The sequence below is a fragment of the Bacillus cihuensis genome, assembly GCF_000504145.1.
Taxonomy (GTDB): Bacteria; Bacillota; Bacilli; order Bacillales; family DSM-1321; genus Peribacillus; species Peribacillus huizhouensis.
Map to the genome: position 1 here is coordinate 775108 of NZ_KI632495.1, position 57671 is coordinate 832778.

Below are 57671 nucleotides of genomic sequence, written 5' to 3' on the forward strand. Positions count from 1 at the left end.
ATGAAATAGAAAAAAATTACTGCCATTTATGTAGAAAACCTTTGGTCCAAAGTGAGGGCCAAGGTTTTTAGAATGTTTTATACTTTGGTGATGTAAATAGTCAAAAACAAATGGACCAAACCCTAAAATGCAATCCAAGTATAAGATGGATGTTTATATCAATTCTTATCTAGATAATTTTGCAAGCGTCCTCTAATCTCATTTCGAGCCCTTTGTGTATCCACCCAAATGGGGGCTCAGGTACGATCCCCCCCTAAATAGTGCCATAGTTGGTTATTTTAAAGGTGATTGGGTAATTTTAGAAAGTCGTTCATTAATATCAAAAATTTTCATGTTTGCATTTGTGATTCCGAATCCACTCAATCTTTTAGTGTGTTTATCTACATATTTTTCAGCATCTTCTTTTTTCTCAAAAATATAAATTCCGCCTGCTTCATTCGTTTGTTGATTCTCTGTCCATATTTTCCAAAGAAAACCTGGTTCTTCATTGATACTTTTAGCTAATTCAGAGAAAGCTTTTGCCATCTCATCCCCATACGGTCCTTCATGTTTAAAATCAACTTGTAATAAATATGCCATACTGTATTCTCCTTATTATGTAATGAATTAACTAAATGTACTTTCACATTAAAACAAAGGTAAAATGAAGACTTATGAAAACCGTCAAAATTACCCTTAATATTTATTTTTGATAACACCTTTTGTATAATAAGTATACTACCTATAAAAAATATATCAAATTCTAAATACGATTTTATCGTGTCGTAATTTTAAAATTTTTCATCAAAAATGGTTTGCTACTTGTTTTAGGTCGTATTACCAAATATACGAACGTACATTCTTGTGTTTTTGTTATTCTAGTGGTTATAATAGTAGACATCGGTAAAATATACAGTTAGAGGCATTATTTTCTCTGTAAGTCTACCTTAAGAGTTAAATCTGGTTTTAAATGAAATAGGTATTGGGGTTTTTATGATCTGATGCAAAGGTGCAGTTGTTGAACAAATTACAAAAAATGAAAAATGAGGAGCGGTAATGATGAGACAGATTACGCCTTATCTAAATTTTAGTGGAAGGGCTAGAGAGGCTTTAGAATATTATAAGGAGATTTTTAAAGGTGAAATCATTGGTATCCAAACCTTTGGTGAAGCAGACTTTCCAACTCCAGTAGAAGCTGATGATCGCATTATGCATGCTCAATTTAAAAAAGATGATTTATTTTTCATGGTTTCAGATACATTTCCCGGTAATTCAGTTGAAATTGGGAACCACATTTCTTTGACAATTGATTTCGAGAACGAAGCGGAAATTCAAAATGTTTATAAACGACTAAGTCAAAAAGGTACTATCCTTATGGAGCTACAAGACACTTTTTGGGGAGCAAAATTTGCAAAAGTGCAAGATCCTTTTGGTATGATATGGGACCTTAATTATACCAAATCTTAAAGTTATGACTATTAATTGATTTAACGATTGAACTACCTTCCCTTTAATTTTCTAACCAAATTTGAAGTGGGAATTCCTACAAACACCGGTGGATCGACTATTTATTAACTAGTCTAACCACGTTCCAGCGGTTAGGGCTTTATAACTTGTACGTTGTGAGCTTGCCAACATGCCTTACTTTAGAACTTCGATACGTGTGAGGCGCAAGAATATTGCAGATTTTACCTAGCAGGCGCAATTCCTGCTTGAACTCTATTTCTTCAGTTTTCAAAGAACTAATTGTAAATAGGATTTGCACCATAGTGATAAGTGTTTTTCTACATGAAAATGTAATTCATCTCACACCTACTCATTGGGCTATGCACTTCACATTCCTTGAAGTGGGAGTTCTTCTCTCCTAAAACCGATTAAATAAGTTTGTATTTCTTGGTTTTGATGTTTTACAGTAGTAAAAGTGTGCATTACGATACTTAGATACTCAAAATAAAAGGATATTTCTTTCCTACACAAAATTTTTTTGATTATCCCCCATATGACCTATCCTTCAATATAAGATCTAGCAACGGCATGTTTGAACCTATAATTCCACATAAATCTCATCAAATATTTTCATTCCCTTTACAAATCCTCCTTGTCCCTTCATATTTCCTTAAAATAGCCATGTTACTCTAAAAAAAACAAGAGGGGGTTTTAGTTTTGCGACGTCCTTCCGCTTTAATCCTTACAGCCCATTATGGGAATGGCCATCTTCAGGTTGCAAATGTCATTGCAAGTGAACTTAAACAAAAAGGATTTGAACCTATCGTATCTGATTTATTCGGTGAGTCTTATCCAGCGTTTGCTACCTTTACTCAATCTTTACTAGTCAAAAGTGTTTCCTATAGACCTTCCTTTTATAAATGGTTTTACTACGGAACGAAAAAAGTAAATTCTAAAGGGCTGTCTCAATTTTCGCGATATTTAGGTCGAAAAAGGCTTCAGGAACTTATTAACGACCATCTACCCTATTTTATCATTACAACATTTCCTCTTCATGCTGCACCTTTTCTTAGCAAAAGATCCGGATTTTTCATTCCAACTTACACTGTCATAACCGACTATTGTATTCATCCTTATTGGATAAATCCATTTATTGATCATTATTTTGTAGGTTCCGACTCGGTTAAAAGCTCTTTATTAAATCAAAATATAAATGAGAAATGTATTACGGTAAGCGGGATACCCATTCGTCCAGAATTTGAAATGCATATTGATAAAAGAACTTATTTCCAAAAACACAATTTTAACCAGAATAAAAAAGTGATTACTGTGCTTGCAGGAGCACTAGGTGTTTTAAAGAACGTAAAAGAGCTTTGCCAGCTTCTAGTGAGTAATCCTTCCTATTATGTTGTAGCAGTTTGTGGAAAAAACAAAAATTTATACGAAAAGCTTCTGCCGCTCGCTGTTCACTTTCCCGAGTCTTTTCGTCTATTCGGATATGAAGAAAAAGTCTATGAGCTTATGGCGATATCTGATTGTTTAATTACAAAACCGGGAGGGATCACTCTTACTGAAGCTTCCGCGTTGCAGATTCCGTTAATTCTTTATAATCCAGTCCCCGGGCAAGAAAGAGAAAACGCTCGGCATTTTGAAAAGAATGGAGCGGCTAATATTTCCCACTCTATAGTGGAAACGGTTCAACATGTACATGAGTTATCTAGTAATGAAGAATCGGCTCAAAACATGAAAAGGGCATTACATAAAATTCACAAACCACAATCTTCTACTCTCATAGCCGATTTTGCAATTAATCAGATCAACCGTAAAAATTCAGTTCTTTAGTGAGGAGATTAGAAAATGGATACAACTACCCATATTATTATTGGCTTAGGTCTAGGAGCGTTATCACAAATAGATCCAATAGTGGCTGAAAGTACAACCTTATCTTATGCAACGCTATTAGGTACATTGATTGGTTCAAACGCACCTGATTTTGATTATGTATATAAATTTAAAGGAAATAGCAGCTATTATCGCCATCATAGAGGGTTATCACATTCTCTACTTGCCCTTCCGTTATGGGGTCTTGCCGTTTCTGGTACCATTTATTCTTTTCTCCCTGATATATCCTATTTACATTTGTTTATTTGGACGTTTCTTTCCGTTACTTTGCATGTCTTTTTAGATTTATTTAATGTGTATGGAACCCAGGTAATTCGGCCATTTTCCACAAAATGGATTTCGTTTGATTCGATACCATTAGTAGATCCATATATTTTAGTACTTCATACTATTGGGTTTTTTCTTCTTCCTTTTTATGAGCCAGGAAGAGTTTTTCTTGTCGTATACTTGCTGATGTTCTTATATATATTAATTCGCACTGCCTATGCCTACTATACAAAAAGATATTTGCAAGGTTATTTTCAAAATGCAATTCACATCAAACTAATCCCAAGAGCAAGAATCCTTTATTGGGGTTTGTTGATCGAAACGGAGGATGATTTTTTATTCGGTGAATATTCCAGAAAAAGCCTTATTATTGAACATACACTACCGAAAAAGCAGTTAGACTCTGAAATGATTTTGGAAAGCATGAATAACAGTCTCGTAACTGACTTTCTTTCAAGCACCGATTATGCCTACCCCTTTGTCGAAAAAAAGAAAAATGGAACCTTTGTTTATTGGAAAGATCTCCGTTTTCGCCACAATAAATTTTTTCCTTATCTAGCTGTTGTGTTTATTTCCGCTGAATTAAAAAACACGGCATCCTATACGGGGTGGGTTTCTTCTTTGAAAAAATATAAAAAAGTTATAAGAAAATTAGAGCAAACTTCAGCTTCTAATTCTGGAAAGAAGAAATCCTATTTTAGAGGGGTAACTATTGATTAAGTAATTTATTAGAGAAGAAGTGTAGTAGGAAAAACGAGCCTTAGAAAGAAGAGGCTCGTTTTTTTTGACTCCTCTTTTCTATCTAAGAAAACAAGACTTAAAGAACGTATAATAGTACTGCTTTTGTTTGTTTCAACTCGTATAGATATTTTCAAAAGTTCGCTCGCAGTTCCTGTGATAATTTTTCTAGCTTGTCTCTCTATGGAAAATGTTTTTATGTTTACCTATTAGCAAAAAACGAAACTGTTGAAAACTTTCAACGTTATAATAATAGTTTTTTATAAAGCCCGGCAATAGTGTTTAATATGAATTCTGGTATTCTCTTTGAAAAAAAACGCTTTTTATAAAAGCGGTAGAATGCATTTATTAAGTCACTCCACTGCCTGCATATTTTATTTTGTCTAAATCGAGCTACATCGATTAGTTTAATTTTACTATCTGATGTGAGAAAGATATTTCGTAAATGGATATCAGATGGATTCAAGCCTTCTTGTCTAGCTAATCGTAAAGCACGATCAACCTCTTTTTCCTGGTCTTCTGAAATAGGGATACCCTTTTTTAAACATTCAAACAACGTTTCACCCTCTATATAATCAATGACTAAATAATTGGAAACTGCTTCTGTTAAAGATGGAAAATAGGGAAATTAAAATTTTTTGTTATGGTTAATGTTTAACCTTGGCATCTAATAGTTTCCATCCTTTATTAAATATGTTAATGGTTTTTCGGTAAAAATATCAAACTATCCATTTCTTTGAAATCAAAAACTAAAATAGTTTCATCTATATTTTTTTGTCAATTATTATCATTTTTCTCTTTTTATCTAATCATATTTACTATGACTTTTTAACTAATTGTTTACAAGATAATTGGGGAATGTAATACTAGAGCAGGGTCGTCTAATAATTTTTGATACAAAATTAGGAGACATTATCAAAGAGCTAACGAGACATCATCATTAGAATTCGGGGGATTACATGGTTTTAGATTAGTTTTTTTCATTACAGCCAATTTCTCGGTGTTATTTGTCATCATATGGAATTATTTGATTCATAACATGGGTGTTATCTGTCTACTATTCCGAAAATGATTAAGAGTAACCTTACCGTTTATGATAATTTGTTTATGCTTAGGGTGTATTTGATAAAAAATTTATTAAAAAATGTTAATTATCAATACTGGGTGGGTGAATCCATGATGCAACACTTGATGTATCTTCTAGGACATTTTGGATACTTTGGTATCATTATTGCTTTAATGGGAGGGATTATAGGACTTCCAATACCTGATGAAATTCTTTTAACATATATAGGTTATTTAGTTTTTAATGATCAATTGAATTATGTGACTTCTTTAGTAAGTGCAGTTACCGGTGCTATCGGGGGTATATCAATTAGTTACCTTTTAGGGAAGAAATTTGGTTTACCATTTTTAAGGAAATTCGGACCAAAGTTTCATCTTACTGAGAAAAGGATTAATAAAACAAAGCTATTATTTTCGAAAGTAGGTCCATTTCTTCTTTTTATTGGTTATTTTATACCCGGAATCCGTCATGTTACTGCCTATCTAGCTGGTATTAACGGGCTTTCTTATAAAAAATTTGCTGTGTATGCTTATTCTGGAGCAATTGTATGGTGTTTCACTTTTATTACTTTAGGAACAAAACTAGGCAGAGAATGGAAGAAAGTTGGAATTTATTTAACTGATTATAGTCTTTACATTATTATACTTGTTGTCCTTCTCCTTCTTATTTTTGCATTTGTATACTTTAAGAAGTCCAAAAATAGTGGGAAATTTGTGTGAAGTGATTTAATTACATAAAAGTTGCTCGTGAGAATATAGGGAAAGACTATAAAGTTTTTTCTCGCCTTAACGGACAGTAAAACATGAAGTAAGTTTACATAAATGATATTAATGGCTATTTTCATGAGAGGACTAATAATCAGTGTGGGATAAAGAAATCCCCACTGATTGAAATTCCACTTTATTAAATCTTCAGAAATAGGTTGTCTCATAAGGGTCTGATCTCGCACACTTTAACTAAGTTCTAATATATCTTTTATCTCTGGACACTTACCTATACATATTATAGGTAAGAACATATTTTATTGAGAATTAGAAAAAAGGAGGCCTATTATGAATACTGGTCTAATTAATCATCTGGATGTAAATGACTTGAGAAGACCGTTTGGTTTTGGAGGATTCGGCCATGGTTTTCACGCTGGGTTTGGAAGTCCATTTGGTTTTGGTAGGCCATTTGGATTTGGCTTCGGAGGCCCTTTTGTTGGAGGACTGTTAGGGGGTCTTGCTGCTGGTGCCTTATTGGGTCCTTATTACGGTGGCTACGGTTATCCCTATTATGATGGCTATAGTTATCCGTATTATGATAGCTATCCATACTACCCATATTATTAGTTATCGAATATAAATCAAATGATCAATTGAATGATATGAATGTTTGACCTTGTATTAATAATTTAGAGGCTGACAGGTGTGTCAACCTCTTTTTGCTCCGTTATGAAAATAGGATAAACTACATTAAAGTTGCTAATCTATTAATTGAATAGTCCTTGATTATATTATCATACCTCCCAATGTAAATAGTCTTCCTATTAATATTTCTTTTGCTTCTAAAAGTTGAGCACTATTCATTTGGGTCACCCCTTTTGATTCCTCTCTTCAATTTATGCAGCCTAGATAAATTGGTTCTATAATTATTATTTTGTTAAGAATGTATGATGAAAGTCTTTCGCTTGTTTTTATCCCACTCTTAACGGTCAGTAAGCCCCTCACTGATGAAGTGTTTCATTTAATTTTATAGAAGTTTCTCACCGAATAACGATCCCATCATTGCCACAGCAGCAATTGCAGTTTTATTCTTCTCATCTAATATTGGATTGACTTCGACAAACTCTGCTGAAGTTATGATGCTTGCTTCTGCCAACATTTCCATTGCTAAATGACTTTCTCTATAAGAAATACCTCCTATAACAGGAGTTCCGACTCCAGGGGCATCAGATGGGTCAAGACCGTCTAAATCTAGTGATAGATGAACATGATTTGTACGTCCTCTAAAGCGTTCAATTGTTTCTTCTATAACTTTTGTCATGCCGATTCGATCAATTTCATGCATCGTATACACTTTGATTCCCTTTTCTTTTATTAACACTTTTTCACCTTCATCCAATGCGCGAGCACCAATAATAACTACATTTTCTGGTTTGATTTTCGGCGCGTATCCTCCAAGCTGAGTAAGTGCCGGGTGTCCCAATCCAAGACTTGCAGCAAGGGGCATTCCGTGAATATTACCTGAAGGTGATGTTTCGGCCGTGTTCAAATCACCATGTGCGTCATACCAGATGACCCCTAAATTTTCATAATGTTTGGAGACACCAGCAAGCGTTCCAATTGCAATACTATGATCGCCGCCAAATACTAGTGGAAAAGCTCCGTTTTCTATTGCTTTATGTACCTCATTGGCCAAAAGTTCATTTTTTTCAGCTATTAATTCTAGGTTGCGAAGCTTTGAGTCTTGGTCAATGCTTATTTCAGGTCGGCCGATATGAATGTCGCCAATATCGTGGACTTCGTAATTCAAACTGCTGAGCCTCTCTACTATCCCAGCATAACGAATGGCACTGGGGCCCATGTCTACGCCTCTTCTCATTTGCCCCAAATCCATCGGCATCCCAATAATCATAATTTTTTTATTCATCATAATTCTCCTTATTAAGCTAGCTTTTCCTACAAAAACTTCATAATTGGTAGTAAAAGAAAGAAGTTGGTGAGTAATATATACGCTACATCATGGATTAGAAATATTATTCGACTTTATTCTAGTTTATTCCTTCTTGAAAATTCACTAATTTGAAAGAACTCTTTTGATTTGAGCTATAGCCCAATCAAGTTCTTCTTGTGAAATCACTAGAGGAGGAGCAAATCGTATGACCGAATCATGTGTTTCTTTACATAAAATTCCTGCTTCCATCAACGCCTCACAATAAGGACGTGCAGTTTTCGTTAACTCAAGTCCAATGAATAAACCTTTACCGCGTACTTCTTTAATGAGAGGATTTTTAATTTCTTGGAGTTTTTCTTTTAAGTAATTTCCTAACTTCAATGAACGCTCTGCCAGCATTTCTTCCTCTAATACCTCAATAGAAGCTATTGAAACAGCGCATGCAAGCGGATTTCCACCAAATGTTGAACCGTGTGACCCAGGATTAAATACTCCGAGAATGTTTTTATTTGCGGCAATACATGATATTGGGAATACACCCCCACCTAGTGCTTTTCCTATGATATATACATCAGGAATTACATTTTCCCAATCACAAGCAAAGTTTTTCCCAGTACGACCAAGACCAGATTGGATTTCATCTGCGATGAATAATACATTTGTCCGTTTACAAACCTCTTCAACCTCTTGTAAATATCCATTTGGTGGAATAACGATGCCTGCTTCTCCTTGGATGGGTTCAACGATAAAAGCCGCTGTTTGTGGAGTTATTGCAGCTTTTAGTGCTTTGATATCTCCATATGGAATCAGTTTAATTCCTGGAAGTAACGGGCCGAATCCTCTTTTATATTCTTGCTCTGAAGATAGCGAAACAGCGCTCATCGTACGTCCATGGAAATTTCCGGTACATGCAATTATTTCTGCTTTGTCTTCTTCAACTCCCTTTACATCATATGCCCAGCGTCTTGCTGCTTTAATAGCTGTTTCCACAGCTTCAGCACCTGTGTTCATCGGTAGGATCATTTCTTTTCCAGTTAGTTTTGCGATTTTTTCATAAAACGGCGCCAGCTGATCATTGTGAAATGCTCGTGATGTTAAAGTTACTTTATCTGCTTGCTCTTTTAATGCTTGAATGATTTTGGGATGTCTGTGTCCTTGATTCACCGCCGAATAAGCACTTAACATATCCATATATTGCTTGCCTTCTGGATCATTTACCCACACTCCTTTGGCGTATGAAATTACAATTGGCAGTGGCTGATAATTATTGGCACCAAATTTATTAGTTTTTTGAATAATTTCTTCAGATTTCATTTTCATTACCTCCTAATTAAATTGATATGCAAAATCTTTTTTTGCAAATGATATAGGAATGAAATTAAGATCCTCAATCAAAAAAGTAATAGTAAAGTATCAGTATATGATAAAAAAAGCTGTGACTCTTTGTTCAACTTTAGCACTTTTTTCATTTTTTATTTGTTGAAAACTGTCAAGCATCAGCTCTTTTTTGCGGTATTGTTCTAGTCAATTTCAATATGAACAGCATGTTGTTGCAATCAATAAACGACAAGCAAAATCTGTTGCGTTATTGATCAGTTTTTAATAATGGCTTTTTCACATACTTTGTTGCTTTTCAATCATTTTTACACTAATAACCCGGGTTGATTTCCGTTGCAGGTACTCGCTTTCCGCGGGCGGTCTCAGAAGCCTCCTCAGTGCTTTGCACTTGCGGGGTCTCCCTCAACACGCTTATCCCGCAGGAGTCTCGCACCTTCCACTACAATCAACATCTGTTCGAATTGGTTTCTTGCTAAAAACAACAATCTTTACGAAAAGAGCCTTAATAATAGAAGTAAAAATAGTTTTGCTGTATTATGTTTATGGATAAATTTAAATATTCTGACGAGGTAGTTATTGGAATAAATATTTTGCTGGCATGTTTATTATCCTATTTTCGGAAGACTTGGACATACAAAAAAAGAGTCAGACTACGCTCGCTATACACGGTTCTTGTGATGCTTACGCTTAATTTGAACGGTGTATACTGATTGCGTGTTCTGACTCTTATGTTATTTTTTATTTTAAATCTTCAATTGAATTAATATCGACATATTTTGGTACAACTAAGCCTGTCTTCGTTCCTTTAAGGTTGGGTCCTAGGTCATCGAAATCATTTTTATAAGTATTATAATATTCGAGATGGGTACTTGGAAGCCACGCACTGACCATTGCATCGGCACTGCCATTGGCAACACCAGCAAACATTGGTCCCACTTCAACTTGACTTAGTGTAACCCTATAGCCATTTTGCTCAAGAATTTTGCCAATCACATTTGTACTGGCTATTTCTGTGTCCCACGCAACATAGACAAGTTTGATACTTTCCCCATTTCCTGCTTGAGCACCTTTTGTCCATTCAGCTACTTTGTCTTGATTCGCATTGATCCATTTTTCAGCAGCATTAGATGGGTCCATACCTCCGGTAACATCAACCATCACTTCTTCCATATCATTTGTCTTCCAGCTAAATTGATCGAGAATTGTATAAGCGCCTGGCGCATCCTCTTTAAATCCTTTTCTAACGATTGTATTAATTTCTTCAGATCCACCAAAAGTATTCTTAGGATCATCGAGATATTTCAAATCGTATGTGGAGAACATCCAATGTGGTGACCATCCCGTAACAATAATTGGTTCTTTCTTATTATAGGCTTTCTTCAATTCTGCAACCATTGCCGCCGATGACCCTTCAACAAGTTGCCAATTATCCAATCCGTATTTTTCAATTGCATCCCTAGACTGATTCATTATTCCAGCCCCAGGTTCAATACCAATGATTGTATAATTCGTTTGCCCACCAATACTGTTTGGATCTCCTTTCACAGCATTTTCTTTCGTAAATGCACCAAATAATGCTGTAACTACCACAAGTGCAGCTAAGATAGAAAAAACAATTTTACGACTAAGAATATGCTCATACGCTGGTTTACGTAAGTTTTGCGTGATACGATCGAGAATAATCGCAATGAAGACAATAGATAATCCAGCTTCAAATCCTTGCCCAACATTAATTTGACTTACAGCTCGGTAAACATCTGCTCCAAGTCCAGGCGCACCAACTAATGAAGCAGTAACAACCATTGATAGAGCAAGCATGATACTTTGGTTAACCCCGGCCAAAATCGTTGGCGTTGCTAATGGTAATTGGACTTTAAATAATTTTTGACTGCTAGTTGAACCAAATGCATCTGACGCTTCGATTAAATCTTTAGGTACTTCTTGAATGCCAAGATTGGTCATACGGATTGTCGGAGCAATCGCAAAAATAAACGAAGCAATAATCCCTGGTACGACTCCAATACCAAAAAATAATATGGATGGAATTAAGTAAACAAATGCAGGCATTGTTTGCATAAAATCTAATATGGGAGTAATAATTTTTCTCACTGTGTTACTTTGCGCACACCATATTCCGATTGGTATCCCAATAAGTATTGTGAGAAACCCTGATAAAATAACGATTGCAAGTGTTTGAATACTTGAATCCCAATATCCGAGATTATCAATCAATAATAAACTTATTAATGTAAAGATTCCCAATGGCCATCGACTGGTATATGTCACCAAAAGGGTAAGGATTATTATTAATACGATAGGTGGACCAAAACTCATTACATTTATTAGGATGTTTAATAGCCCTTCAATCGCACTCGTTATAATAGAAAATAGTCCGGCAAATGCAATAGTTATCCAATCCACTAGAGAATCTACCCAAGCACCTAGTGGAATTTTCGGCATGTTCATTTAATCATTCACTCTCCATCTCATTCAAAGAATCTTTATTACCCGCTAAAGCACCAATTACAGCTCCGCGAATGATAATTCCTTTTAATCTTTTCTCTTCATCTAACACCGATATTGGCAAACTGGAGGTTGCCATTACGTCCATAAGATCAACAAGTAGTTCATCTTCTGTAACGGTTGGTATATCGATTGTCATCACTTCAGAAATGGATTGATTCTGATCAATTGCCTGACGTGCTTCCTCGGCGGTCAATGCTCCTAGTAGCTTTTGCTTCCGATCAACAACAAATATGCTAGAATATCCTTGTTTTCGCATAATTTCCAGTGCAACCCTTGGTCCTCGGTCAACACCAATTTTCTCTGGACGTTTCATAACATGTGATGCTGTTAATACTTTAGATAAGTCCACATCTTCAACGAATTTTTCAACAAATTCATTAGCAGGATTCATCATAATTTGTTCAGGCGTACCTAATTGAATGACACTACCATCTTTCATCAAGGCAATTCGGTCACCAATTCTTAACGCTTCATCAAGATCATGGGTAATAAAAATAATCGTTTTTTTGTACTGCTCTTGTATTTCGAGTAATTCATCCTGCATGTCTTTACGAATTAACGGATCGAGTGCACTAAAAGCTTCATCCATCAATAAGACATCTGTATCACTAGCGAGTGCCCGAGCAAGACCTACCCTTTGCTGCATTCCGCCACTAAGCTGTGATGGAAGTTGATTTTCATACCCTTTTAAACCAACGACTTCTAGTGCCTTCATCGCCTTTTCTTTTCGTACATTTGGATCTACTTTTTGGATTTCAAGTCCATATTCAGTGTTTTCTAAAATGGTTTTATGAGGGAATAATGCAAAATTTTGAAAGACCATGCTGATTTTCTTTTGTCTTACTTCTCTTAATCGAGATGCATTCATCTTCACGATATCTTCATTCTCAATCAAGATTTCTCCTATTGTCGGATCGATCAACCGATTGAACATGCGAATTAAAGTGGATTTTCCACTACCAGATAACCCCATAATAACAAAGATTTCACCAGGATAAATTTCAAAATTTATATTATTAACTCCGACCGTTTGACCCGTTTCTTTCAAAATTTCTTTTTTTGATTTGCCTTGCTTTAATAAATCAATGGCTGCTTTTGGAGATTTGCCAAAAATTTTCGACACATTCCTGACTTCTACATACGGATTCATCAAGTCACCTCATTCTAATAGTTGCCCCATATTATATTCAGTTTTGCCGAATTTTTCTCGTTTTATGATGAGTAATCATAAAACGTGCAAGCGCCTATTTGGAACTTAGAGTTGCTATATTTATTCAGACGTTGAAGTCAACTCATCCAAGAGCATAGAAGAACGGCTATATGCCACCTCCTTATTTTGTCTGTTCTAACCTACATCCTTCTAAAGATTCGACTTAGAAGTGCGACTACCACTTCTCATAGACAAGTCGAACTAAAAAGAGCCACCCAGTGTAAGTCGCCAATGTCTTTGCTAGACACGACTTTGGGGGTTCGGCTGCTTGCGCTAGACCACCTAAATTGAAAAAAAGATTCCCGTAAGCAATGATTTTGCTTTAAATAAATTTGTGATTTAATGAGTAGTTCGAGTAGGGAAAAGAGGTTACAATCACAACTGAGGAAACTAGCAGATAGCAAATAACAACTGAAATATAAATGGAATTTTTACTCAGATTTTTTAATTTTTCCTTACCTTGGAATTTACGGATACCCCCTGAAGTACTTTATTACCTTAACAAATAATAAGTGAGAGTTCAAACGAAGAGAGTCGGAAATTAATAAATGCTTATTAAGACAGAGATAAATCATAGTGAAATTCATCAAATGTATAACGGAAAGTCATGATATTCTTACATTATGTAAATCGGTGTATTACGGGCAGTTTGACTTACCTACGCTTCTTTCGATTCCTCTTTAGCTTTAAGAGTCTTACCCGTTAAAGTTGGGTAAAAGAAAGAAAGAAACAACACTTTAAAAGTGCTGTTTCTAGGTTTTCATATTCAATAAATTGTATGTAGTTATTTATATTTTTTATCACTACATTTTTAGATTTATCCCACTCTAAAGAATCCTCTGATGGAAGCTTTCTTTATTATTAAATTTTAAAGCGAATCCCAAAGAGCTGCAACTTTTGTTTGTTTTTGTTCTTTTTTCAAAGCTTCTATTGCTTTTATTTTTTCTTGTGCGGACTTTAGCAGTGTTTGATATTCAATAAAAATAGTTTTCATTTCTATGGGTATAACAATTGCATATGGAAATATTGGTTTCTCATCCATATATTTGTTTCCGCTCTCAATCCATGGTTTATATTTATATTGCCCAGTAGCAGAAGAAACATTTATAAATCCATCTTTGGAAAGAACAACTCCCAATTGTCCAAATATATATTTAATTGCTTTTTCAATATCATCGGGGATTCTGTTATTTTCACAATATGATTTCTCCTGCTGTTCATTTAAATGCCACCAAATAGTTTTATTGTCGAGATGTTCATCAACTAAATGAACTGCATTTTCAATTAAAATGTTAACTTCAGACTTTAATTCTTTTAGTCTTACTTCTCCAACTTTTTCTGCTAACTCTGGATTTTCTTTAATTTCATTTCTAGCTGTATGTTCCATCCACTCCTTTACATAGGGAACAGCCGCACTCTTAAATCTAATTCTAACTTCTTCCATTTTGTTAATTATATCGTTGATAGCGCTTTCACAATTCAGGATTAGTATTTCGTAATTTTTTGACATTTACACTACCTCCTTTAAATATATACTGATATTGTAACATAATTCAGAAAATATAGATAATATTTTTCTGAGTCATATCGTTAACATTTTAATAATAATTTTAAAATGGAATAATATTATAACTATTCGGTTACTCAGTATTTTTTGCGTAAAAGAGTTACCGTCAAGAAAATCGATTTTAACATTAAGGAAATTCCAAATTAATAACCCCAACTTCTCGTATTTCCGATACTTCATTAAAGCGACCGATTGTTGAATTATGTTTTTATATTTTGGGGATTTCCATTCTTTCTATTAAAGCTTTTATACACAAGATTAAAAACATTCTTAAAGACTTTTGCTTCAAATGGCATGCTTATATAATAAAGTAGATTTTCTATGTTTTTTTGTCTATGTACATATGCACTTTACCAACAAGTTCAAGAATAGCATAAAAACCCATTTGCAATTCTGATTGCAAATGGGTTATCTACCACTAGCTGCCATCTAGCTTTTATTTCATAATTTTTATTTAATGATTTTGCTCAAGGCATTGATAAACCGCCATCATATCTTGTTTATTCAACTCACGAATACGATTGAAAATGGAGATATCTGCAACACCTTCATGATTCAAGCTTTCATTAACAACATCACTTACCTTGCCCGTTAGCCATGTTTGTACGTCTATACCATCAATAATTTCCTTACGTCCCTCATCATTGATGCCACTTGCAAAACAACTTACACATGGAATTGTTAATTTATACACGCCATCATGGAGACCATCTTCCGAAATGACTTTCTTTCCTTTACAGAATGGACATGGGTGGTTTTTCTTAATTTTATTAATTTGGGTAACTATTTTTTTGTAACCGAATGCTTCATAAACATATGTTAGTTTTTTGTATTTTCCATTTGTGAAATACTTATCAATAATCGTTTCTCTCGTTTCATTGATATGAAGAAAATCACAGATAGTCACTTGATTATTGTTACTTATGGATTCGATATTGTTTTTGATTATGTCCCAGAATGGTAAGACATTTTGTAATACCATTTCATAACCTGTAAAGCTTGCTTGTTCTAATTCAAACATTTTTAAATAGACTTGTGTTTTTCTAGACAGTAGGGAGACATCTTCTGTCAAAATCACATCGCCTCCTACAATTGATTTCAGTTTGACGAGTACAGGTATATCACCTACTATTTTCAATACTTGGTCAATCGGCTGATTGATCATTTCACGAATATCTGTGTCTCCAAATTTAAGCGGTTTATGGTGATTTAAAACAGTACCTTCACAAATAGGACATGTAATCATTTCTTTAGAAGCTTTCATTTGCTCTTTAATAATTGATTTTGAAACGACAATATACCCACCAATGATGGTATTAAAACCTACCCATGTTCTACGTGCCTTGCCTTTCTTATCATAAAATGACTTTTCGAAATACCCGTACCAAAATGTATGCTTTTCTTCATCTGACATCTCATTATAGCTTTTCGTCAGGTCAAACCCGAGCTCATTCTTAATCTCTTCAAATAGAAATTCTAATTTTGGATATTGATAAAATTTTAATACTTCCATTACTTCCGGAACGAATAGTCCATCCCAGAATGGGAGATTTTTGTCTTGAATTATAAGATCTTTATCAAATATTTCAATCTTAAGACGTCCCGAGCATGATGGACAATGGTTGTCCTGAGAAAAGAAATCAAAGCTTTTAGTATCTTTATTATTCGGATGCGACGCTATAATATGGTTAATCAGACCACCAATTTCATAAAGGAAACTATATTGGCTATACAAATGTCTTTCAAGATCAATCGCAATGACAGGAGCAATGGTGTCAGATTCGTATTCACCATAAATTAAACGGGCCATTGATGATAAGCTTTTTAAGATACCACCTTTATAAACGTTTTCTGCATTTTTAAAATAGTCGATCTGATTTTCTTTTAAATAAGTAATGCCATTTTGATGCGTAAGTGTGGAAGAAATCGGCATTGGAACTCCGATATCTTCCCGAATTTTTTGTTGAAAATAATCATCATGACTGACAACATCAAGATGAGTAACAGGCGCAAGCTGTCTTTTACCAAAATCAACGATATAATCAGAACTTTCCAACATATAGGCATTATGTTCAATCATTAGGATAGAGACTGATTCATCTTCTAGAATGCCCCTGAGACTATCAATGAATTGGTTTAAAATATTTTGTGATAACCCTTTTGAAGGCTCGTCAAAAATAAACAGCGTATGTGGGTTTCTTGAGTTAGCAAACAACTCCGAAACTAAATGAACACACTGAAATTCACCCGTCGATAATGTTTGTGTTTTTCTTTCTAATGTCAAATAACCGAGTCCAAGTTTGATCAATAAGCTCAAGCGTTTATGAGCAATGTCTTCATTTGGCAGTTCATCAATAATATCTTCAATCGAGCGCTGAAAAATATCATCAATCTCTTCACTATATTTTGTAAGTTTCTTTTTAATATCAAGAAAAGTCGCAACGGTTGACCGACTGGTAATTGATTGGTTTCGATCTTGACCTACCATAACCAATTTATCTTTTGGATATCGCTTTAGAAAATCTATGACTATACATTCATTGATAAGTGTAGATTTTCCACACCCAGACTCTCCTGTAACGGTTACAAGTCTATTTTTGGGTACCTGGAATTCATGCATTTGAATATTACGGCAATATAGATCATGGAATTGGTAGTATTCTGGTGGCATCGCTTGATTTCGTTCCCATTGTATTGGTTGTGGACGCGGCGATTCTTCCACAATTTTTCCGCCATATTTACCACTGCCAGGGCCAAAGAACAATTGTTCATTTGTTGTATTGAGCACTGTGTCAGAATGATCGATGAGCCAAATCTGATTCTTATAGCCTAATTGTTTAATCTGTTCTAAAATATTCAATAATGTTTGGTGATCAAGGCCCACTGAGATTTCATCAATAATAATCACGGTATTTTCACTTACTGCCATGAATTCAGCCAAGTATAGACGTGTTAATTCTCCACCTGACAATGTCCCCATAATTCGATTTAATGTTAAGTAACCAATATTCATATTGATAATATTTTGGAGAATATGTTGTTTCGCTTCATTAATATGTAAAACGTCTGCTAGAGAAAGAATGGATTCCACGCTTAAGTTGTTGATATCGGAAATCGTATGTGGTTGATCAAATAATTCAATCGTATAATGCTCAACTTCTTGATTAAAACGTTTACCCCCACATTTTTTACATTCAATATTATTAGTAGTTCCGCGTCCTTTACAACCTGGACACCAGCCTAATGGGTTATTAAATGAAAACACTTCTGGAGAAAGATTAAATTTTTCAGCAAGATGTTCGCGAATCTCTTTAAAAACGCCAGTATGTGTGCCAATTGTTGAACGTGGATTGGAAGAAATGGATGATCTTCCGAGAAAAAGGACTAAAGGCATCTCTTCCATCTTGATGGCACTGAAATTAGTTTCCATAATATTTGGAAATAAATACTGATATTCAGCCTTAGGCAATAAGGAAACAAGACGCTTCTTTGATTCTTCACCAATTGTTTGACAAAAAGTTGTTTTACCAGATCCAGACAAACCAGCAATTCCTAACGATTGATCTTCTGGGAGTGCTGCATCTAACTTGTTAATATTGTTCGCAATTAATTGATTTATTTTCATTGTGATCTCCTTACAATTCTCTAAATTTGTATTGCCAGTTAGTAAAACTTCAAATGAATTTGTTGTGTTTTTTTCGAATCGACAAATTATTACTAATCTGTTAACGAAGATTTTATATTTCTCGTTATATATTCACTTAAACCGTTTTGAAAAACAATTTCATGGCTCAAATCCAGCAATTAGTGGCCCTTTTTTCAACACTACCCACAAAGTATTTACTTAACTCTCAAGTTTATAATAAATTCTATAACCTTTCTGCCACTTTTGTTAAACTACAAAACTTGTTATTTATCTCACTCCTCTATTCCATTAAAAATGACGCTTTCCTTGTTCCGGAAAAGCGTCCTATTTTTGAAGAATGGTTTAATTGTATAAAACAATTAATATTAACCATTATCACCTTCTATGTGATTGATATATTCAAGTACCCACCAAAAAGGTTGGACCCAAACAGCAGCAATTATAGAGGATGAAGAAATCATTTTTACAGTTCTGTTAACACTTTTTCAAGCTGAGCACCCATGTTCTTCCAAGCATATTCAGCTCCCTCGATGGCTCCTTCGCGTGCTTTTGTTTCTTCACTAAATCCAGTTTGATCGAGATTTAGAGATTTTCGCGACCCAAACGACACTTATCGGTGTCCTATCTGTTTTTTTATAATACGACACTATTTTGTGTCATGTCAAGTTTTCGCTTGATCATTATTTATAGTCAAAGGAACAGTATAGCATCCCTGGTTATGGGGAAATTAGGTTCTTATTCAAGACAAAAAGCCTTAACTACAACCTTATGTAGATTGGACGAATAGAAAAAACAAAAGGAGCGAATAAAGGAGAAGTTATGAATGGACTGGCAAAAACTATTTACTTCGGGAGTGTACCACACAGCATCAATAACAAAGATTCAGTGCTTTAAACATAAATAATCACTGCCATATGTATTCGGAATACTCTACACCTAACAAAAGCAGTAAAATATTCAAAACGGACTAGTAGTTTTAATGAAGACTTAGTGCATCATATGTCGCTTTTAGGTTGGGAACTTATTAATTTACTAGAAGAATAACATTTTAACTCGGAGAAAGTGGTCTCATTATATTCTTTAAGACCACTATAACTTTCTGAACGTTGCTAAAAACGGGGGAATCGTCAGGAAAATAGGCTTTACATTGTATATCCGCATTTTCCTGACCGTACCCCTAAAAGGAGGGGCTGGCTCAAAGGGTCTCTGACACAGCCCCATTCAGTTCACTTAAGCAAACCCTGCTTATTCAAATAGTCCTTTGCAATTTGACGAGGAGCGATGCCATTGACATTTACTTTATAATTCATGTCTCGCATTTCGGCATCAGTGATTTTCCCTGCAAGCTTATTTAATGCTTTGACTACTTCAGGATACTCTGCCACTGTTTTTTTTCTTAAAAGTGGCGCTCCTTGATATGGTGGAAATAAATGTAGGTCATCTTCTAAAACGATGAGCTGATATTTTTTTAACTCGCTATCTGTTGAATAAGCATCTACAAGGTTGATATCCCCTTTTTCGATCGCAGAGTATCGTAGTTTTGGTTCCATGGTAACTAAATTTTCAAATGTGATGCCATACAAATTTTGTATACCAAGATATCCATCTTTGCGGTCTGCAAATTCTAAAGTGAAACCTGCATTGATTTGTTGCTGCACATCCTTCAGGTCAGAAATGGTGGCAAGTTTATATGTATCTGCGGTTTTCTTAGGCACAGCCAGAGTATACGTGTTGTTATAGCTCATCGGTTTCAACAATTCCATATCAAACGATTCACTCAATCCTTTTTTCGCTTGCTTGTATACTTCAGTCCGATCTGTACTAACTGCCGTTTCTTTTAAAAACTCGGAAATAGCTGTACCAGTAAATTCAGGATATATGTCAATGCTGCCTGATTTTAAGGCATTAAAGACAAATGATGTTTTCCCTAGGCCAGGCTGCAGTTCTACATGTAAATCTGTGTCATTTTCGATTAGTAACTTATACATATTAATTAAGATCTCGGGCTCTGCACCGAGCTTACCTGCAATCACGATTGTTTTCGTCTGTTCGTTATCTTGAAATGCTAAAGGCACAATATTAGATAAGAAAAACACAGTAATAATTGCTCCAACTGCTGTAATCGTTTTTTTGAAAGATAAATGTTCAACCGTACGTAGTAGAACATCAAAAAAGATCGCTAGTAGTGCTGCTGGGACAGCGCCTAATATAATAAGAATCATATTATTTCGATCAATCCCAAGTAAAATAATTTCACCAAGACCGCCTGCTCCAATGAGTGCTGCAAGAGTAGCTGTCCCAATAATTAATACCATTGCTGTTCGGATTCCTGCCATAATAACAGGCATTGCTAGCGGCAGCTCCACTCTTATTAATCGCTGCCATCTATTCATCCCCATTCCACATGCCGCTTCAAGTATTGAGGAGTCAACTTCTTTAATTCCTGTGTATGTATTTCTTATAATTGGAAGCAACGCATAAACAATTAGAGCAATAATCGCTGGTACTTTGCCGATTCCGAACAGCGGAATTAACAGACCAAGTAGAGCAAGGGAAGGAATTGTTTGAAGAACAGCTGATATACCTATAATCGCTTCAGCTTGTTTTTGCTTTTTTGTTAAGTAAATCCCAAGAGGTATAGCAATTAAGGCAGAAAAAAATAGTGCAATAAACGAAATTTGTATGTGCTCAACTATCGCTTGGAATAACTGTCCCTTCCTTTCGCTAAAAACATCAATGAACCTATTCATTGCCGCGCCCTCTTTCATCCGACTTACCTGCCAAATATTCAATGATGATTTGCCTATTTATCATGCCAATTATCTCGCCATCCTCCTCTACAGGCAACTGTTCGTTAGTAGTTAAATAAGCTAGTGTATCTTGTAAAGAATGATCTACAGAAATGGCGTCTTCCAAGTTTGTAAAAAGCCCATTACTAGGTTGATGTATAATATTTTTTAGATTAAAGCTATCGTTTGTTCGATCATTTTGTGAACCAACGAAATCCTTTACAAAGTGATTGACGGGATTTTTGATAAGTTCTTCTGGTGTGCCTATTTGAATCGCTTTACCTTCTTTCATCACACAAATCCGGTCACCAAGCTTAAGTGCTTCATTCATATCATGAGTAACAAAAACGATGGTTTTCTTAATCTTTCTTTGTAAATCAATCATATCATCCTGAAGCTTTTCCCTACTAATCGGATCAAGTGCACTAAATGGCTCATCCATAAGTATAATAGTGGGATCTGCAGCCAAAGCTCGGGCAACACCGATCCGCTGCTGTTGCCCGCCTGATAATTCTTTCGGTTTACGATTACGATATACTTTTGGGTCTAACCCGATCATGTTTAATAATTCATTTACTCGATTTTGAATTTTTACTTTCTTCCACTTTTTTAATTCTGGTACAATGGCAATGTTTTCTCCATTAGTCATATGTGGAAAGAGGCCAGTCTGTTGTAGAACATATCCAATATTCCAACGAAGTTCATTAACATCATACTTCGTTATTTCCTTGTTTCCAATTGTAATTGTTCCCTTCGTGCAATCAATTAGTCGATTCATCATTTTCAATGTTGTAGTTTTACCACAGCCGCTTGGGCCAATTAATACAAAAAACTCCCCTTCCTTTATGGTTAAATTAAGATTTTCAACCGCGCTTGTACCGTCTGGAAATGTCTTTGTTACATTTATAAATTGAATCATCGTATGGCTCCTTTTTAGGTTGCATGGTCTGCTCTCTTTATGATATGTAACCCTTATTCTTCAATCACATTACCCTCAACAGGAATCGGTTGTTCTTTTAACAGATTTGCAAAATGGTAAAGATTATAAGCCATGATTTTCGCATGCTGCCTCGTAAATTTATTTTGTTCTCCTTTTGCTTCGATGAATGATGGTCCTGGTCCAGCTTCTCCTACCCAGTATGTGTCTACATTAGGTGGAATTGTAAAACCTATATGGGAAAGTGCATAAATAACCGATCTTGAAACATGCTTTGCACCATCTTCATTCCCGGTAACAATCACTCCACCAACTTTATTATAATAAAGATATTGTCCTTTATTATTTGTTAAACTGCTCCCCCCATATAATCTTTCAATTGCCTTCGTTGCAATACTGCTCTGTTCTCCAAGCCATATGGGCGAAGCGATAATTAAGATATCTGCCATCTTTACTTTTTCGAAAATTTCTGGCCATTGGTCGTCGGCATCAACTGCTTCATGTGTAATCCCATAGCCAATCTTAAAATCAGCAAGTGTCAAGATTTCTGTTTCAACATCTTTACCTTTGAAATAAGTTGTCACTTCTTCAACCAATGCAAATGTATTCGACTTTTTCGAACTTTTTTTCAATGTACAATTTAGTACAAGTGCTTTTAATGACATAAAGCCCAACTCCTTAAGAATGTGTTACCTCCTTTCTTCCCTATCAAAGGTTAAGTAAAACATTTGGTATGTTGCTAGACTATTGACATTTTCGCGACTTAAAGACTGGAATTTCTCCATTGAATTTTTGAATAAAGACTTTGCTATACAAGGATGTTGCAGTAGATAAAGTGGGACTTTACAATCTTTTATGTCTTGGATAATAGGAAATTAACTTCTCAAACTTTAATACTCAATTTTTCAAAGCAATAACTTATATTTATCACACTAATAAAAGGTATATTATCACAAAATTCTTATTTATAGGACAATTATTTTGGAAATAATTCCAATTATTACTTGTCCTTTCCTTTCTACTGTTCTAAAGTAATGGATATATATAAGTTAGAGGTGAGAGAATGGGTTTAAAGCTTTTTCGCTATTTTATTTTTTTTCTAGGCTTAACATTATTTGGTTTAGGTAATGCAATCGCAGTCAATGTGAAATTTCTTGGTTTGCATCCTTGGGAAGTTCTTAATGTTGCCATGTTTCAAAGGTTTGGCTTGACGATTGGAACTTGGAATGTAATTTGTGGTCTGATGCTAGTAATTGTTGTCTTTCTTGTTGACAGAAGATACATTAATGTCGGTACATTCTTAAATGCATTACTGATAGGCCCGATCTTTGACTTTTTCTTATGGCTTGATATTCTCCCCCATGCAACGGAGCATTTTTGGTTAAATCTGCTAATTCTGTTGTCTGGAGTTACAATCACTGGGATTGGCGGAGGGATGTATGTGGCTTGCAGTTTTGGAGCAGGTCCGCGGGATGGATTTATGCTTTCGGTGTCTGATAAAACTGGCTTGTCTGTTAGTCGCGCAAGGATTGTAGTAGAAACTTTAGTTCTAATCATTGGGTTTATTTTGGGAGGGCCAGTATTTGTTATGACATTTATTTATACGTTTATTCAAAGCCCTGTATTTCAATTTTCTATGAAAACCATCCGTACTTTGATAGATACTATAGATAGAAAACGGAAAGAACAGGTTGAAGTACCTTTTTAATTTTAGACTCTATTAAACTTGCCTGTTGCCTGTTGATTTCCATTTCAGGCTTTCGCTACAATCAACCTAGTGCAAACATCAACAATGAGCTTTTCCTAAGCCTAATTTTAAAGAACCAGCTCAAATAAAGGGCTGGTTCTTTTTATTGTCGTGTTCTTAACATTACCTCTACTACATGATTTTGCCTATTTGGACATAACATACCCAAACAACACTGCGAAATTATTTACTTTGCAATTTCAACTTCTTCAACTAATGTAAATAAGAAACGGTAAATAAGTTGAAGAACTTCTCTGATGGAAAGTTCCTCTTTAAAACCAGCGAGATCATTTAATGAAAAATTCAGATCCCACATGCCTTCCCCTTGATTAAATAGTAAATTGAAGGATGCTGACTCACCAAGCTGTTTTGCCAATAATTCTTTAATTACGGGACCCGTTTTTTTCTGCTGTTTTAAACCAAGCATCACGTCGTATGTACCAAAAACATCATCAAGTTCAAGAGAAACAGCTTCTACTCCAATAATATCAAACGAATCAGCTTCAACGTACATAAATTCATTCCGATTTGTTTTCAAAAATATAATAGATTGATCTAAGAAAGCACTATTTTCTTCTGATATGAGTTCTTCCGTTTCTTTATCGCTTCTCTCGATATATATGTCAGCAAAACGTAACGCTTCATTTTTCTCTTCAATAATGATTATTTGCGGATCAATTAGTTGATTTGTTTCAGCATATTCTTTTTCTTCTTTGTATAATTCGATTTTGTTTGTAGCTCCCTTGCTCAATTCGTCTGTTATATATTGTTTCAATTTGGTTTTTATCAAAATATATCCTCCTAATATCACTAAAGCTTTGCATCTGATTATACAATACTTTATACGAATAACGGAATTGTATTGTTTTTATCAAAGGAATAATATGAAGTTGGCTTGTAAATACGTTATAATGATGCAATGGAATTTGAAAGAAAAGGATGTTTTGTATGCAAAAGTTTATTATCGTTGGAGCGGGAATTCTTGGAGCTTCGACCGCTTATCAACTTTCTAAAATGGGTTCGGAAGTTGTCATTATCGATCGCAAGGATGCTGGTCAAGCGACAGATGCTGCGGCAGGGATTGTTTGCCCTTGGCTATCGCAACGGCGGAATAAAGCATGGTACCAGCTTGCGAAGTCAGGTGCATGTTTCTATCCGGAGTTAATTGACGATCTTGAAAAAGACGGTGAAACAGAAACCGGTTATGCACGCGTTGGAGCTTTAAGTATACATAAGGAGCAAGAAAAAATTAATGCCATGGAGATACGTGCTCTGAAACGAAAAGAAGATGCACCTGAAATCGGAGAAATCGAGAAACTAACTGAACAAGAAACCATTCGCCTTTTCCCCCCGCTATCAGAAGAATATTCTTCTCTACATGTAAGCGGTGCGGCTAGAGTAGATGGCCGTTCGTTACGAGATTCATTGCTTCGGGCAGCACAAAAAAGAGGAGCGAAACTTATTTCTGGAAATGCCGTCCTTCAATTTAACGGAAAACGAGTTATTGGAGTTCAAGTAAATAATGAGAAAATCGAAGCAAGTAAAGTGATTGTCTGTGCTGGAGCATGGGCCAACCAATTGTTAGAGCCTCTAGGGATTAACTTTCAAGTAAGCTTTCAAAAAGCACAAATTATTCATTTAGCACTCCCAGAGACAGATACAAGTGCTTGGCCTGTCATTATGCCACCAACTGACCAATATATGCTTGCATTTGATAACGAGAAGATTGTCGTAGGTGCTACACATGAAAACACAGATAGGTTTGATTTACGTTTGACAGCAGGCGGATTACAGGAAGTGCTTGATAAGGCTTTGGATACAGCACCTGGTTTATCGAATAGTACATTTTTAGAAGGTCGGGTCGGTTTCCGTCCGTTTACCCCTGGATTCCTGCCGATAATTGGACCGATGCCTGGCTGGGATGGATTAATAGTTGCAAATGGTCTCGGAGCTTCAGGGCTAACGATGGGACCTTATATTGGATTCCAAATAGCAAAGCTTGTACTCGGATTGCCATTGGATATTGAATTAGAGCATTATGATGTTAGCAGTGCGATGAAAGACTGATTTCTTGCATTCAAAAACGAGGCAGTCCCAAAGGAACTAACCTCACTCTCTATAACCACTTATTGTGTCATAGTAGATGTATGGTCTACCCTTTCGTTATGGGACAGCCTCGTTCGCTGTTTATTTTGCAATAATTTTTATTTGATTATCTTCTACAATTACTTTAAAGTTTTTTACTCTAGGTTGTTCAAATATGAAGTCTGCTATCCTATCTTCTAATTGTTCTTGAATCACTCTGCTTAGAGGACGTGCACCGTAAGCTGGATGATATCCGAGTTCAACCAGTTTTTCTTTCACTTCCTCTGTTACTTCTAATGTAAGATCTTGAGCTTGAATAGTTACAAACAATTCTTGCATCAGTATCTCGATAATTTGTAATAGATCAGCTTTCTCTAGAGTTGCGAATTCAATGATGCTGTCGAAACGATTTAGGAATTCAGGTTTAAAGAAGCTGCCTAGTGAATGCAGAATACTAGCTTCCTCAACTGCAGTGCTTGTTCCAAATCCCATTACATTTCGTTTTTCACTAACACCAGCATTACTTGTCATAATGATGACTGTATCTTTAAAGGTAACAGTTCGCCCCTGACTATCCGTTAATCGGCCATCTTCTAAAATTTGCAAAAACATGTGCATCACATCAGGATGGGCTTTTTCAATTTCGTCGAGAAGAATGATGCTATATGGTTTACGACGAACTTTCTCAGTCAATTGTCCTGCCTCTTCATGCCCTACATAACCAGGAGGTGAACCAATCAGTTTTGATACACTATGTTTTTCCATAAATTCGCTCATGTCGAGTCGAATCATCGCATCTTTAGAACCAAATAACTCGTATGCTAGTGATTTTGACAGTTCGGTTTTTCCAACTCCAGTAGGTCCTACAAAAAGGAAAGAACCAATCGGGCGGTTTTTTGATTTCAACCCTGCTCGACTTCTTCGGATTGCTTTAGCTACTTTCTTCACTGCCTCTTCCTGACCAATGACTTTCTTAGCCAATTCTTCTTGAAGATGCAGCATTTTTTTATGTTCATCTTCTTGTAACTTCCCAACAGGAATGCCTGTTTTTCGTTCGATAATTTCTTGAATATTTTCAACCGTCACAATTGGTTTTTCTATATTTTCTCGATTTAACAGTTTATCTAATTTATCTTCCTCGTCTCGCAACTTAGCAGCTAGTTCATAGTTTTCTTCTTTTAGTGCTTGTTCTTTTTCTTGAAAAATTTGTATCAAACGGGATTGAATAGTCTCTTGATCTCTTGCTTCTATCTTTAAATTCAATTTCGAACCTGCTTCATCCATTAAATCTATCGCTTTATCGGGCAGGAAACGGTCTTGAATATATCGATGTGAAAGTGTAGCCGCTGCTTTAAGAGCTGCTTCGCTATATTCAACGTCATGATATTTTTCATAATTTGCTTTTATTCCCTGTAAAATCGTGATCGTATCAGTGACACTGGGTTCATTTACCGATACAGGTTGAAAACGACGTTCAAGCGCTCCATCTTTCTCTATTTTTCGATATTCAGTTAATGTTGTTGCGCCTACTAGTTGAAGTTCTCCACGTGCTAGAGCTGGTTTTAATATATTTCCAGCATCCATTGATCCTTCCGCAGAGCCTGCTCCGACAATTTGGTGAATTTCATCAATAAATAAGATGACATTTTTTCTATTCTGTAATTCAGAAATCAGCTGTTTCATCCGCTCCTCGAATTGCCCACGTATGCCAGTGTTAGATACAAGCGAAGCAACATCAAGCATATACACTTCTTTTGTTCGTAATTTTACCGGTACATCTCCTTCTGCAATTTTTAAAGCCAATCCTTCCGCAATCGCCGTTTTACCAACACCTGGTTCCCCGATCAGTACAGGGTTGTTTTTGTTCCGCCGATTTAATATTTCAATAACTCGCTCCACTTCATCTTTCCGGCCAATGACTGGGTCAATGATGCCTGCCTTTGCAGCATCTGTTAAGTTTCGACCATACTCTTCAAGTATCCCTCCACCTTTTGGTGCTGTTTGCTTTGAAGTTTGATTGTGACCATTTATATGATTTTCAGTTTGATTGAATGCTTTAAAAAAATCTGGTTCAAACGGAGTCATTCCTCCATTCATTGCTGTTAACTTACTAGTCTCTTTTTTATAGCAAGTGGAGCACAATTTCATATCATGCTGTTGACCATTAACAATCATATGAACTTGAATATTAGCTTGTTTATCTTGACAAATTTCACAGTACATACTGTACTCCTCCTTTACAAATTCCATAATTGACTTTGACTATCTTTGACCTTATTATACATTGACCTTCTTTGACTTTCAATATTTTTGCTTATGAAAGTTTGGATTATAAAAAAGGACTAAATTGTAATGAAAAACATAATTTTTTAGGACATTGCTGTAAATAATGGTGTGTGGGGTGGAATTACGACATTAGCTGTTTATTTGTAGTTAAAAATTTGATGTTGTCTAGAGGGACCGAATTCTTTTACCTTTAAGATGATCTGAATCGTTCAGAATCTAACTTAGTCATTATCCAAGTTGATTATGTAAACATGATTGCTTTCATCGTATTTAGCTTTAGAAATATCCTGAATAATTAAGAAAATTAGCAAACAAAGGATATGCTGTTTTAGATAAGTTTACGTTTAAAGACATATGCAGAAAATGTAAAAAAACTAACGAAGTTTACTTTAAATACATTAATCAATAAAAAAAAGCAGGTTAGTCTGCTTTTTCCTTCGCTTTAATCTATAAATCGCTTCCTAATTTCTGGGGAAGGAATGACACATTGATCTTTTTTACCGAACCATTTATATCTATTTTTCGCGATAATCCTATATAACCAATTCCTGAATGGTACAGGAACAAGTATTAGAGGGTAAAGAAATTTCCAATATCCGCTTAAGTTTTTGGTAATTCTAAGTGCAGCTGTGGACTTTTCATAGGCTTTATCATGTTCAATTAGGAAAAAGCTTTCCAAGTTTGAATAAAGTTTGTATTTTTTTAAAAGCTCTTGCCCTATATTACTTTGGAGAGATGCGAAATTATAATACCCTTTAGGATCACGTTTGATAATGAACTGCACACTCTTATCACAAAAATTACATTCCCCATCAAACAAAACGATACCCTTCATATTCTCACCTTCAATCATTGATATGATTTTGTTTTGGATCAAAGAGGTTTCTTTCATTTCTCTTTATCTGAAATTCTCTGTGCAACACTGATGTATATTTGGCTTCTATGTTCTTTAACATTAGCCTTTCACTACACTAATTGCAACAGATGTGTATCTATCTTTAAGAGCGTAAAGTCATCTACTGCCTTTGTATCAAGTTCTTACTACATATTTCCAGATGTAAAAACGGGCGGGGGTCAGATGGTCATTTATACGCACGCGTAGGGGTGTGCTTGTCTATACTATTAAGAAAGGCAAAGGATTGGAGGATTGGAGGTTTATAGATGAATCGATTCGATTTAACTGGAAAATCAGCTATTATTACAGGGGGAGGACGCGGTCTTGGGTTACAGATTGCGAGTGCTCTAGCTGAAGCTGGTGCCAATATCGTAATTGCCTCTCGCGACATTACGGCGTGTGAGGCTGCCAAAGAAGAACTTAGTAAAATCGGTGTCAAAGTGCTAGCTTTTCAATGTGATATTACAAAAAAAGCCGATATTGATCATGTAGTAAGTGAAACTGTTGCCGAGTTTGGTTCAATCGATATTTTAGTGAACAATAGCGGTACATCTTGGGTATCACCTGTGCTTGATCTGAAAGAACATCAATGGCAAAAAGTAATGGACGTTAACATAACAGGGACCTTCTTATTTTCTCAAGCAGTCGCAGCAGTCATGATCAAACAGCATTCTGGAAAAATTATTAATATAGCCTCTGTGAATGGATTTGGAGGTACTGCCCCTGAATTATTAGACACGATTGCTTATAACACAAGTAAAGGTGCGGTGATTACCTTTACGAAAGACTTAGGCGTTAAACTTGCAAGACATGGTATTCAAGTAAATGCGATTGCACCTGGTTTCTTCCCTACTAAAATCACACAAAAAATTATTGAGCAAACAAATTTTGATATTCTTGGGAATATGCCAGCAGGACGTTTCGGTAATCAAGAGGATCTAAAAGGTGCTGCCATATTTCTAGCATCAAGAGCATCTGATTATATGATTGGACATATATTGGTTGTCGATGGTGGCATTTCAGCACTCGTGTAAACTAAAGGAAAGGAAGATTATGATGGCTATAAAACGAGATGTTTTTTATGAATTGAAGAAACATGGAACCAATGCAGAACGAAAGATTAATAAGAAAATTCAAGATTCATTGAATAAAAAAGAAATCATCGAACTCGCAAGTTTATACTCTAATCAAATTGCCCCGCAAATTAAAAGAAACCAAGACAATATAGAAATGTTGTCCGTCGCTCTTAATTTTCCAACAAAAAGAGATATTGCCAATATTGCTAAAATGACCGTTCAACTTGAAGAAAAACTCGATAAATTAGACGAAACATTGGCTACCCTGTTTCAAAAAAACCCACAAATTAACATGGCTAATCCTACAACATCACCAAGTGAAAGAAGAAAACGATTAATAAAGATTTTACAAACTTACCTCGCGTCTGAAAATAACGCAAATGAGACGGGGAAGTTTAAGTGGTAAAGCGTAAAACAGACCCTAAAAAATCATCAAAATTACAAAGTTTCCTAGACATTAGAAACCAAGAAATGCCAGAAATGATGATGACTCCAAGAATTGCCGTTTGGAAAAAGAATAAGGCAACATTATGGCATTATCCAGCTAAGAAAAAACGATACAATATACCAATTCTTATCATTTATTCAATAATAAATCGTCCTTATATCTTTGATTTGGGTCCTGGTAATAGTTTGATAGGGGCTTTTGGTAAAGAAGGATATGACATCTATTTACTAGACTTCGGAATTCCTGGATATGAGGATGGAAATATTTCCATAGATGAGTATATATTGGATTATATTCAAAAAGGAGTACAGCGAGTTCTTAGGCATTCCGGTGCAAAAGAAATTTCCTTGCTTGGATCTTGTATAGGTGGTACACTCGCTGCCATCTATGCAGCAATCGCAGAGGAGCCAATTAGAAACTTAATCTTAACAGTTGCTCCAATCGATTTCGAACAAGTACCCCAGTTTGATCAATGGTCTGAAGCAATGCGTGAAGGAAAAGTCTCATTTGATGAGATATTGGATGTATTTCAAATTGTACCAGCTAAAGCAGTTAAGTCTGGTTTGCGACTTATGACTTCTCCAGTTTATATATCCCCTTTATTGTCTTTATTAAATCGGGCAGACGATGAAGAATATGTGAAATGGTGGCGTCGCTTTAATGCTTGGACAAATGATTATATTCCCCTAACGTCAGGTGCGGTAAAGCAGATGACGCATGATCTAATAATAGACAACAAATTGATTAAAGGAACGCTTAAAATTAGAGGTAAAAAAGCAAAACTAAATAGAATAAAAGCGAATTTATTAGTCATTGCAAGTCAAAATGACCGTCTCGTGCCTAATGCAATGATATCACCGATTATGGGTGCCGTTTCAAGTCCTGATAAAACATTACATCTATTAGAAAGTGGCCATGCTCAGATGCTTTACGATGATACACTTCCCGTTTATTATAAAGAATGGCTACCGGAGCGATCAGGACCGATTAGTCAGTGAAAAAAGAGAAGCCAGACTTTTTCTGGCTTCTCTTGGTTTTTAGCTTTTAGTCACTTTTCATTATTAATTGATTCCCGTTCTATTCTGAAGTAAGCTATCCCTTCATTTTAATCATGGAACTTTAGTGATTGAAGGACTAATCTGTTTCCATATTCTAACGAATATCGATCTGTACTTTTCGATTGGGGCAGCTTCCTTCTTGCTATTTAGCCTACTTCTTTTTCAGAAAACTGACTGTTATAAAGCTCAGCATAAAAACCATTTTTCGCTAATAGTTCTTTATGCGTTCCTTGTTCTATTACTTTTCCTTGGTCCATTACAAGAATCAAATCAGCATCTTTAATCGTTGAAAGACGATGAGCAATAACAAAACTAGTCCGACCCTCCATCAATCTGTTCATTGCTTGTTGAATATAGACTTCCGTTCGCGTATCTACACTTGATGTCGCTTCATCAAGTATCATGATTGGTGGATCTGCTAGAATTGCTCTTGCGATTGTCAGAAGTTGCTTTTGTCCTTGCGAAATGTTTGAACCCTCTTCATTTAAAACTGTCTCATAACCGTCTGGAAGCGTACGGATAAAATGATCCGCATAGGATGAACGAGCAGCAGCTAATATTTCAGCTTCAGTTGCACCGCTTTTTCCGTACGCGATATTATCTTTAATCGTTCCCTTAAAAAGCCAAGTGTCTTGAAGCACCATGCCAAAAGTTTTTCTAAGAGCATTCCGAGACATTTTCGTGATTTCTAGACCATCAATCATAATCTTTCCACCGTTTAGTTCATAAAAACGCATTAAAAGATTAATCATCGTCGTTTTTCCAGCACCGGTTGGTCCAACGATAGCGACCGTTTGCCCAGGTAAAACATTAACATTCATATTTTTTATTAATAATTCTTCGTCATATCCGAAGTCAACGTGTTCGAAAGTGACAGCACCCTTTGCCCTCGTTAAATGAGCTGTCGCACTTTCGTTCACCTCTTCTTCTTCGTCGAGCAGTTCAAATACACGTTCAGCAGCAGCAACTGTTGACTGAATAATGTTTGCAATGTTAGCTGTTTGAGTGAGAGGCTGGGTGAACTGACGTGAATAGGTAATAAATGCTTGAATGTCACCGATTGAAATTGCACGTTGTGTCACTAAAATCCCACCGACTACACTAATTAATACATAACTTAGATTCCCGATAAAAAACATCATTGGCATGATAATACCAGAAATGAATTGTGCTTTTCGCCCTGCTTCATATAATTCTTCATTAACTGTATCAAATTGGGCACCAGCCTTTTTCTCATGTCCAAACACTTTAACGACTTGATGCCCCGTATACATTTCTTCAATATGTCCATTTAATTGGCCGAGTGTTCGTTGTTGATCAGCAAAATGTTTCTGCGATCTTTTTAAAATCGGTCGAATTGCAAAAATGGAAATCGGTAAGCTTACAATTGCAATCAACGTTAAAATTGGACTAATTGACAGCATCATTATAATAATCCCAATAATCGTTACAATTGATGTGATGAACTGTGTCAAACTTTGCTGAAGTGTGCTTCCGACCGTATCGATGTCATTTGTGACTCGGCTGAGCGTTTCCCCGTTCGGACGTCCATCAAAATATTTTAGTGGAAGTTTCTCAAGCTTTTTATTGACATCTTCTCTAAGATCATACACTGTCTTTTGAGCAACACTAGACATAATATACTGCTGCAAGTAATTAAACAGGCTACTAAAAACATATAGCCCTGCTAATAGGAGTAGTATATGCCCGATTTTATCAAAATTAATAGATGCTCCCGGTACGCCTTGAAACTTTTGAAAGGCTCCTTCAAACAATTCTGTAATCGCTATTCCCATAATTTTAGGTCCAACAATCATAAAGATCGTACTTAAAATTGCTGCAATGAAAACAGCGATCAATTGGGTACTTCGAGGTTTTAAATACAATAATAGACGTTTAAGTGTTCCTTTAAAATCTTTTGCTTTTTGTCCCATCATCATCATATTGCCGCCGCCTGGACCATGTCCCATCGGTCCGCCACCTTGAGGTTTTTTATGTTTACTCATGCAATCTCCTCCTCTGAAAGCTGAGATTCGACAATTTCTCGGTATACATCATTTGTTTGTAGCAACTCTTGATGAGTGCCTTTTCCTGCAATCTGGCCGTTATCTAATACGATAATTTGATCAGCGTCTACGACCGTACTAACACGTTGGGCAACAAGTAATACTGTTGCATCTTCTGTTTCATTTTTTAGTGCCGCTCGAAGCATTGCGTCAGTCTTATAATCAAGGGCGGAAAAACTATCATCGAATATATAAAGATCAGGCTTTCTAACAAGGGCTCTTGCAATCGACAACCGTTGTTTTTGTCCACCGGAGACGTTCTGACCACCTTGTTCGATTTTTGATTGATAACCGTCTTTCATTTTACAAATAAAATCTTCCGCTTGCGCAATCTGAGCTGCGTGTTCGATTTCATCCTGTGTTGCGTTTTCTTTACCAAAGCGAATATTATCAGCAATCGTACCTGTAAAGAGGACTGCTTTTTGTGGTACAAAACCAATTTTCGAACGAACTTCTTCTTGTGGTACTTCACGTATATCAGCACCATTGACGCGAATTGTTCCACTCGAAATATCATAAAAGCGTGGGATTAAATTAACGAGAGTTGACTTCCCTGAACCTGTTCCACCGATAATTGCAGTAATCTCACCAGGACGTGCGCTAAAACTAATGTTCGATAATGCAGGTTCTTCTGCTCCTGGGTAACTAAAAGTCACTTGCTCAAATTCAAGTGTTCCGCGTTTTTGATCAGCTTTTTTTGTTCCTTCATCTAAAATGACCGGTTTCATGTCGAGTACTTCGTTAATCCGCTTTGCCGACACAGCAGCACGTGGTACCATGATGAACATCATTGACGCCATTATAAGTGCAAACATAATTTGCATAACATATTGAATAAATGCCATCAGGTCGCCAATCTGCATTCCACCGTTATCAATGCGAATACCACCGAACCAAATAATTGCGACAACCGTTAAATTCATAACAAGCATCATCACAGGCATCATAAATGCCATGACTTTATTTACTTTAATCGATACATCTGTCAACTCTTTATTCGCTTGAGTCAAACGTACTTTCTCTTCAGTTTCACGATTAAACGCACGAATAACACGAATCCCAGTTAGGTTTTCTCGGACGACAAGATTCAATCGGTCTAATCGTTTTTGTACTTTTTGAAATAGCGGCATCCCTTTATAAAGAATCAATAATATTGAACCAACTAAAACAGGCATAGTAACGACAATAACAAGTGATAATTTTGCATCTTTGGAAACAGCCATAATAATTCCACCAACTAACATAATCGGTGCACTGATAACCATACGGAGCATCATAATGACCACTTGTTGAACTTGTGTAATGTCATTGGTTGTTCGTGTAATTAACGAAGCAGTACCTATTTCGTCAAATTCCTGTAGTGAAAATTGTTCAACTTTGTTAAAGACTTTCCGGCGAAGATCGCGTCCAAGTCCCATTGCTGCTTTTGCTGAATAATAACTTGCAAATACGGAGGCAATTGCGCCTAACGCAGCTACAAGCATCATTAAACCACCGATTTTCCAAATATAAGGAGTTTTACCAACAACAACTCCTTTGTCGATAATATCCGCCATTAGTGTTGGTAAATAAAGATCAGACATTGATTGAACAAAGACAAGTCCGATTACCACTAATACAATCCACTTATAAACGGTTAGATTTTTCAGGATTTTAATCATTTCAAACCCTCTCCTTCTACTCTTGCCTGTTCTTCTAAATAATTTGTAATTTGAAGATGTGATTTAAGTAGTTCTTCAACCTGTTTTTCAGTCAGTATTTCAATTGCCGCTTGAAAAACTTGATGAATTCCACCTTCTTTTCGATGAATTGTTTTTAAAAATGTTTCTCCTTTGTCACTTAGAGTAAGTTGTATCTCTCTCCGGTTGCCTTCTACTTGCTTGCGATACAACCAACCTGCTTGAACAAGTCCATCAACTGCTTGGCTCAGTGTGCTTTTCGGAAGGAAGGTTAACTCACCAAGAGTTTTTTGCGTCATTTCCTTAAGAGGTGCAATGCTTATCAAAATTGAATATTGAGGCACTGATAATCCATTCTCAACCGCTGTCTTTTGAACAAATCGCATGATATTTTTCTGCACGTTCCAAAATGAACGCATGACCTGTACTGAACGCATGAATTGTTGATTTTCATTTTCCATTCTTACATCACCAATTTTCTTATATTTATGAACAGTTCATTTTCGAACTATTAAAATTTACTCCTCTTTTTAAGTTAAGTCAATCAGTTTATATAAAATAAAGTTGATTCATTCAGGTAATATTTACAGCTAAATAAAATGAAAAGAGCTGTCCCAGTAGTTAGTTTATTTACCAACTACAGAGACAGCCCATGTCTTTCTATTTAAAAAAGACTAATCTTGGGAGATAAGTTTCTCTGGTTTTACTTCCGTTTTCTGATTGTATAATGGCAAAATGAAAAACATGCCGATAATAAATAAGACTGCGGCTACTTCAAAAGTAGCAACTAATGAGAATTTCTCTTTGACGATACCAGCCATACTCATTGTTAATACCATCGAACCAGTAAATAGAGGCATTAAGATTCCGTTGACCCTACCAATATATGCACCTTCCGTTTTTTGCAAAATCATCGTATTAATACCTATCTGAATACAAGGAAGCATTAACCCATTAACAAATTCAGCTGTTAACGTAAGCCAAAAATTTGTTGATAATCCCATGACCGCTAAACCTATCGCATTTACAAGCATCCCAAAGGTGATGAGTCGTTGAGGAGTTACTGTTTTAGCAAAAATCATGACAACGGCTCCACCTAATATCATGCCTATACCATTGACCATAAATAACCATTGAAGATTTTCCTTTGGTAAGCCGAGTTGTTCAGTTACAAGGAAAATCGACAGGGGATGGATAAAACCTAATCCAAGTCCTGCAGCTAAAAAACATAATCCTAACAAGCTTAATTCCTTTTTATTCAGAACATATTTAACACCACTCTTCATTTCTTGCCATAATGTTGTTGTTCCTTCTACCTCTGCTACTTTGTAATCTTTTGGAAGAAAAGCGAGTGCACCTGCTGAAAGTAAAAATGCCAATCCTGTTATCATAATTGATATCTCTATACCAAAGGATTGAAAAGTAAATGTCCCAATAACAGGTCCTAATACCATAAATACAGCAAATATTGTTTGATAAACCGACATCCCAGCTTGAACTTGGTCTTCTGGCAAATGTAATTTAAATAACTTCATTCCTGAGGGCTGTGAAAATTGTGATAGAATCGCTGAGATTAAAGTTACAAAAAACACAACTTGCCAAGTTCCGAATATAAGCGTTATTAAAACAGCAAATACAGAAATAGCACTTAAAATGTCGCACCACACCATTGTTTTTTTCGGGTTCCAGCGGTCTGCAAATGTACCGCCAATAAATGAAAAAATAAAAATAGGAGCGAACTCCGCTACCGAAATCATGGAAACTGCAAATGGATCACCATTTGTCTGCTCCATGACAAACAATAGTACCGCAAAATTCCTTACCCAAATTCCTATTTGTAAAAATAGACCCGAAACGATAATAGCTTGAAACACGCGGTTGCTAAACAATTTAGGTGATGTGTCCGATGAAATGTTATTTTCCAAAATAAAACCTCCTGTTAATGATCTGGACAGGAGGCAGTACAATACAATGTCAAAATGGCATAATATCCCTAATGGAAGGAACACAATGATCTTATTGGCTTGTATGTAATAATGTACAGGCTAATCCTATCCAGAAAAAAAGATCGTATGTCTAACGAATTTTTCTTAATAAATAGGATTAATTGATCATTGTTTCAAGGTCACCCTTCCATTTTTTTGTTACTTTTATAGTAATTGCTATACACCGATAAATCAAGACTTAGTTAAAAAATTTTAGCTTAAGGATGTATTTTATTTTACCTTTACCTCCATATTCTCAATAATTGATATCCACTATTGAGAATGCAGGTCGATTAAACATGCCGATTCCTAATGTCATTAAAAATGCCGTAAAAATTCTCAAAGGAAATTCAGATGTTAAATAAAAAGTAATCATTTTTTCTAGAAGTGATAATTATTTCTACCTTAATTTAACGTGAGTAAAAATGGAGTTTTGCATGCATTTCATAAATCTCACCTTATCATATATCTTTATGGGTAATATCCGTTATAATTTCACCTAGATTTGGAAGAGCACACCCTATTAATAAACATCACTCTTTCATCGGCTAAAGTTGAATTTTAATAATAATATTATTTATTCTAATCATTAGTATTTCAATTCCCTTCCATCTTTATATGATCGTCGATTAAGTATTTTTCTTTTAACAGATTGATAAACACTTCTAATGCTTTTGTTTTAAAAGATGTTCGCAATACAATTGAAAATTTTCTTTTAAACGGCGTGCCTTTTACTTGAACAACTTTTAATAGCCCCATAGATATTTCCTTTCGAATCGTTAAATGAGACAAGAGAGTAATACCTAGTCCTGATTCAACCGATTCTTTTATCAATTGGGTACTCCCGAATTCCATGATGTCATTAGGGGAAATCGACATGGAATGAAACACTTTTTCTACTGCTTCCCTCGTTCCAGATCCTATTTCGCGGACGATCCATCTTTCTTTTTCCAGTTCGGAAATTTCAGCCTCATTATCTCGTTGGGCCAAACGGTGATGAGAAGAAGCAACTACAAACATTCTATCTTCCGCAAATGCATCAATGGAAAGTTGTGCATTCTTGAAATCTCCTTCGATAATTCCAACATCCAGTTGGTTTCTAAGTACCAACTCCGCTATCTCCTTTGTATTGCCAATTGTAATACTAGGCTTTATGAGAGGATACTGTTCGTGCAATTTGGCAACAAAATGCGGAAGAACATATTCCCCAAAAGTATAGCTCGCACCAATTGATAGCTGCCCGCTTGCTAGATTGGACAAATCATCAATTAAATCTTGCATTTTCGAATAAAGGCCTAATATTTCCTTTGCATGATAATAGACAATTTCACCCGCTTTATTTAATCGAACATATTTATTACTGCGATCGAGTAGCTTTGCACCATAAGAACGTTCTAATAATTGGATGTACTGACTTACGGCTGGTTGAGTCATATGTAATTTCTCAGCAGCACGTGAAAAGTTACCATTTTCCACTACTGTTACAAATACGAGTAAGTGTTGGTCCATAATTCCCCTCCTACTATAAGTATTACTTATTATTTATATCATATATAATTATTTTTCTTATCATCATATTTGAATTATCTTAACAATGAGGTACATTTTTGGAGGTGAGGAATTGGAAACAGAAAGAGTAAAAGTACATGAACAAATGGAACCTAAACGAAAAGCTGCAGCCTTAATCTGGATTGGTGGAATTGCCTTCACCTTTTTTATCGCTTTCCTTGGCTTCTTATTAGCTAAAGTGCCAGGGTTTCAACAGGTTGGTCTGCTAGCATCTGCAATTGTGATTGCGGTTTTTTATCGGCAAGTATTTGGTTATCCAGAAGCAATCCGAGCTGGAATTGCGTTCTCATCAAAGAGGCTACTACGCTTAGCTATTATTTTGTACGGATTGAAATTAAATATCAATACGGTTTTACAAGATGGGATTGGACTGATAATCCGTGATGCTTGCGTTATTATTTTTGCAATCCTTTTAACAATATGGCTTGCCAAAGTATTTAAGGCTGATAAAAACATTTCTTTACTTTTAGGAGTTGGGACTGGCGTTTGCGGCGCGGCTGCCATCGCTGCGATTGCTCCTATTGTCAAATCAAAGGATGAAGATACAGCAATTGGAGTAGGAATTATTGCACTGGTTGGGACGATTTTTGCAATTGTTTACACCATACTCCGTCCAATTTTACCACTAACTGCTATTGAATATGGAATTTGGTCTGGTATTAGTTTACACGAAATCGCCCATGTTGCCTTAGCTACAGCACCTGGCGGGGAAGATGCGCTTGCTATCGGCTTACTAGCGAAATTAGGTCGTGTGTTCCTGCTCGTTCCGTTATGCTTTATATTCATGTATTTTATGAAACGAAAATATCCGGATCATAACTCACCAGAAAATAAAATTGAATTCCCATGGTTCTTAATCGGTTTCATCCTTATGAGTTTATTCGGTAGCTATGCCCTGGGTGGTTATATCCCTATTACTGAAGGAATTTTGAGTGGAATCTCTAATTTGACTACTTGGTGTTTAACCGCGGCCATGGTAGGTCTAGGCCTAAATGTGAGTCTTCGTGATCTTCGCACAAAAGCGTTAAGACCATTGATTGCCATGTTAATAACTTCAATTTGTCTTAGTCTTTTAGCATATTTCCTAATATGATACCAATATATCCTACATTAATGGGCCGTACCCTCCATTATAAGGCTTATAGAAGGAATCGATGAAACTTATAGGTGAATACGTGCCAAATCAAGTTTCGACTCATAGCCCGTTCGAGGTACTAAGCTGTGATACACTGTTACAAACTACGTCATGCGACAATCGAACTGGACTAACTTTTCGTGGGGATGATTGAATCCCCCACGAATGGAACGCTTATTGAATAGCCACTATCTAGTTAAACTGGAAGTAAGTTTCCAACAACATTACTGTTTACGACATTAATATAAGCTAAAGCACTTGATTTAATCACATCTGTATCTGTTGTTTTGGCGATGTATTTTTCTCCTTTATAATCCACTTGTAACTTAACTTTACCTAGCGCTTCTTTCCCTCGTGATACACTCCTAATTTTGTATTCTAATAATTTAATATCTAAATCAATGATTTCTTTAATCGATGAATATAATGCATCAATAGGTCCAGAACCAAAAGTGCTACTCATAAAAATTTGATTTCCCTTCTTAATTTTCACACTTGCCGATGGAAATATTGGATTACTAATTACTTGGAGGTCAATTAGTTCATAGAAATTGTCGCTATAATATTTGATATCCTAATTATTCATATCATGTTTTGAGTAATAGTTTTCGACTATGACATATAAATCAGGGTTAATTTCACATTTAGCATTCTTAAATAATCCTACTGCTATTTCTTCCCTTACAAATCCTCCGATAAAAGGATTATTATGTTTTTTACGACCAAAACTGAAAATTTCACTTAATTCAGCATCGAATGAGATTGTAACATAATTAAATGGCTGCGTTGTAAATAGTTTAATAAGCTTCGATAAATTCGTTCCTGTATCAGTAAATAGGAGATAAACCTTTCTATCATGTTAAATGCACCACAATTTACTATAGTTTCAAATTACCTTTTATCTTCCTTTTATATACCAAAATAGTTCATACCTAGCAGCCTTCAAAGCACAATAAAATCTGGTAAACTGCCCAAATTGTATGCGGCGAGGCAGTAATATTAACACGTATAAAAAAGTTATGAGTGAAATACTTGCAAGAATTGAGAATTTATAATAAAAATAGCGACCATTTTCAACATTCGGTTATGCTAAGAAAATATGTGTATTTTCAGTTTTAACCTTGTCAAAAAATTATTTTTTAAGAATTTTGTTTTACAACAAATGAATGACGACCGTATTTCCTTTTAAGCTCCCCATTGATTTAAGTATCACTTTATCAAATGTAAAATAGATTTTTTTTCCACCAATAAAACAATTAAGCTAGGTCAAGCTATAAAGGTATTTCAATTTGAATAGGAGAGGATTAGAATGAGCCCAAATAATCAACCAATTGATGTGAATCAACTAAACCAAGCTAAAGCAAATGTTACTCTTACTCAAACATTATTAAGTCAAGCAATCGAAAAGTCTGCTTCAGATCCAACCTTAGCTGAGGAAGCAATCAAACAAGCTGCGAATGAAATCGCTCAAGCCCAAACAGCTGTTAGTCAAGTTCATAGTGCATTAATCACACAAAAATCAGAATAAAGTAATATCTCAGTTGTCCTAATTCCGAATGGCTTAAACCCGACATCTACATTTTCAAGTTTATTGATCGTGTTAGTAATAGGCGTAGATTGTGATATCCTAACCATTTTGGGACAACATTATTTTGATTTCGAAGGCTTTTGGTCCTAGCAAGTATAAAGCATTATCAAAAAATGAGATGAATGTATTATGTTTACAATAATGGTGCGCCAATAGTTGTTTGTTTAAAAACTTATTCTGGCTGATTCAACGTATCATGTTTAAAAAAAGTGAAACTTACACCAGTGGGGGTTCTACGTCCCCCACTGATTGTTAGTCCTAATCTACTTTCGCTTAGATTAATCGACAGAAGTACGAACTAGAGTTACTAAGGTTCAATGAATCACAGCCTAAGTGCGCCGCGTCCTTTAGTCTTTCGTCTGTGTGACCCACATCCTGTGAGCGCAAACTTTACCTCTGAGTAGTAACTCTTGGAAAGTTTCACTGTATCTCACCAATATAACCTTTCCTACTGAATAAAAAATGCAAATATTAATAATTAACACACCTTACATATAACACCATTAACGATACAAGAAAGAGGAAATTCTAAACATGACCTCGAAAAGTAATTTCAACTAAGCTCTAAGTCTTAGTTTTCATGTCCCTGTTACATAATAATCAAACTTCAATCAGTGGGGTTTTAATGGCGTAATACGTGAGGTAAAAGAATAAAAACATCTCCTGTATTTTGGAGATGTTTCTGGTTACATATTTAATTAAGTGAAGCATTTCGATTCTTCCACAATTATTGATCTTGCAATATTGTAATTGCTATAAATCAATGGGATAAGAATCATCATCAGGGGACGCTTTGTCGACTAGTTGATGGCTTATCCATCATGCATTCATACTTTGTAATTATTTCATTACATTTCTTCTTTAAAATTGAGATTTTCTAGTTATACCCTCGTTCACCAAATGGCTGAAGGTCATTTAACCACTTCTCTTCAAGCTTTTTCAACTCTTTTTTCACATCAAAATAGCCCTCTTTTTTCTTTTTTAGAATTTCTAAAACTTCAAAATTAAAAGCATTTTTCCCGAAATGATTCCAGTCTTCCTGAAGCATTTTATTTTTATGTCCACCTGTTTCTAGCATGAATTTTGTTCCATTTAATGTCTTCAAGTTGGGAGTACTTCCAATAAAAATCCTTTCGTTCATAATGTTTTTTATCTGATAGACTCCTGCTTCTATCGCTGTTTCTTTATAAATCTGTTTTAGTTCTTTTCTACGTTCCATATTTGCAACCTACTCTCCAACATTATTTTTTCAACCAATAAAGGCTCCCATCGGCTTTTCGATCTAAAAAGCCATATTCAATTAAATATCTTCTTAACAAAACATAGTCGTGATAAACATCCTTCAGAAGTTGATTTATTTCCTTTTCTTCATAAAGATGTTCATCTACAAAACGTGCAGTTAGCGCCCGAAGTACAATAAGTCTCTGCTTTTCCTTCGGTGGGAAGGATTTCAAGGGGCCTTTAATCCCTTCAGGAAAATACTTATTTAAGATTTTCTTATTCTCTTCTTCAGTTATGTTGTAGCGGTCATCGACCATCCTTGCTGTACTATGATAGTCAATAAAAGCAGGAGCATGATCGTCTCTCTCCTTTAATAATTCCATCATTGTCAAAAAGATCTTAGCCTGACGCTCTTTCTCTTTTAATACAAAGCGATGGTTCCTAATCGTAGAAGCACTTCCAATCCCCATTTCTTTTTGTACTTCTGTATCGCTTTTCCCTTCATAAAAAAGACGGAGAAGTCGGTTTTGGTGATCCGTTAGCCCAGTAAGCTTTTTATCCAGATTAATCATGTATTCAAACACTGACTGATGAGTGTTCTCAATATGATGGCGCATAAACCTTTCAGCTTCGTAAAAAACACCATTATCTTGGTAGACAATTCCTTTTTCAACCGTTTTTCCGCATAGAAGGCATATATAATTAGTCGTTTCTTCGATATATCCATGTTTAAGTTCTGTTAGCGAAGCATTCCAAAATAAATCAGACAGTTGCATTTAAATAGTCACTTCCTCAATCATTTTATTAATTAATAAACATTTTATTAATTTGTTTGTTTAATGTCAAACATTTTTAATAAAAGTTTGTTTATTTTAATGACAATCAAATTGATATGGCAGAACCAACCTACGATTTTAGATTTGGACTATCCCCTTTAGTAACTATTCGCTCAAACGTGTAAATCAAACGATTGGTGTTTATGAAAGGCTGTTTTTGCATAATTTGTTGCTTTTCATTTATTTGTACACTACTACTCTGGGTTGATTCCCGTTACAGGTACTCGCATTCTGGGAGCAGTCTCAGGAGCCTCTTCAGTGCTTTGCACTTGAGGATTTTCCCTCAAAACGCTTCTCTAAGAAGGGGTTTCGCATCTTCCACTACAATCAAATCTTTACGAAAAGGGCCTTATGAAAAAATAGCATCTTTAAATAAGATTAGAAGTATAGTGAAATATTATCATTTTATTCTGTACTAATTTCATGAAGTAACTGTTACATTTTAGTTTTATAATCTGTATTATTAAATAGTACAAACAGAATGAAACAGTTGATAAATCTTACTATTTTTACATGTTCTTAATACTTTATCAATAAAGTAAACTAAATAAGACACCAATAAAATGTGAATGGCATCTTTTTTGTTTGAATTTAGTTAACATAATATTTTTATAGGTAATTATTTTTTCATTCAAAATGGAAGCAAAAAAATACTGCCCTCCCATTTAAGGAAGAGCAGCATTTTTATTTCAGTCTTGTTATTACACTGTCTATAACAACACGCCACATGTCTGGATCTGTCGTAACTCTTTCTTTAAATTGAGCAAATACTTCTTGTTGTTTGTCTTTGAAATTTGCAGCTTCTTTATCAGGAAGTTGGACCAACAATGATTGTAAAAACTCCTGAACTTTTTCTGCCCGAGGTCCCCATACTTTTTGCTCATTTCCAGCTTCATCAATAAAGATAAAAATTGGAATAGAGCGTGCTGTTCCGTTCGTTAAATATTGATCCATCAATTCTAAATTTTCATCTCGAATTAAAAACTTCAATTCCATACTACTTTTTTCAGCGATTCGTTGAATAATCGGAACACAGAATGACGCGTCGCCACACCAATCAGCGGTAAGTACGATACCTCTCCACTTCTTATTAGCTAAATCTGAAAAAAATTGTAAATCTCCATTAGAAAATGCCACATTTTCATAAACACGAGACAGTTCATCACGATTTACTTCCATGCTCTTTCTATATTCTTCAAACGTCATTCCTTTTTCAAACCATGTACTCAATGACAACATCATCACTTCTTTCATATTGGTAATATCTCCATAATAAAAGATTTGCAATAATTTTGGAAGAAATTAATCTCGATTTCGACATGGTCTGTAGTCCTTGTTCCTTTTATAACTATTTCACTGCTCCTTCATATTTCTACCAAAAAAGATTTCATCCATTTCTCGCTTAAGTCTCCTCGTGATTTCTTCGACTTCGCTTTGTGAAATTTTATCTTTTGTATAGCCGAATAAATAATTATTTAGGTCAAATTCTCTTAATTTGCATTTTGTGTGGAAAATATTTTCTTGATACACATTGACATCAATCATGTCATATTGTTCTTTCACATTTTCAGGAATGTAATTTTGAATGGAGTTAATGTCTTGATCTATGAATAGTTTATGACCAAACTTGTCGCGTGTGAAGCCACGGACACGGAAATCCATAGTCATAATGTCGGTGTCGAATGAATGGATTAAATAATTTAATGCTTTGAGCGGAGAAATTTCACCACAAGTTGAAACATCAATATCTGCTCTAAATGTACTAATCCCTTCATCTGGATGATATTCGGGGTATGTATGCACGGTTATATGACTTTTATCAAGGTGCATAACCAGTGCCTCTGGCAAAGGACCCGGAGACTTCTCTAGAGATTCTGAAGGCGCAATAATTGGCCCTTCTGACACTAGCATTGTAACACTTGCTCCTTGTGGAAAATAATCTTGTCTGGCCACATTTAATACATGTGCACCTATCATATCTGAAACCGCTTCTAAAATGGCCGTTAACCGTTCAGCATTATATTGTTCATCGATATATTCCAAATATGCCTCGCGCTCTTCTTTCGTTTTTGTATAGCAAACATCATACATATTAAAGCTAAGCGATTTTGTTAAGTTATTAAAGCCATGCAGTTCGACACGCTGTTCTGGTGTAAGCTTCATTTATGATTCCCCCTATTGAAAAGTCAGTTATCTATTATCATTACCCAACCTCTTCGATAAAAAACGAGAAATTGAAGCAGATAGACAGATTAATCAAGCAGGTCATAACTGAATATTAATTAGAGGTAATAGGAGAAGTCGTTAATAAATCAGAGGCTTTCTCATAACGAAAGGGTCTGGCTCCGCAACGATTATATACAGACTATAGTATGTATTTGACTACTATAGTCTATATATAAAGTGCGAGGTCTGACCCTTTTGGGACACCCAATGGTTTTTACTTAAGGCTGTTTTCACATACTTTGTTGCTTTTCAATCATTTTTACACTAATAACCCGGGTTGATTTCCGTTGCAGGTACTCGCTTTCCGCGGGCGGTCTCAGAAGCCTCCTCAGTGCTTTGCACTTGCAGGGTCTCCCTCAACACGCTTTTCCCGCAGGAGTCTCGCACCTTCCACTACAATCAACATCTGTTCGAATTGGTTTCTTGCTAAAACCAACAATCTTTACGAAAAGAGCCTTACTTTATTAGCTTCCACTGATGCTGTCTTTCTACCGATTTTTCTTTCCCTTTATGTAGTAATTTAATCGTATAGGCCTTTAATTCAGGTAGTTCAGTTCCTTCTTTTGCTTCAAAAATTTGTGCTCTTTTGATTTTGCCTCCACCTTGCCCAACCTCTACATAATTCCCAGAAAACGGTGCTGTTAGATTAGATTTTACAAATGTACTCATTACGAACCTCCTTGTATTTGGTAAATATAGTACAATCATACATAATCAGGATAGCTTAATGCAAGTCATAAGAAAGAGAATTCTCTTTTTAAATTTTGAAAACTTTGATTACTTAACGTGTACAAAAGATTTTACAAAGCTATTTTTCCTATTCCCTGCCCATTTGCTACCAACATATAACTTAGAATTATTACGAATGTAATCCGGTTTCATTTATTTACTAAAATAGAGTTATTATAAAAAGCTGTTTTAGTATATTGTTGCTTTTAAATTATATTTACACTACTATCCTGGGTTGACTTCCGTTAAAAGTTCTCGCTATCCACAGGCGGACTCAAAAGCATCCTTAGAGCCTTGATTTGCGGGGGGTCCCTCAACACTCCCTTACACAGGAGTCTTACATATCAACTAAAATCAACAGCTGCTCGAATTTGTTACTTGTGAAAAACAACAATCTTTACGAAAAGATCCTTATATTAATAATTTAAACCTACATCAATTCGTAGCTTTTATACAATAAGATGGTTTATACTATACGTACACGTCATACCTGATCAGGAGGATTTTTACATGATAGACAATAATCAAGATAGCACAGAAGAAACACCAAAAAAGAAAATGAGCCTTCAAGACGCTATCAAGCAACAGCTAGAGGCTAAAAAAAATCAAGGTACTAAAGGTCAAACAAATAAGAATGGGTTGCAGTCAGGTCAAAAGATGAAGAGCCAGCAAACGAAAAAAGTTAGCAATACCCGCAGAAAAATGGGTGTGTGATGAACGGTCAAACTAGAAAAGATATAACACCTGGCGCTGCCGTTGAAATAGTTCTAAAAGCGGACCAACGTACCGGAAAATTAACAAGTGGAATTGTAAAGGATATTTTAACTAAATCAAGTTCTCATCCACATGGAATAAAAGTAAGATTAACCGACGGACAAATTGGCAGAGTGAAAAATATCCGTTCATGATTCTTATAAAAAAGCATCGAGAAATATTCTCTGATGCTTTTTACTTCTTTTCAAAACTTGTTAGGAAGATACCACCAGCAACTTCAATAATATTTACTTCTACAAAGCCCAGTGACAAATATAGATTTTTTGCTGGATAGTTTTTCTCACCAGTCATCACCGTTATTTTTTTTGAACCTTTGATTGCATGTAAAACATAGTGAACAAGTTTTTTGCTATTCCTTTCCTGAAAAAGCTAGGATGAACAACCATACGGCAAATATTGATATTTTTATCTATTTCTTCTAAGGATATAAACCCAACAAGTTGATTTTCAATGAAATAACCGAAAAATTGCTCTTCACTAGCCTGTATCGTCTCTACAGTATCTTTGAGAGGAGGTATTTCATAAAAATTAATTAACTGTGCTTCAATTTGATAAGCTGGTAGTTGGATCTGTAATACTTCACGTGCTGTTTTCTTTAGTTTTACATTTATTGCCTTGATCAAAATAAATCCCCTTAACTAAATTACTTTTTTTGGGTGTTCCAATGATTTATCGTCTATAAAAAACAAATATACTTGTGACATTAATCATTCACCTATTTCCTATAGCCTCTCTTTTTATTCTTAAACCAATACGGAAGGGCTGTCACTTAACGAAAGGATCAGACCCCGCTACAGCTAAATTCAGATTATAATTCGTATTTTACGACAATTTACTGTGTTAAAAGTACGAGATAAGACATTTGGGGACACCCTTTATGGCGATTAGTCCAGATTAATCGAATTCCCTTCTTCTACCACGTGGAATAAAAGATGTCCCAAGTGATGAATAGGTCCATACGAATCATCTTCTTCATCATCCTCTGGGAAGTCATCAACTCCTTGTAAATAAAGTGTCATAAACTCATAAAAGTCTTTTATTGCAAAAGCATAACATGCTTGTGGATCATCATTGTCTTCTTCATATTGAAGCATCAAATAGTTAAGATCCCCATCTTTGTCTTGTCCATCAAAAAATACGAAAAATCCGACATTCGTATCAAGTTCAAATAATCGTCGTGTTCCCCCAATAGTTGCTTGTTCGAATTCCTGCTCCGTCAGTTTTTGGACAAGCATTGTATCTACATCGTCTTCTTTGTGAAATGTTACAGTAAATGATTTCATCATATCCTCCTTTAATTTGGTGACTGTGTTAGTACTATAACCGATTATTGGAGATTATATAAAATCTATTTCCAGATAAATCGGGCAATGGTCACTTCCAAGAACGTGAGGATGAATGCCAGCATCCTTTAAATTGGAATCAAGACGTTTTGAGGCAAGGAAATAGTCAATCCGCCAGCCAATGTTTCGTTCCCTCACTTTACTCATATAGGACCACCAAGTGTAAGCCCCTTCCATGTCTGGGTGAAAATAACGAAATGTGTCAATAAATCCCGTTTTAAGCAATTCTGTCATTTTCTCACGCTCTTCAACAGTAAATCCAGAATTGCCAATATTTGATTTTGCATTTCGTATATCAATCTCCTGGTGAGCAACGTTTAAATCACCGCAAAATAAAACAGGCTTCTTCTGATCGAGTTCAGTTAAATAGGCTCGAATTTCATCTTCCCATTCTAGTCGATATTCAAGTCTCGTTAAATCACGTTTCGCATTTGGCACATACACATTTACAAGATAAAAATCCTCGAACTCTAACGTAATAATACGTCCTTCAGCTTCTTCTTCTCGCTCTCCGACACCATATGAAACAGATAATGGTTTTTGTTTTGTAAAAATAGCCGTTCCTGAGTAGCCTTTTTTCAATGCATAATTCCAATATTGATTGTAGCCATTAAGCTCCAATTCAATTTGCCCTTCTTGCAGCTTTGTTTCCTGTAGACAGAAGATATCTGCGTCTACTTCGTGAAAATAATCAAGAAAACCTTTCTTAACACAGGCTCGAATTCCGTTTACATTCCAAGAAACTAATTTCATTTTTCTACTCTCCCCAATACTTTTGCTAATCATCTTTTTCTACTATACATTGTTCATACTCTTATTCCTATTAAAGAACATCTGAAAACAAACGGCTGAATGCTTCCTTCGTTTTCACAACAAATCCGCGTTTACGATAAGAGTCCATTTCTACCTTATCACTATCTAGTATATCTCCTTTATAGTCCTCCACAAGCTCATTAATAGATTGTGTTCCGAGTAAAAAAACATTTACTTCGAAATTCAAATGAAAACTGCGTTTGTCCATATTAGCTGTTCCTATCGTCGCCATATCATGATCTACAATAATTACTTTCTGATGTAAAAATCCCTTTTTATACAAAAATATCTCAACATTGCATTCCAAGAGTTCATTGAAATAGGAACGACTTGCATATTGAGTCAGAAATCCATCATTTATTTCTGGAATCATTAACCGGACTTGAACCCCTTTTAGTGCAGCAGATTTCATGGCTGCACGAATTGCCTCATCAGGAACGAAATAAGGAGTTGCAATCCATATCGATTTCGTAGCACACGAAATAAGCGAATAATAAAAATCACTCATGATGCCTTGCTGAGTATCTGGCCCGCTTGCTACAATCTGAACCGCACCGTCACCTCTGTTAGTTCGCTTCATTTTTGCTCTTTCACTAAGCACCTGTTCCCCGCTTACATACTCCCAATCCATTAAGAATACCGTATGTAACGTATAAACAGCTTCACCTTCTATTTTAAGATGAGTATCTCTCCAGAAGCCAATTTTTTTATTTCTTCCTAAATACTCTTCTCCAACATTCAACCCACCGACGAAACCTGTGTGTCCATCAATTACAATGATTTTCCTATGATTTCTAAAATTGAATTTTTGATTAAAAAAACCACTTTTCAATGGTGAGAATGGTTGTACCTTCACCCCTGCTAAAACCAATTTCTTAATATCGGACTTAGCTAAGCTAAAGCTACCAGCAGCATCAAAAATGAATAAAACTTCCACTCCTTCTTTAGCCTTCTCTATTAAAATATGTATGATCTCTTTTCCAAGCCTATCTGATCTGAAAATATAATATTCAATATGAATAAACTGCTTTGCTTCTTTTAGGTTCTTTATAATTTCACTAAATGTTTCTTTCCCATTTTTTAAAACATACGTATTTGAGTTCGTGCTAAATGTAGTTTGTGATGCATTTCTTGCAAACGTTGAAAATACTCTTTGATGGTCGTTTAGAAAGGATAAATTAGGTGAAGTCGCTTCATTAACTAATCTCTTCCATTCTTCGCGATTTTGCTGGCGTTTCGTCCTAAACAAATAACCCTTTAAGTAAAGCTGTCCTGAATATAGATAAAACATATAGCCAAACAAAGGTATAAACAGCAATACATACATCCAAAGCAGAGTGTGGTGTGAAGAACGGTATTCTAACATCAAGGAATACATTGTAATTAGAATAATTAATACATATAACCCAATCGAAAAAAGTTTCAAGTTTAAACTAAAGTTACTGAAAAGAACAATATAAACGGCACACATTAAGACAAATAAAAATACAAACTCTATGCTCCGTCTTTTCATAAGGCTCATCCTCATCTAAATAAATTATTCTCTCTCTTCTTTATACCCGATTATTAGAATAAAGAAAACCTTGTAAGCATATTGAAAGAACATATTAAGTGAAACTTCAAATACTGGGTGTTTTCTTCATCCCCCTTCTACGATTCTTCGATTCCTCTTGGTATTAAATTACAGGTATTGACTTTCTGTTAATGTGGATAAATAAATGATTGACCAAAAACAATTGTTGAATGAACATTTTATAACAAATCAATATTCGCTTTGAAAAACAAAACATTGGCTCCCATCTTTTAAATTATGATTATATAAGAAAAAAATAAAAGGTAAAAAGCACTCCCAAATTTTCATGGAAGTGCTCCTTATTTAACCCCACATTAACGGGCAGTAAAAGCCCGATTGGTGAGATTCAGTTAAATCTTACCTTTGTGGTCTTCAATGGTTTAGTTGAATCACACAAGGATGTAAGTCACACAGACGAAAGACTATATGACCGGGCGTACTTAGTCTTTGTTTCATTGAAATCGTGTTCGTAAATGTCGCTTTACCAAAACAAAAACTAGAAAGGGACTAACAATCAGTGGAGGATGAAACCCCCACTGATTGAAGTTTCACTTTATACTAACATTTCATATAGTTCTTTGTATTCCTTAGAAGACGTATCCCAGCTATAATCAATATTCATCGCTCGTTCAACAAGTTGTTTCCATTTCTTCGGTTGATAGCGATATAACCAAACCGCCCTTTCAATCGTGTATAACATATCATGAGCATTGAAATTCGAGAAGCTGAATCCATTCCCTTGATCGTTCAACTCATTATAAGGAACGACAGTATCTTTTAGACCTCCAGTTTCTCTTACCAGTGGAAGTGTACCATAGCGCAGTGCAAGCAGCTGCCCGATCCCACAAGGCTCAAACTGGGAAGGCATCAAGAAAAGGTCAGAACCCGCATAGATTTTTCTTGATAATCCTTCATCAAAATAAATCTGTGCTGAAACTTGTTCAGGGTAGCGATGTGCTAAATCTTTAAAGGCCCATTCATAATGTTCCTCGCCTGTTCCAAGTACGATTATCTGAACATTTTGCTTGAGAATATCTTCTACAACATGAAGAACTAATTCGATCCCTTTTTGATCAACTAGCCTTGTTACCATTGAAATGACTGGAATACTTTCATTCACTGGAAGACCTAATTGTTCTTGGAGCAGTCGTTTGTTCTCCATTTTTCCTTCATATGATTTATAGCCTGTGTAAAGAGCTTGATCTAGTGCTGGGTTATATGAGTCAAGATCAATTCCATTGATAATTCCACGTAGATTTTCACTTCGCTTTCGCAAGAATCCATCTAAGTTTTCTCCATAATACGACATTTGAATTTCATTTGCATAAGTCGGACTAACGGTCGTCAAATAATCTGCATATGCCAGACCTGCTTTCATATAGCTAACGCTTCCTTGAAATTCCAGACCGTCCATATGGAAATATAACTCACTTAAATCAAGTAGCTCTGCTAAAACACTCTTAGAAAATACTCCTTGATATCGTAGATTATGGATCGTGAAGATAGTCTTGATCTCCTGGTAAAATGGATGATTACGATAATGTGCCTTTAATAAAACAGGGATAGGGCCTGTCTGCCAATCATGGCAATGGATAATATCAGGTTTGCAGTCAAGATGAGGAATTGCTTCAAGCACTGCCCTCGAAAAAAAGGCGAACCGTTCCCCATCATCGTAATAGCCATAACTTCCATGCCGTTTGAAGTAGTATTCGTTATCTAGAAAATAGATGTTGATCCCTTCATGCACTAGTCTTTCGATTCCACAATATTGTTCTCTCCAGCCGACAGGTACATCAATGATTTTAATGAGTTCTAATTGATTCTTATATTCTTCTGCAAGGTCACTGTATTTAGGTAAAACAACCGTCACACTGACACCTTGTTGTTGCAAAGCTTTTGGCAATGCACCGATTACATCTCCTAGACCTCCAGTTTTGATGAATGGCGCACACTCGGATGCTGCATATAAAATATTCATTTCAAATCCCCCGTCACACTACATCTGCTTTTTTTACGATACGTGGTATAGAATCACCTATGACAACTTGTTCTGATGTAATTTTTACTTGTTTATCCGTTATCACATTTTCGACATACGTTCCTTCATTGATTTCTCCTTTTTGCATGATGATACTATTTTTTACAACGGCTCCTTTTCGAATTTTCACGCCACGGAATATAATACTGTTTTCAACCGTACCTTCAATGTCACAGCCATTCGCAACTAAAGAATTTGATACTTTAGAAGAAATAGAATATTTCACAGGTGCTTCGTGCTTGATCTTTGTATAAATATCCCATGTATCATAAAAGAAGGCTTGTGCGAGCTCCGGATTTAGGAAATCCATATTGCTTTTATAGTAGCTAGAAATAGAATGAATGAATGGAAAATATCCTTTATAATGATAGCTATTTACTTTTAAATGGTGTAAATTTGCCTTTACGCCATCTTTTAAGAAATCATATTCGCCATTTTCACAGCAAGTTTTTATGATCTCGATGAGCAAGTCCTTTTTAATGACAAAAGTCTCAAGACCTACAGATTCCCCCTGTTCAGGAGATGTATAGAGTTCGATATTCTTGACCCTTCCATCATTCTGAATCGAATATTTATGATAAATGGGCTTGTCTACAGGTTCGCCATCAAAATCTTTATAGATAACGGTAATATCCGCGCAACTTTCTTTATGATATTCAACAATTTCTTGAAAATCCATTTTACAGACATGATGGCCAGGTGAGATAACAACCGTATCTTCAGGAGAACGGAGAAAAAACTCGATGTGATCGTGAAATTGCTGTAAATCTCCTTTTATAAGTTCATCCGGATGAGTAGGAGGCAGTATGAACAAGCCTCCATTACGTCTATCTAAATCCCATTCCTTCCCTGAGCCAAGATGATCCATAATTGACCGGTATTTTTCTTTCGTAAACACTGCAACTTTGGTTATATCTGCATGAATAAAATTCGACATAATAAAATCAATAAGCCGGTATCTTCCACCAAATGGTACTGCTGAAAGACAGCGATGTGATGTTAATTCTTTTAAATATTGTTTTTCGTTTACGAGATTAATAACTCCAATTACATTATCCAAATACAGCGACTCCCCTATATGCATATTCTTATTTAATCCTACTTTTCTCGTTAGTTGCAACGTATGAAATATTCTCGGCATCTCCAATGACAGTAATTTCAGCAGCAGGTGAACTTGACCCAATTTCTGCACCATCTTCAATACAGATGTCACTCGCAATGATTGCATTATTAATCGTAACATTGTTTCCGATTTTCACATTAGGCATAATAACTGAGTCTTTTATTGATGTATTTTTCCCTACATGAACATTGTATGAAAGAACAGAATGATTAATTGTACCGTGAACGATACAGCCTTCATTTACTAGAGATTGTGTGATATTAGCTTCAGATGAAATATATTGTGGCGCATGATTTGCGTTACCAGCATAGAACTTCCAATGCGGATCATTTAAATCAAAACCAGGTATATCATTTAATAGATCCATATGAGCTTCCCATAAACTTTCGACTGTCCCTACGTCCTTCCAATAGCCTTCGAATCGATATGCATATAAATTCTTACCGTCTCCTAGAATTTTTGGGATAATATCCTTACCAAAATCTTTTGTGGAAAATGGATCGTGCTCATCCTCGATTAGATACTGTTTCAATAGTTTCCAGTCAAATAAATAAACGCCCATTGATGCTAAATTGCTTTTTGGATCCGCGGGTTTTTCTTCAAACTCAGAGATCTTATCTTCATCGTCTGTATTCATAAGGCCGAATCGACTTGCTTCTGACCAAGGTACTTCTATGACCGCTATAGTTGCTTGGGCATTCTTTTCAACATGGTATTTAAACATCTTGCTATAGTCCATTTTGTAAATATGATCTCCAGATAATACAAGTACATATTCTGGGTCATAATGGTCAATATATTGAATGTTTTGATAGACTGCATTCGCTGTACCCGCGTACCACTCCCCGCCATCTTTTCCTTGATATGGTGGAAGAACGGAAACTCCGCCAAAATTCCGGTCCAAATCCCATGGTCTACCATTACCAACATAATGATTCAAGACAAGTGGTTGATATTGAGTTAACACACCAACTGTATCAATTCCAGAATGAGTACAGTTACTTAAGGGGAAATCAATGATACGGTATTTTCCGCCAAACGGAACAGCCGGTTTTGCAAGTCCAGTCGTTAATTCACCAAGCCTTGATCCTTGCCCTCCTGCTAATAACATTGCGATCCATTTTTTAGATTTCATTATGAATTACTCTCCCCTGCCGCTTTTTAGTTTGTTTCATGAAGATTGCTATGCCAAGTGGCGGAACTTTAATGTTCATGCTGTATGGCTGGTTATGGTGAGGCTGTTTGTCTACTGTAATTACTTTCTCATTAAGTTGGCCTGAACCACCAAAGATTTCCTCATCGCTATTTAATACCTCGATGTATTTTCCAGTAGATGGTACTCCAATTCGATAATCATGATAAACAGCTGTTGAAAAATTGCAGACAATAATGCAATAGTCTCCTTTCCGTTTTCCATGCCTCATGAAGGTAATGACACTTTGATCACGATTATCAGCGTCAATCCATTCAAATCCATCCTGCTCATGATCTAATCTCCATAAGCTGGATGTATTTTTATAAAAATGCTGAATCGTTTTAATATAACGATTCAGATTAGCATGTGACTCATAATCGAGTAGAAGCCAGTCTAACTCTTCTAACTCTTTCCATTCAGCAAATTGGCCAAATTCTGCCCCCATGAATACAAGTTTTTTACCCGGATGTGTCATTAAATAGCCATAAAGCAGCCGATAATTAGCAAATTTCTGCCAATAATCGCCTGGCATTTTATTCAATAAAGACAGTTTCCCATGAACTACATCGTCATGTGAAAAAGGAAGTATAAAATTTTCAGAAAACGCATAAAAAAAAGAAAATGTCAAAAGATTATGATGATATGGTCTTTCAGAAGGATGGAGCTTCATATATTTTAGAAGATCATTAGCCCATCCCATATTCCATTTGTAATTAAAGCCTAATCCGCCAATGGAAGTTGGTGCACTTACTAACGGATGATCTGTCGCCTCCTCTGCCATCATTAAAACTCCAGGGTATTTGGCAAATACGGCTTCATTCATTTTTTTCAAAAATGATATGGCTTCAACATTCTCCTCTCCGCCAAATTGGTTCGTTAACTTCTCTGATTGAGGATTATCGTGATTCAGATAAATCATTGAGGAAACCGCATCTGCACGGAAACCATCTATATGATAAATCTCCATCCAAAACAATATGTTAGAGATTAGAAAACTATGAATCTCCGGTTTGCTAAAATCAAAACTATAGGTTCCCCAGAGAGGACGATCTGCTTTCCGTGAATCATGAGGTTCATAAAGTGGCGTTCCATCAAAACGGCCTAATCCATGTTCATCTCTGCAAAAATGTGCCGGCACCCAATCAAGGATAACTCCTATCTCTTTTTGATGACATTGGTCAACGAAATACATAAAATCTTCTGGACTTCCATGTCTGCTTGTTATTGAATAAAATCCAGTAAGCTGATAGCCCCAAGATAAATCTAATGGATGTTCCATTACTGGCATTACTTCAATATGTGTGAATCCATGTTCGACCACATAGTCGATAAGCTCATCTGCAAGTTCTCGATAGGAGTACAGATCTCCATTTTCTTTCTTTTTCCAAGATGCCATATGTAATTCGTACACAAGAAGCGGTTTATGGTAAGATTTTTCTTTGTCTCGCTTGATTAGCCACTTTTTATCCTTCCATTGATATTGGTCCAAACGCTTTACTACAGATGCTGTGTTTGGCCGTAATTCAGAGAAAAACGCGTAGGGATCTGCTTTTAATTTTCTCTCCCCATTTACGGTTTCAATCTCATACTTATATATTTCTCCTTCTTCGAGACCAGGGATGAAAGAAACCCAAATTCCAGAATGTTTCACTTGCAGCATTTGGTTTTCGTTCCCATTCCAGTTATTAAAATTTCCAACAACTGCTACTCGTTTTGCATGCGGAGCCCAAACGGAAAAGCGAACACCATCAATCCCTTTATATGTACTGACATGAGCACCTAACATCTTATAACTTTCAAATAGAGTTCCTTCGTGAAATAAATGTAATTCTAATTCACTAGGAGCTATATCTGTATTCTGACTCGCTATGCTATTCACTTGATCCACCTCCAATTTTAAAAAATGGTTACTAAACATGCTTCTTGTAATTAATTAGATTCGCTATTTATAACTTTATTCCTTTAGCGAAACTTGTTTTTTATTGTCGTTTAATGGGAAATTTACAAAAAAATTAATATTTTACAAACTGAGGGATATTTTTACATAAGAGAAAACGTTTTCAAGTTCCAGGGATAAACTTCCTTTTTATTCATGTTATTGGAATTTTTTATTATAT

49 protein-coding genes and 1 pseudogene are annotated in these 57671 nt (G+C 35.6%); 16 read left to right on the plus strand and 34 right to left on the minus strand.

Translation table 11 applies throughout. The features are described 5' to 3' along the window. Positions 1 to 273 precede the first annotated feature (273 nt). Positions 274 to 579, minus strand: coding sequence for a monooxygenase (locus tag V179_RS0109655; RefSeq protein WP_028391254.1), 306 nt, complete (start codon positions 577 to 579; stop codon positions 274 to 276). 456 nt (positions 580 to 1035) lie between these two features. Here V179_RS0109655 and V179_RS0109660 point away from each other — a divergent pair, with 456 nt between their 5' ends. From V179_RS0109660 to V179_RS0109670, 3 genes are all read left to right on the plus strand, one after another. Further along, on the plus strand, positions 1036 to 1446 hold the full coding sequence (locus V179_RS0109660; protein WP_028391255.1) for a VOC family protein: 411 nt from the start codon (positions 1036 to 1038) through the stop codon (positions 1444 to 1446). 696 nt (positions 1447 to 2142) lie between these two features. Beyond that, a complete protein-coding gene (locus V179_RS0109665) occupies positions 2143 to 3267 on the plus strand; it encodes an MGDG synthase family glycosyltransferase (RefSeq protein WP_028391256.1) in 1125 nt (374 codons plus the stop codon). 15 nt (positions 3268 to 3282) lie between these two features. After that, the gene (locus V179_RS0109670) at positions 3283 to 4314 is read left to right on the plus strand and encodes a metal-dependent hydrolase (RefSeq protein WP_028391257.1); all 1032 of its coding nucleotides are present in this window, start codon (positions 3283 to 3285) and stop codon (positions 4312 to 4314) included. A gap of 262 nt (positions 4315 to 4576) precedes the next feature. On the opposite strand, the gene V179_RS27700 is transcribed toward V179_RS0109670, so the two are convergent. After that, positions 4577 to 4888 (minus strand): protein kinase family protein, encoded by a 312-nt coding sequence (locus tag V179_RS27700; RefSeq protein ID WP_051404909.1) that lies wholly within the window; start codon positions 4886 to 4888, stop codon positions 4577 to 4579. Positions 4889 to 5508: 620 nt separating this feature from the next. Between V179_RS27700 and V179_RS0109680 the strand changes: the two genes are divergently transcribed. Continuing rightward, positions 5509 to 6117 (plus strand): DedA family protein, encoded by a 609-nt coding sequence (locus V179_RS0109680; RefSeq protein WP_028391258.1) that lies wholly within the window; start codon positions 5509 to 5511, stop codon positions 6115 to 6117. Between the two features lie 333 nt (positions 6118 to 6450). After that, positions 6451 to 6729, plus strand: coding sequence for a hypothetical protein (locus V179_RS0109685; protein WP_034300979.1), 279 nt, complete (start codon positions 6451 to 6453; stop codon positions 6727 to 6729). A gap of 400 nt (positions 6730 to 7129) precedes the next feature. Here the strand turns inward: V179_RS0109685 and rocF are convergent, their stop codons facing one another. The 7 genes from rocF to V179_RS29985 all read right to left on the minus strand — a co-directional run bounded on the left by rocF (position 7130) and on the right by V179_RS29985 (position 18950). Then, the gene (rocF, locus tag V179_RS0109690; RefSeq protein ID WP_407637232.1) at positions 7130 to 8029 is read right to left on the minus strand and encodes an arginase; all 900 of its coding nucleotides are present in this window, start codon (positions 8027 to 8029) and stop codon (positions 7130 to 7132) included. 147 nt (positions 8030 to 8176) lie between these two features. After that, positions 8177 to 9367 (minus strand): ornithine--oxo-acid transaminase, encoded by a 1191-nt coding sequence (locus tag V179_RS0109695; protein WP_235179011.1) that lies wholly within the window; start codon positions 9365 to 9367, stop codon positions 8177 to 8179. A 762-nt stretch (positions 9368 to 10129) separates the two neighbouring features. After that, positions 10130 to 11857: a glycine betaine ABC transporter substrate-binding protein gene (locus V179_RS32200; RefSeq protein WP_028391262.1), complete on the minus strand. Its 1728-nt coding sequence runs from the start codon at positions 11855 to 11857 to the stop codon at positions 10130 to 10132. Positions 11858 to 11861: 4 nt separating this feature from the next. After that, entirely contained in the window at positions 11862 to 13067 is a 1206-nt protein-coding gene (locus V179_RS0109705) for a quaternary amine ABC transporter ATP-binding protein (RefSeq protein ID WP_028391263.1), read from the minus strand. A gap of 928 nt (positions 13068 to 13995) precedes the next feature. Next, the gene (locus V179_RS0109710) at positions 13996 to 14637 is read right to left on the minus strand and encodes a hypothetical protein (RefSeq protein ID WP_028391264.1); all 642 of its coding nucleotides are present in this window, start codon (positions 14635 to 14637) and stop codon (positions 13996 to 13998) included. Positions 14638 to 15148: 511 nt separating this feature from the next. Then, positions 15149 to 18319 carry an ATP-binding cassette domain-containing protein gene (locus V179_RS0109715; RefSeq protein WP_028391265.1) on the minus strand — a complete coding sequence of 1057 codons (3171 nt, stop codon included), beginning with the start codon at positions 18317 to 18319 and terminating at the stop codon, positions 15149 to 15151. A 484-nt stretch (positions 18320 to 18803) separates the two neighbouring features. Beyond that, complete coding sequence (locus V179_RS29985; RefSeq protein WP_235179013.1) at positions 18804 to 18950, minus strand: hypothetical protein; 147 nt, start codon at positions 18948 to 18950, stop codon at positions 18804 to 18806. 96 nt (positions 18951 to 19046) lie between these two features. Between V179_RS29985 and V179_RS32205 the strand changes: the two are divergent. Further along, positions 19047 to 19384: pseudogene (locus V179_RS32205) on the plus strand (Tn3 family transposase); the annotation flags it as partial. Positions 19385 to 19566: 182 nt separating this feature from the next. Here the strand turns inward: V179_RS32205 and opuFB are convergent. The 3 genes from opuFB to V179_RS0109735 are packed head-to-tail and all read right to left on the minus strand — an operon-like array spanning position 19567 to position 22731. After that, a complete protein-coding gene (opuFB, locus tag V179_RS0109725; protein ID WP_028391266.1) occupies positions 19567 to 21090 on the minus strand; it encodes an osmoprotectant update ABC transporter permease/substrate-binding subunit OpuFB in 1524 nt (507 codons plus the stop codon). After that, positions 21083 to 22048, minus strand: a complete 966-nt coding sequence (locus V179_RS0109730) for an ABC transporter ATP-binding protein (RefSeq protein ID WP_028391267.1) — start codon at positions 22046 to 22048, stop codon at positions 21083 to 21085. The genes opuFB and V179_RS0109730 overlap by 8 nt, the downstream gene beginning before the upstream one ends. A gap of 53 nt (positions 22049 to 22101) precedes the next feature. Then, on the minus strand, positions 22102 to 22731 hold the full coding sequence (locus tag V179_RS0109735; RefSeq protein WP_028391268.1) for a flavodoxin family protein: 630 nt from the start codon (positions 22729 to 22731) through the stop codon (positions 22102 to 22104). Between the two features lie 398 nt (positions 22732 to 23129). Here V179_RS0109735 and V179_RS0109740 point away from each other — a divergent pair, with 398 nt between their 5' ends. Next, on the plus strand, positions 23130 to 23774 hold the full coding sequence (locus V179_RS0109740; RefSeq protein ID WP_028391269.1) for a YczE/YyaS/YitT family protein: 645 nt from the start codon (positions 23130 to 23132) through the stop codon (positions 23772 to 23774). A gap of 226 nt (positions 23775 to 24000) precedes the next feature. On the opposite strand, the gene V179_RS0109745 is transcribed toward V179_RS0109740, so the two are convergent. Continuing rightward, positions 24001 to 24603: a hypothetical protein gene (locus tag V179_RS0109745; protein ID WP_028391270.1), complete on the minus strand. Its 603-nt coding sequence runs from the start codon at positions 24601 to 24603 to the stop codon at positions 24001 to 24003. 158 nt (positions 24604 to 24761) lie between these two features. Here V179_RS0109745 and V179_RS0109750 point away from each other — a divergent pair, with 158 nt between their 5' ends. After that, positions 24762 to 25880, plus strand: coding sequence for an NAD(P)/FAD-dependent oxidoreductase (locus V179_RS0109750; RefSeq protein WP_028391271.1), 1119 nt, complete (start codon positions 24762 to 24764; stop codon positions 25878 to 25880). Positions 25881 to 26000: 120 nt separating this feature from the next. Here V179_RS0109750 and V179_RS0109755 read toward each other — a convergent pair whose 3' ends face one another. Together V179_RS0109755 and V179_RS0109760 are read right to left on the minus strand one after the other, a co-directional pair. Further along, a complete protein-coding gene (locus V179_RS0109755; protein ID WP_028391272.1) occupies positions 26001 to 28121 on the minus strand; it encodes an ATP-dependent Clp protease ATP-binding subunit in 2121 nt (706 codons plus the stop codon). A 505-nt stretch (positions 28122 to 28626) separates the two neighbouring features. Continuing rightward, positions 28627 to 29019 carry a thiol-disulfide oxidoreductase DCC family protein gene (locus V179_RS0109760; RefSeq protein WP_028391273.1) on the minus strand — a complete coding sequence of 131 codons (393 nt, stop codon included), beginning with the start codon at positions 29017 to 29019 and terminating at the stop codon, positions 28627 to 28629. A 326-nt stretch (positions 29020 to 29345) separates the two neighbouring features. Between V179_RS0109760 and V179_RS0109765 the strand changes: the two genes are divergently transcribed. Genes V179_RS0109765 through V179_RS0109775 form a run of 3 tightly spaced genes read left to right on the plus strand, consistent with a single transcriptional unit; the run spans position 29346 to position 31601 of the window. Then, complete coding sequence (locus V179_RS0109765) at positions 29346 to 30113, plus strand: SDR family oxidoreductase (RefSeq protein WP_028391274.1); 768 nt, start codon at positions 29346 to 29348, stop codon at positions 30111 to 30113. A gap of 22 nt (positions 30114 to 30135) precedes the next feature. Beyond that, on the plus strand, positions 30136 to 30561 hold the full coding sequence (locus V179_RS27705; protein WP_051404910.1) for a hypothetical protein: 426 nt from the start codon (positions 30136 to 30138) through the stop codon (positions 30559 to 30561). Next, a complete protein-coding gene (locus V179_RS0109775; protein WP_028391275.1) occupies positions 30555 to 31601 on the plus strand; it encodes an alpha/beta fold hydrolase in 1047 nt (348 codons plus the stop codon). Before V179_RS27705 ends, V179_RS0109775 begins: the two co-directional genes overlap by 7 nt. Before the next feature lie 206 nt (positions 31602 to 31807). On the opposite strand, the gene V179_RS0109780 is transcribed toward V179_RS0109775, so the two are convergent. From V179_RS0109780 to V179_RS0109795, 4 genes are all read right to left on the minus strand, one after another. After that, positions 31808 to 33667 carry an ABC transporter ATP-binding protein gene (locus tag V179_RS0109780; RefSeq protein WP_028391276.1) on the minus strand — a complete coding sequence of 620 codons (1860 nt, stop codon included), beginning with the start codon at positions 33665 to 33667 and terminating at the stop codon, positions 31808 to 31810. Further along, positions 33664 to 35388 carry an ABC transporter ATP-binding protein gene (locus tag V179_RS0109785; RefSeq protein WP_028391277.1) on the minus strand — a complete coding sequence of 575 codons (1725 nt, stop codon included), beginning with the start codon at positions 35386 to 35388 and terminating at the stop codon, positions 33664 to 33666. Before V179_RS0109785 ends, V179_RS0109780 begins: the two co-directional genes overlap by 4 nt. After that, a complete protein-coding gene (locus tag V179_RS0109790) occupies positions 35385 to 35867 on the minus strand; it encodes a MarR family winged helix-turn-helix transcriptional regulator (RefSeq protein WP_028391278.1) in 483 nt (160 codons plus the stop codon). Before V179_RS0109790 ends, V179_RS0109785 begins: the two co-directional genes overlap by 4 nt. A 213-nt stretch (positions 35868 to 36080) precedes the next feature. Next, complete coding sequence (locus tag V179_RS0109795) at positions 36081 to 37331, minus strand: MFS transporter (RefSeq protein ID WP_028391279.1); 1251 nt, start codon at positions 37329 to 37331, stop codon at positions 36081 to 36083. 323 nt (positions 37332 to 37654) lie between these two features. Between V179_RS0109795 and V179_RS32430 the strand changes: the two genes are divergently transcribed. Continuing rightward, the gene (locus tag V179_RS32430; RefSeq protein WP_152534720.1) at positions 37655 to 37756 is read left to right on the plus strand and encodes a phage holin family protein; all 102 of its coding nucleotides are present in this window, start codon (positions 37655 to 37657) and stop codon (positions 37754 to 37756) included. A 232-nt stretch (positions 37757 to 37988) separates the two neighbouring features. On the opposite strand, the gene V179_RS0109800 is transcribed toward V179_RS32430, so the two are convergent. Then, entirely contained in the window at positions 37989 to 38900 is a 912-nt protein-coding gene (locus V179_RS0109800; RefSeq protein WP_028391280.1) for a LysR family transcriptional regulator, read from the minus strand. A 145-nt stretch (positions 38901 to 39045) separates the two neighbouring features. Between V179_RS0109800 and V179_RS0109805 the strand changes: the two genes are divergently transcribed. Continuing rightward, positions 39046 to 40053 carry a YeiH family protein gene (locus V179_RS0109805; protein ID WP_034301500.1) on the plus strand — a complete coding sequence of 336 codons (1008 nt, stop codon included), beginning with the start codon at positions 39046 to 39048 and terminating at the stop codon, positions 40051 to 40053. Positions 40054 to 40291: 238 nt separating this feature from the next. On the opposite strand, the gene V179_RS0109810 is transcribed toward V179_RS0109805, so the two are convergent. Then, entirely contained in the window at positions 40292 to 40666 is a 375-nt protein-coding gene (locus tag V179_RS0109810; protein ID WP_268745204.1) for an alpha-isopropylmalate synthase regulatory domain-containing protein, read from the minus strand. A gap of 738 nt (positions 40667 to 41404) precedes the next feature. On the opposite strand from V179_RS0109810, the gene V179_RS0109815 reads away from it, so the two are divergent. After that, positions 41405 to 41623, plus strand: coding sequence for a hypothetical protein (locus V179_RS0109815; protein WP_034300987.1), 219 nt, complete (start codon positions 41405 to 41407; stop codon positions 41621 to 41623). Positions 41624 to 42560: 937 nt separating this feature from the next. On the opposite strand, the gene V179_RS0109820 is transcribed toward V179_RS0109815, so the two are convergent. The 5 genes from V179_RS0109820 to V179_RS0109840 form a co-directional block, all read right to left on the minus strand. Continuing rightward, entirely contained in the window at positions 42561 to 42902 is a 342-nt protein-coding gene (locus V179_RS0109820) for a GIY-YIG nuclease family protein (protein ID WP_028391284.1), read from the minus strand. A gap of 22 nt (positions 42903 to 42924) precedes the next feature. Further along, complete coding sequence (locus V179_RS0109825) at positions 42925 to 43680, minus strand: DUF2087 domain-containing protein (RefSeq protein WP_028391285.1); 756 nt, start codon at positions 43678 to 43680, stop codon at positions 42925 to 42927. 744 nt (positions 43681 to 44424) lie between these two features. After that, on the minus strand, positions 44425 to 44994 hold the full coding sequence (locus V179_RS0109830) for a thioredoxin family protein (RefSeq protein WP_051404911.1): 570 nt from the start codon (positions 44992 to 44994) through the stop codon (positions 44425 to 44427). A 99-nt stretch (positions 44995 to 45093) separates the two neighbouring features. After that, a complete protein-coding gene (speD, locus tag V179_RS0109835) occupies positions 45094 to 45903 on the minus strand; it encodes an adenosylmethionine decarboxylase (protein WP_028391287.1) in 810 nt (269 codons plus the stop codon). 519 nt (positions 45904 to 46422) lie between these two features. Further along, on the minus strand, positions 46423 to 46635 hold the full coding sequence (locus tag V179_RS0109840) for a hypothetical protein (protein ID WP_028391288.1): 213 nt from the start codon (positions 46633 to 46635) through the stop codon (positions 46423 to 46425). Positions 46636 to 47205: 570 nt separating this feature from the next. Between V179_RS0109840 and V179_RS0109845 the strand changes: the two genes are divergently transcribed. After that, positions 47206 to 47409 carry a hypothetical protein gene (locus tag V179_RS0109845; protein ID WP_028391289.1) on the plus strand — a complete coding sequence of 68 codons (204 nt, stop codon included), beginning with the start codon at positions 47206 to 47208 and terminating at the stop codon, positions 47407 to 47409. Next, entirely contained in the window at positions 47409 to 47603 is a 195-nt protein-coding gene (locus tag V179_RS0109850; protein WP_028391290.1) for a YwbE family protein, read from the plus strand. Before V179_RS0109845 ends, V179_RS0109850 begins: the two co-directional genes overlap by 1 nt. 162 nt (positions 47604 to 47765) lie before the next feature. Here the strand turns inward: V179_RS0109850 and V179_RS27710 are convergent, their stop codons facing one another. The 8 genes from V179_RS27710 to glgB form a co-directional block, all read right to left on the minus strand. Next, a complete protein-coding gene (locus V179_RS27710) occupies positions 47766 to 48092 on the minus strand; it encodes a GNAT family N-acetyltransferase (protein WP_235179015.1) in 327 nt (108 codons plus the stop codon). Between the two features lie 261 nt (positions 48093 to 48353). Then, on the minus strand, positions 48354 to 48752 hold the full coding sequence (locus V179_RS0109860) for a hypothetical protein (protein ID WP_028391291.1): 399 nt from the start codon (positions 48750 to 48752) through the stop codon (positions 48354 to 48356). Between the two features lie 54 nt (positions 48753 to 48806). After that, a complete protein-coding gene (locus V179_RS0109865) occupies positions 48807 to 49565 on the minus strand; it encodes an exodeoxyribonuclease III (protein ID WP_028391292.1) in 759 nt (252 codons plus the stop codon). 70 nt (positions 49566 to 49635) lie between these two features. Next, a complete protein-coding gene (gene cls / locus V179_RS0109870; protein ID WP_028391293.1) occupies positions 49636 to 51138 on the minus strand; it encodes a cardiolipin synthase in 1503 nt (500 codons plus the stop codon). Between the two features lie 613 nt (positions 51139 to 51751). Beyond that, on the minus strand, positions 51752 to 53176 hold the full coding sequence (gene glgA, locus V179_RS0109875) for a glycogen synthase GlgA (protein WP_028391294.1): 1425 nt from the start codon (positions 53174 to 53176) through the stop codon (positions 51752 to 51754). Positions 53177 to 53189: 13 nt separating this feature from the next. Next, positions 53190 to 54296, minus strand: a complete 1107-nt coding sequence (gene glgD, locus V179_RS0109880; protein ID WP_028391295.1) for a glucose-1-phosphate adenylyltransferase subunit GlgD — start codon at positions 54294 to 54296, stop codon at positions 53190 to 53192. 28 nt (positions 54297 to 54324) lie between these two features. Next, positions 54325 to 55494, minus strand: a complete 1170-nt coding sequence (locus tag V179_RS0109885) for a glucose-1-phosphate adenylyltransferase (RefSeq protein WP_028391296.1) — start codon at positions 55492 to 55494, stop codon at positions 54325 to 54327. Then, entirely contained in the window at positions 55484 to 57433 is a 1950-nt protein-coding gene (glgB, locus tag V179_RS0109890; RefSeq protein WP_028391297.1) for a 1,4-alpha-glucan branching protein GlgB, read from the minus strand. Before glgB ends, V179_RS0109885 begins: the two co-directional genes overlap by 11 nt. Between the last annotated feature and the right edge of the window lie 238 nt (positions 57434 to 57671).

Bases quoted from the DNA above. Each gene is read 5' to 3' on its own strand.
- V179_RS0109680 (WP_028391258.1), top strand. From the start codon at position 5,509: ATGATGCAACACTTGATGTATCTTCTAGGACATTTTGGATACTTTGGT.
- V179_RS0109790 (WP_028391278.1), bottom strand. From the start codon at position 35,867: ATGGAAAATGAAAATCAACAATTCATGCGTTCAGTACAGGTCATGCGT.
- V179_RS32200 (WP_028391262.1), bottom strand. From the start codon at position 11,857: ATGAACATGCCGAAAATTCCACTAGGTGCTTGGGTAGATTCTCTAGTG.
- V179_RS0109830 (WP_051404911.1), bottom strand. From the start codon at position 44,994: ATGAAAGAAGTGATGATGTTGTCATTGAGTACATGGTTTGAAAAAGGA.
- V179_RS0109705 (WP_028391263.1), bottom strand. From the start codon at position 13,067: ATGAATCCGTATGTAGAAGTCAGGAATGTGTCGAAAATTTTTGGCAAA.
- V179_RS0109860 (WP_028391291.1), bottom strand. From the start codon at position 48,752: ATGAAATCATTTACTGTAACATTTCACAAAGAAGACGATGTAGATACA.
- V179_RS0109865 (WP_028391292.1), bottom strand. From the start codon at position 49,565: ATGAAATTAGTTTCTTGGAATGTAAACGGAATTCGAGCCTGTGTTAAG.
- V179_RS0109685 (WP_034300979.1), top strand. From the start codon at position 6,451: ATGAATACTGGTCTAATTAATCATCTGGATGTAAATGACTTGAGAAGA.
- V179_RS0109715 (WP_028391265.1), bottom strand. From the start codon at position 18,319: ATGAAAATAAATCAATTAATTGCGAACAATATTAACAAGTTAGATGCA.
- V179_RS0109695 (WP_235179011.1), bottom strand. From the start codon at position 9,367: ATGAAATCTGAAGAAATTATTCAAAAAACTAATAAATTTGGTGCCAAT.
- V179_RS0109760 (WP_028391273.1), bottom strand. From the start codon at position 29,019: ATGAAGGGTATCGTTTTGTTTGATGGGGAATGTAATTTTTGTGATAAG.
- V179_RS0109740 (WP_028391269.1), top strand. From the start codon at position 23,130: ATGGGTTTAAAGCTTTTTCGCTATTTTATTTTTTTTCTAGGCTTAACA.
- V179_RS0109800 (WP_028391280.1), bottom strand. From the start codon at position 38,900: ATGGACCAACACTTACTCGTATTTGTAACAGTAGTGGAAAATGGTAAC.
- opuFB (WP_028391266.1), bottom strand. From the start codon at position 21,090: ATGAATAGGTTCATTGATGTTTTTAGCGAAAGGAAGGGACAGTTATTC.
- cls (WP_028391293.1), bottom strand. From the start codon at position 51,138: ATGAAAAGACGGAGCATAGAGTTTGTATTTTTATTTGTCTTAATGTGT.
- V179_RS0109730 (WP_028391267.1), bottom strand. From the start codon at position 22,048: ATGATTCAATTTATAAATGTAACAAAGACATTTCCAGACGGTACAAGC.
- V179_RS27705 (WP_051404910.1), top strand. From the start codon at position 30,136: ATGGCTATAAAACGAGATGTTTTTTATGAATTGAAGAAACATGGAACC.
- V179_RS0109750 (WP_028391271.1), top strand. From the start codon at position 24,762: ATGCAAAAGTTTATTATCGTTGGAGCGGGAATTCTTGGAGCTTCGACC.
- V179_RS0109670 (WP_028391257.1), top strand. From the start codon at position 3,283: ATGGATACAACTACCCATATTATTATTGGCTTAGGTCTAGGAGCGTTA.
- V179_RS0109820 (WP_028391284.1), bottom strand. From the start codon at position 42,902: ATGGAACGTAGAAAAGAACTAAAACAGATTTATAAAGAAACAGCGATA.
- V179_RS0109805 (WP_034301500.1), top strand. From the start codon at position 39,046: ATGGAACCTAAACGAAAAGCTGCAGCCTTAATCTGGATTGGTGGAATT.
- V179_RS0109735 (WP_028391268.1), bottom strand. From the start codon at position 22,731: ATGTCATTAAAAGCACTTGTACTAAATTGTACATTGAAAAAAAGTTCG.
- V179_RS0109825 (WP_028391285.1), bottom strand. From the start codon at position 43,680: ATGCAACTGTCTGATTTATTTTGGAATGCTTCGCTAACAGAACTTAAA.
- V179_RS0109655 (WP_028391254.1), bottom strand. From the start codon at position 579: ATGGCATATTTATTACAAGTTGATTTTAAACATGAAGGACCGTATGGG.
- V179_RS0109710 (WP_028391264.1), bottom strand. From the start codon at position 14,637: ATGTCAAAAAATTACGAAATACTAATCCTGAATTGTGAAAGCGCTATC.
- V179_RS0109840 (WP_028391288.1), bottom strand. From the start codon at position 46,635: ATGAGTACATTTGTAAAATCTAATCTAACAGCACCGTTTTCTGGGAAT.
- V179_RS0109780 (WP_028391276.1), bottom strand. From the start codon at position 33,667: ATGAGTAAACATAAAAAACCTCAAGGTGGCGGACCGATGGGACATGGT.
- speD (WP_028391287.1), bottom strand. From the start codon at position 45,903: ATGAAGCTTACACCAGAACAGCGTGTCGAACTGCATGGCTTTAATAAC.
- V179_RS0109660 (WP_028391255.1), top strand. From the start codon at position 1,036: ATGATGAGACAGATTACGCCTTATCTAAATTTTAGTGGAAGGGCTAGA.
- glgA (WP_028391294.1), bottom strand. From the start codon at position 53,176: ATGAATATTTTATATGCAGCATCCGAGTGTGCGCCATTCATCAAAACT.
- V179_RS0109885 (WP_028391296.1), bottom strand. From the start codon at position 55,494: ATGAAATCTAAAAAATGGATCGCAATGTTATTAGCAGGAGGGCAAGGA.
- V179_RS0109755 (WP_028391272.1), bottom strand. From the start codon at position 28,121: ATGTACTGTGAAATTTGTCAAGATAAACAAGCTAATATTCAAGTTCAT.
- V179_RS0109815 (WP_034300987.1), top strand. From the start codon at position 41,405: ATGAGCCCAAATAATCAACCAATTGATGTGAATCAACTAAACCAAGCT.
- V179_RS0109850 (WP_028391290.1), top strand. From the start codon at position 47,409: ATGAACGGTCAAACTAGAAAAGATATAACACCTGGCGCTGCCGTTGAA.
- V179_RS0109845 (WP_028391289.1), top strand. From the start codon at position 47,206: ATGATAGACAATAATCAAGATAGCACAGAAGAAACACCAAAAAAGAAA.
- V179_RS0109785 (WP_028391277.1), bottom strand. From the start codon at position 35,388: ATGATTAAAATCCTGAAAAATCTAACCGTTTATAAGTGGATTGTATTA.
- rocF (WP_407637232.1), bottom strand. From the start codon at position 8,029: ATGAATAAAAAAATTATGATTATTGGGATGCCGATGGATTTGGGGCAA.
- V179_RS0109765 (WP_028391274.1), top strand. From the start codon at position 29,346: ATGAATCGATTCGATTTAACTGGAAAATCAGCTATTATTACAGGGGGA.